Annotated in this window: 51 protein-coding genes and 1 other RNA gene (1 of these 52 running past the window's edge); 6 read left to right on the top strand and 46 right to left on the bottom strand. The window is 44.6% G+C overall.

Annotated features, from left to right (window positions below; translation table 11 throughout):
• From rsfS to ACVRYP_RS04960, 6 genes are all read right to left on the bottom strand, one after another.
• Nucleotides 1-288: the 5' portion of a ribosome silencing factor gene (gene rsfS / locus ACVRYP_RS04985; RefSeq protein WP_447467654.1), read on the bottom strand. The gene continues 66 nt to the left of window position 1, outside the view; only the first 288 of its 354 coding nucleotides appear in the window; it begins with the start codon at nucleotides 286-288; its stop codon lies beyond the left edge, outside the window.
• Between the two features lie 24 nt (nucleotides 289-312).
• Entirely contained in the window at nucleotides 313-912 is a 600-nt protein-coding gene (gene yqeK / locus ACVRYP_RS04980; RefSeq protein ID WP_447467714.1) for a bis(5'-nucleosyl)-tetraphosphatase (symmetrical) YqeK, read from the bottom strand.
• A 5-nt stretch (nucleotides 913-917) separates the two neighbouring features.
• The gene (locus ACVRYP_RS04975) at nucleotides 918-1,550 is read right to left on the bottom strand and encodes a nicotinate-nucleotide adenylyltransferase (RefSeq protein ID WP_447467653.1); all 633 of its coding nucleotides are present in this window, start codon (nucleotides 1,548-1,550) and stop codon (nucleotides 918-920) included.
• Nucleotides 1,551-1,709: 159 nt separating this feature from the next.
• A complete protein-coding gene (gene yhbY, locus ACVRYP_RS04970) occupies nucleotides 1,710-2,021 on the bottom strand; it encodes a ribosome assembly RNA-binding protein YhbY (RefSeq protein WP_307120885.1) in 312 nt (103 codons plus the stop codon).
• 73 nt (nucleotides 2,022-2,094) lie between these two features.
• Nucleotides 2,095-3,204 carry a ribosome biogenesis GTPase YqeH gene (gene yqeH / locus ACVRYP_RS04965; protein ID WP_447467652.1) on the bottom strand — a complete coding sequence of 370 codons (1,110 nt, stop codon included), beginning with the start codon at nucleotides 3,202-3,204 and terminating at the stop codon, nucleotides 2,095-2,097.
• A 7-nt stretch (nucleotides 3,205-3,211) separates the two neighbouring features.
• The gene (locus ACVRYP_RS04960) at nucleotides 3,212-3,751 is read right to left on the bottom strand and encodes a YqeG family HAD IIIA-type phosphatase (RefSeq protein WP_447467651.1); all 540 of its coding nucleotides are present in this window, start codon (nucleotides 3,749-3,751) and stop codon (nucleotides 3,212-3,214) included.
• 190 nt (nucleotides 3,752-3,941) lie between these two features.
• On the opposite strand from ACVRYP_RS04960, the gene ACVRYP_RS04955 reads away from it, so the two are divergent.
• Nucleotides 3,942-4,058 carry a putative metal homeostasis protein gene (locus ACVRYP_RS04955; protein ID WP_168548727.1) on the top strand — a complete coding sequence of 39 codons (117 nt, stop codon included), beginning with the start codon at nucleotides 3,942-3,944 and terminating at the stop codon, nucleotides 4,056-4,058.
• A 108-nt stretch (nucleotides 4,059-4,166) separates the two neighbouring features.
• Here the strand turns inward: ACVRYP_RS04955 and ACVRYP_RS04950 are convergent, their stop codons facing one another.
• The 15 genes from ACVRYP_RS04950 to rsmH all read right to left on the bottom strand — a co-directional run bounded on the left by ACVRYP_RS04950 (nucleotide 4,167) and on the right by rsmH (nucleotide 21,759).
• The gene (locus tag ACVRYP_RS04950; RefSeq protein ID WP_447467650.1) at nucleotides 4,167-5,069 is read right to left on the bottom strand and encodes a cation efflux transmembrane domain-containing protein; all 903 of its coding nucleotides are present in this window, start codon (nucleotides 5,067-5,069) and stop codon (nucleotides 4,167-4,169) included.
• A gap of 125 nt (nucleotides 5,070-5,194) precedes the next feature.
• Nucleotides 5,195-6,121 carry a DMT family transporter gene (locus ACVRYP_RS04945; protein ID WP_447467649.1) on the bottom strand — a complete coding sequence of 309 codons (927 nt, stop codon included), beginning with the start codon at nucleotides 6,119-6,121 and terminating at the stop codon, nucleotides 5,195-5,197.
• 338 nt (nucleotides 6,122-6,459) lie between these two features.
• Nucleotides 6,460-7,740: a glycoside hydrolase family 140 protein gene (locus ACVRYP_RS04940; RefSeq protein WP_447467648.1), complete on the bottom strand. Its 1,281-nt coding sequence runs from the start codon at nucleotides 7,738-7,740 to the stop codon at nucleotides 6,460-6,462.
• Between the two features lie 274 nt (nucleotides 7,741-8,014).
• Nucleotides 8,015-9,346 carry an aminopeptidase C gene (gene pepC / locus ACVRYP_RS04935; protein WP_447467647.1) on the bottom strand — a complete coding sequence of 444 codons (1,332 nt, stop codon included), beginning with the start codon at nucleotides 9,344-9,346 and terminating at the stop codon, nucleotides 8,015-8,017.
• Between the two features lie 179 nt (nucleotides 9,347-9,525).
• The gene (gene nadE, locus ACVRYP_RS04930) at nucleotides 9,526-10,350 is read right to left on the bottom strand and encodes an NAD(+) synthase (RefSeq protein ID WP_447467646.1); all 825 of its coding nucleotides are present in this window, start codon (nucleotides 10,348-10,350) and stop codon (nucleotides 9,526-9,528) included.
• Nucleotides 10,347-11,813 carry a nicotinate phosphoribosyltransferase gene (locus ACVRYP_RS04925; protein ID WP_447467645.1) on the bottom strand — a complete coding sequence of 489 codons (1,467 nt, stop codon included), beginning with the start codon at nucleotides 11,811-11,813 and terminating at the stop codon, nucleotides 10,347-10,349. Before ACVRYP_RS04925 ends, nadE begins: the two co-directional genes overlap by 4 nt.
• Nucleotides 11,814-12,197: 384 nt before the next feature.
• On the bottom strand, nucleotides 12,198-13,112 hold the full coding sequence (gene trxB / locus ACVRYP_RS04920; protein WP_447467644.1) for a thioredoxin-disulfide reductase: 915 nt from the start codon (nucleotides 13,110-13,112) through the stop codon (nucleotides 12,198-12,200).
• A gap of 84 nt (nucleotides 13,113-13,196) precedes the next feature.
• The gene (locus ACVRYP_RS04915; RefSeq protein WP_307122542.1) at nucleotides 13,197-13,421 is read right to left on the bottom strand and encodes a DUF4059 family protein; all 225 of its coding nucleotides are present in this window, start codon (nucleotides 13,419-13,421) and stop codon (nucleotides 13,197-13,199) included.
• Between the two features lie 223 nt (nucleotides 13,422-13,644).
• Nucleotides 13,645-14,388, bottom strand: coding sequence for an amino acid ABC transporter ATP-binding protein (locus ACVRYP_RS04910; protein WP_447467643.1), 744 nt, complete (start codon nucleotides 14,386-14,388; stop codon nucleotides 13,645-13,647).
• A complete protein-coding gene (locus ACVRYP_RS04905) occupies nucleotides 14,388-15,200 on the bottom strand; it encodes an amino acid ABC transporter permease (protein ID WP_447467642.1) in 813 nt (270 codons plus the stop codon). The genes ACVRYP_RS04910 and ACVRYP_RS04905 overlap by 1 nt, the downstream gene beginning before the upstream one ends.
• A gap of 142 nt (nucleotides 15,201-15,342) precedes the next feature.
• Entirely contained in the window at nucleotides 15,343-16,686 is a 1,344-nt protein-coding gene (locus tag ACVRYP_RS04900; RefSeq protein WP_447467641.1) for a DEAD/DEAH box helicase, read from the bottom strand.
• 501 nt (nucleotides 16,687-17,187) lie between these two features.
• Nucleotides 17,188-18,183 carry a phospho-N-acetylmuramoyl-pentapeptide-transferase gene (gene mraY, locus ACVRYP_RS04895; protein WP_447467640.1) on the bottom strand — a complete coding sequence of 332 codons (996 nt, stop codon included), beginning with the start codon at nucleotides 18,181-18,183 and terminating at the stop codon, nucleotides 17,188-17,190.
• A 1-nt stretch (nucleotide 18,184) separates the two neighbouring features.
• Nucleotides 18,185-20,446 (bottom strand): penicillin-binding protein PBP2X, encoded by a 2,262-nt coding sequence (gene pbp2x, locus ACVRYP_RS04890; protein ID WP_447467639.1) that lies wholly within the window; start codon nucleotides 20,444-20,446, stop codon nucleotides 18,185-18,187.
• Between the two features lie 18 nt (nucleotides 20,447-20,464).
• Nucleotides 20,465-20,794: a cell division protein FtsL gene (gene ftsL / locus ACVRYP_RS04885; RefSeq protein WP_447467638.1), complete on the bottom strand. Its 330-nt coding sequence runs from the start codon at nucleotides 20,792-20,794 to the stop codon at nucleotides 20,465-20,467.
• An 11-nt stretch (nucleotides 20,795-20,805) separates the two neighbouring features.
• Nucleotides 20,806-21,759 (bottom strand): 16S rRNA (cytosine(1402)-N(4))-methyltransferase RsmH, encoded by a 954-nt coding sequence (rsmH, locus tag ACVRYP_RS04880; RefSeq protein ID WP_447467637.1) that lies wholly within the window; start codon nucleotides 21,757-21,759, stop codon nucleotides 20,806-20,808.
• A gap of 210 nt (nucleotides 21,760-21,969) precedes the next feature.
• Here rsmH and ACVRYP_RS04875 point away from each other — a divergent pair, with 210 nt between their 5' ends.
• Nucleotides 21,970-23,322, top strand: coding sequence for a TrkH family potassium uptake protein (locus ACVRYP_RS04875; RefSeq protein WP_447467636.1), 1,353 nt, complete (start codon nucleotides 21,970-21,972; stop codon nucleotides 23,320-23,322).
• 103 nt (nucleotides 23,323-23,425) lie between these two features.
• Nucleotides 23,426-24,097: an NAD-binding protein gene (locus ACVRYP_RS04870; RefSeq protein ID WP_447467635.1), complete on the top strand. Its 672-nt coding sequence runs from the start codon at nucleotides 23,426-23,428 to the stop codon at nucleotides 24,095-24,097.
• A 364-nt stretch (nucleotides 24,098-24,461) separates the two neighbouring features.
• Here ACVRYP_RS04870 and ACVRYP_RS04865 read toward each other — a convergent pair whose 3' ends face one another.
• The 5 genes from ACVRYP_RS04865 to ACVRYP_RS04845 form a co-directional block, all read right to left on the bottom strand.
• The gene (locus tag ACVRYP_RS04865; RefSeq protein ID WP_447467634.1) at nucleotides 24,462-25,874 is read right to left on the bottom strand and encodes a cell division site-positioning protein MapZ family protein; all 1,413 of its coding nucleotides are present in this window, start codon (nucleotides 25,872-25,874) and stop codon (nucleotides 24,462-24,464) included.
• Nucleotides 25,875-25,890: 16 nt separating this feature from the next.
• Entirely contained in the window at nucleotides 25,891-27,042 is a 1,152-nt protein-coding gene (locus ACVRYP_RS04860; protein WP_447467633.1) for a THUMP domain-containing class I SAM-dependent RNA methyltransferase, read from the bottom strand.
• Between the two features lie 75 nt (nucleotides 27,043-27,117).
• Nucleotides 27,118-27,487: RNase P RNA component class B (gene rnpB, locus ACVRYP_RS04855), an RNA gene on the bottom strand.
• A 14-nt stretch (nucleotides 27,488-27,501) separates the two neighbouring features.
• Nucleotides 27,502-27,828, bottom strand: a complete 327-nt coding sequence (gene gpsB / locus ACVRYP_RS04850) for a cell division regulator GpsB (RefSeq protein ID WP_447467632.1) — start codon at nucleotides 27,826-27,828, stop codon at nucleotides 27,502-27,504.
• Between the two features lie 68 nt (nucleotides 27,829-27,896).
• A complete protein-coding gene (locus ACVRYP_RS04845) occupies nucleotides 27,897-28,427 on the bottom strand; it encodes an SLOG family protein (protein WP_447467713.1) in 531 nt (176 codons plus the stop codon).
• A gap of 79 nt (nucleotides 28,428-28,506) precedes the next feature.
• On the opposite strand from ACVRYP_RS04845, the gene recU reads away from it, so the two are divergent.
• Together recU and pbp1a are read left to right on the top strand one after the other, a co-directional pair.
• A complete protein-coding gene (gene recU, locus ACVRYP_RS04840) occupies nucleotides 28,507-29,103 on the top strand; it encodes a Holliday junction resolvase RecU (protein WP_447467631.1) in 597 nt (198 codons plus the stop codon).
• Nucleotides 29,104-29,159: 56 nt separating this feature from the next.
• The gene (gene pbp1a / locus ACVRYP_RS04835; protein WP_447467712.1) at nucleotides 29,160-31,322 is read left to right on the top strand and encodes a penicillin-binding protein PBP1A; all 2,163 of its coding nucleotides are present in this window, start codon (nucleotides 29,160-29,162) and stop codon (nucleotides 31,320-31,322) included.
• Between the two features lie 214 nt (nucleotides 31,323-31,536).
• Here pbp1a and ACVRYP_RS04830 read toward each other — a convergent pair whose 3' ends face one another.
• The 14 genes from ACVRYP_RS04830 to ACVRYP_RS04765 form a co-directional block, all read right to left on the bottom strand.
• Complete coding sequence (locus tag ACVRYP_RS04830; RefSeq protein ID WP_447467630.1) at nucleotides 31,537-31,791, bottom strand: DUF896 family protein; 255 nt, start codon at nucleotides 31,789-31,791, stop codon at nucleotides 31,537-31,539.
• Between the two features lie 8 nt (nucleotides 31,792-31,799).
• A complete protein-coding gene (glyS, locus tag ACVRYP_RS04825; RefSeq protein WP_447467629.1) occupies nucleotides 31,800-33,839 on the bottom strand; it encodes a glycine--tRNA ligase subunit beta in 2,040 nt (679 codons plus the stop codon).
• 1 nt (nucleotide 33,840) lies between these two features.
• Nucleotides 33,841-34,758 carry a glycine--tRNA ligase subunit alpha gene (glyQ, locus tag ACVRYP_RS04820; RefSeq protein WP_447467628.1) on the bottom strand — a complete coding sequence of 306 codons (918 nt, stop codon included), beginning with the start codon at nucleotides 34,756-34,758 and terminating at the stop codon, nucleotides 33,841-33,843.
• Between the two features lie 577 nt (nucleotides 34,759-35,335).
• A complete protein-coding gene (locus ACVRYP_RS04815) occupies nucleotides 35,336-35,647 on the bottom strand; it encodes a hypothetical protein (protein ID WP_447467627.1) in 312 nt (103 codons plus the stop codon).
• Nucleotides 35,648-35,650: 3 nt separating this feature from the next.
• Nucleotides 35,651-36,688 (bottom strand): hypothetical protein, encoded by a 1,038-nt coding sequence (locus tag ACVRYP_RS04810; protein WP_447467626.1) that lies wholly within the window; start codon nucleotides 36,686-36,688, stop codon nucleotides 35,651-35,653.
• Complete coding sequence (locus tag ACVRYP_RS04805) at nucleotides 36,685-38,751, bottom strand: hypothetical protein (protein ID WP_447467625.1); 2,067 nt, start codon at nucleotides 38,749-38,751, stop codon at nucleotides 36,685-36,687. Before ACVRYP_RS04805 ends, ACVRYP_RS04810 begins: the two co-directional genes overlap by 4 nt.
• Nucleotides 38,752-38,760: 9 nt before the next feature.
• Complete coding sequence (locus tag ACVRYP_RS04800) at nucleotides 38,761-39,108, bottom strand: hypothetical protein (protein ID WP_447467624.1); 348 nt, start codon at nucleotides 39,106-39,108, stop codon at nucleotides 38,761-38,763.
• A 13-nt stretch (nucleotides 39,109-39,121) separates the two neighbouring features.
• A complete protein-coding gene (gene essC / locus ACVRYP_RS04795) occupies nucleotides 39,122-43,555 on the bottom strand; it encodes a type VII secretion protein EssC (protein WP_447467623.1) in 4,434 nt (1,477 codons plus the stop codon).
• A gap of 2 nt (nucleotides 43,556-43,557) precedes the next feature.
• Nucleotides 43,558-44,784, bottom strand: coding sequence for a type VII secretion protein EssB (gene essB / locus ACVRYP_RS04790; protein ID WP_447467622.1), 1,227 nt, complete (start codon nucleotides 44,782-44,784; stop codon nucleotides 43,558-43,560).
• A 1-nt stretch (nucleotide 44,785) separates the two neighbouring features.
• Nucleotides 44,786-45,043: an EsaB/YukD family protein gene (locus tag ACVRYP_RS04785; RefSeq protein ID WP_447467621.1), complete on the bottom strand. Its 258-nt coding sequence runs from the start codon at nucleotides 45,041-45,043 to the stop codon at nucleotides 44,786-44,788.
• A gap of 2 nt (nucleotides 45,044-45,045) precedes the next feature.
• On the bottom strand, nucleotides 45,046-45,510 hold the full coding sequence (gene essA, locus ACVRYP_RS04780; protein ID WP_447467620.1) for a type VII secretion protein EssA: 465 nt from the start codon (nucleotides 45,508-45,510) through the stop codon (nucleotides 45,046-45,048).
• On the bottom strand, nucleotides 45,488-48,634 hold the full coding sequence (gene esaA, locus ACVRYP_RS04775; RefSeq protein WP_447467619.1) for a type VII secretion protein EsaA: 3,147 nt from the start codon (nucleotides 48,632-48,634) through the stop codon (nucleotides 45,488-45,490). The genes essA and esaA overlap by 23 nt, the downstream gene beginning before the upstream one ends.
• Nucleotides 48,635-48,707: 73 nt before the next feature.
• On the bottom strand, nucleotides 48,708-48,998 hold the full coding sequence (locus ACVRYP_RS04770; RefSeq protein ID WP_447467618.1) for a WXG100 family type VII secretion target: 291 nt from the start codon (nucleotides 48,996-48,998) through the stop codon (nucleotides 48,708-48,710).
• Nucleotides 48,999-49,150: 152 nt separating this feature from the next.
• Nucleotides 49,151-49,987, bottom strand: a complete 837-nt coding sequence (locus ACVRYP_RS04765; RefSeq protein WP_447467617.1) for a Cof-type HAD-IIB family hydrolase — start codon at nucleotides 49,985-49,987, stop codon at nucleotides 49,151-49,153.
• 436 nt (nucleotides 49,988-50,423) lie between these two features.
• Between ACVRYP_RS04765 and ACVRYP_RS04760 the strand changes: the two genes are divergently transcribed.
• Entirely contained in the window at nucleotides 50,424-51,656 is a 1,233-nt protein-coding gene (locus ACVRYP_RS04760; protein ID WP_447467616.1) for an HlyC/CorC family transporter, read from the top strand.
• Between the two features lie 56 nt (nucleotides 51,657-51,712).
• Here the strand turns inward: ACVRYP_RS04760 and rbfA are convergent, their stop codons facing one another.
• From rbfA to rimP, 6 genes are all read right to left on the bottom strand, one after another.
• Nucleotides 51,713-52,063, bottom strand: coding sequence for a 30S ribosome-binding factor RbfA (rbfA, locus tag ACVRYP_RS04755; protein ID WP_447467615.1), 351 nt, complete (start codon nucleotides 52,061-52,063; stop codon nucleotides 51,713-51,715).
• A 94-nt stretch (nucleotides 52,064-52,157) separates the two neighbouring features.
• Entirely contained in the window at nucleotides 52,158-55,016 is a 2,859-nt protein-coding gene (gene infB, locus ACVRYP_RS04750; RefSeq protein ID WP_447467614.1) for a translation initiation factor IF-2, read from the bottom strand.
• Nucleotides 55,017-55,033: 17 nt separating this feature from the next.
• Nucleotides 55,034-55,336 (bottom strand): YlxQ-related RNA-binding protein, encoded by a 303-nt coding sequence (locus tag ACVRYP_RS04745; RefSeq protein WP_447467613.1) that lies wholly within the window; start codon nucleotides 55,334-55,336, stop codon nucleotides 55,034-55,036.
• Nucleotides 55,329-55,625, bottom strand: coding sequence for an RNase P modulator RnpM (gene rnpM, locus ACVRYP_RS04740; RefSeq protein ID WP_447467612.1), 297 nt, complete (start codon nucleotides 55,623-55,625; stop codon nucleotides 55,329-55,331). Before rnpM ends, ACVRYP_RS04745 begins: the two co-directional genes overlap by 8 nt.
• A gap of 10 nt (nucleotides 55,626-55,635) precedes the next feature.
• Nucleotides 55,636-56,862, bottom strand: coding sequence for a transcription termination factor NusA (gene nusA, locus ACVRYP_RS04735; RefSeq protein WP_447467611.1), 1,227 nt, complete (start codon nucleotides 56,860-56,862; stop codon nucleotides 55,636-55,638).
• A gap of 27 nt (nucleotides 56,863-56,889) precedes the next feature.
• Nucleotides 56,890-57,381, bottom strand: coding sequence for a ribosome maturation factor RimP (rimP, locus tag ACVRYP_RS04730; RefSeq protein ID WP_447467610.1), 492 nt, complete (start codon nucleotides 57,379-57,381; stop codon nucleotides 56,890-56,892).
• Between the last annotated feature and the right edge of the window lie 290 nt (nucleotides 57,382-57,671).

Here is a 57,671-nt window from a genome sequence, read left to right as displayed (position 1 = left end):
GGCGCGCATGTCTTCAGAGAAGATATGAACCACTACACTGCCAAGATCAAGCAGGACCCAGCCGCTGTTGGCGTCGCCCTCGACACGGCTCGCGTCACCGGCAGCTGCCTTGACTTGCTCGCGAATATGGTCAATGATGGCTTCTAACTGGCGGTTGTTCATGGCGCTAGCGATGACAAAATAGTCTGCCAAACTGGTTAATTCGGCGACAGACAAGACCAGGATATCCTCAGCCCGCTTGTCGTCGGCTGCCTTGACAACCAAGGCTAATAACTCTTTTTCGTTCATGTGTTTTCCTTTAATGATATGTGATTAGGACCTAGGCAAATAACTGATATAAGCATTATAGGTCTCTAGGGTTTGGGGATAGATGGCTACCCCTTGATTCGCCAGGTGACTGACGGTGCGGGCAGTCGCGTAGGCGACAGCCTGATTGAGGTCAGAGTTGGCCAATTCCCGCGCAGTATCGACTCCTGGAAAATCCCGTCCTGGCTCGATGTAATCTGCCATGTAGACAATCTTGTCCAAGAGGCTCATCTCAGCACTCCCTACGGTGTGCACTTCGATGGCTCTGAGAATTTCAGGATCGGTGATGCCAAGGTCTTTTTGGATCTGGTAGATTCCAACCATCCCATGCCAGACATTGTTGCCCCAGACTTTGAGTTCTGGGTCTAGCTGGTACTCCTCGATGAGGTCCAAAAAGGCTTGATCCGGCAGTTCCTTAGCATAGTCGTGAAGCAGTGCCGCTAGGCCTGCCCTCTCTGGGTCATACCCGTGTGTCAGAGCTAACGCTTTTGCTGTCTGCTCGACGCCTAGGACATGCTGGAGGCGCTTCTTGGACATGACCTGCTCTAGCCGAGCTAATAGGTCTGCTCTGCTATGGCCCACCAAAGCCTCATAAGTGTCTGTCATCTCTGTCATTGGTAGAGCTCCTCTTTGGTAATGTAGTCGAGGACAGGGGCGGGCAGGAGGTAGTTAGGCGTCCGGCCTTGCTTGATGAAGTCGCGCACCATGCTAGAGGAGATGTCCATGAGGGGCACATCCACCCAGATGACGGGGTAGGAGGTCCCGGCCTTGTAGCGGGGGCGCTGCACACCGACAAACTGGACCATATGGACCAGCTCGTCAATGCGGTGCCACTTGGGCAGGTACTCGACCATATCCGCGCCGATGATAAAGTAATAGTCTGTGTCGGGGTTTTGCTCGATGAGGAGGGTCATGGTATCAAAGGTATAGCTGATGCCCTTACGGTCCAGCTCAATGGTCTCAATCTCAAGACCTGGCACATCGCCCAAGGCCAACTCTAGCATCTTGAGCCGATGCTTTTCATCAATGGTTTCCTTCAAATCGACATGAGGAGGCATATACTCGGGCATGAGCAGGACCTTATCCAGTTTGAGCTGCTGACGGACCTGGTCGGCCACGATCAAATGGGCATTGTGGACAGGGTTAAAATTCCCACCCAAAATGCCTACCTGCTTGCGGCTGGTAGGTTGTTGTTCCGTTTCTAATTCAACCTTGGTGAAAGGTGTCAGCAGTTCAATGGCCATAGGACCTGTCTCCTTTGTTCTCTTTTGGGATTTTACCCAAGTCCTTACTATTATAGCATATCTGGGCTAAAAAGTGGGAAATGAATGAGTTCCATCTCCTTACACCCTCCCCCCAATAAGCGCAAATTCCCCACCTCGGGGAGAAGTGGGGAGCAAGGGTTAGACGGCCTTGACTTTGACCGACAGTTTGCGGTTTTCTTTCTTGGCAGAGACCTTGTAGAGGATGAGGATACGGCCGATTTTTTGCACGGTATCCACACCAATCTCGTCTTCGAGGATTTCAGCGACCTCGTGGATGTCCTCGTCCGTGTTTTGCAGGAGGGTCACCTTGATCAGTTCACGCGCATCGAGGGCGTTTCGGATAGAGGTTTTAATCTCGTCGGTCAAGCCGTTTTTCCCGATCTGAACGATCGGTTTGAGGCTGTGGGCTTGGCTGTTGAGGAAAGCCCGTTGTTTAGATGTTAAAGTCATAATGTCTCTTTTCTTTTTTGGTAAATGGCAGAGCTTCTGAGCGCATAGACTCAGCTAGAGCGCTTGGCTCTACTTAGATTAAAGCTTTTCGGACAAGGACATCAACGCCATCTGGCGCCCAGCCAGCCACGACTGCTGGCCCTGTCACACGAATCCAACCAAGACCTGAAAAGACAATATCTGTCTTTTCCTTGACGGAAAACTCATGGCGGACAAGGGCTGGCAGGTCTGCCAATTCTTCCTGAGATGGTGGCGTCAAAAGGGTCCCCGCATGCTTGTCGTAAAAGGCTGTCGCCCCCTCAAGCTTGGTCCGGTGCAGGTCTAACTCATTGTCAAAGTAGGCGGTGAAGCCTTGCTTATCGCCCGTCACAAAGTCGAATCGTCCAAGACCCCCAAGAAAAAGGGTCTGACCAGGATTCAGCTGGTAGGTTTTGGGTTTGATTTCCTTACGGGGAGACACATACTTGAGGTTTTTGGCACTCAAGTAGTGGGCCATCTGGTGACGGTGGATAATCCCTGGGGTGTCAAAGATGTGGCTGCCATCATCCAGCGGAATCTCAATCTTATCCAGAGTCGTTCCTGGAAAACGTGAGGTCGTGATGATGTCCTTGTCGCCAGTGATTTCTTGGATAATAGCGTTAATTAGGGTCGACTTGCCGACATTGGTCACCCCAACTACATAGACATCACGGCCTTTACGGAGTTCCTCAATCTTGTCGATCAGCTCCTTAATGGCCTGCTTGTTTTGGGCAGAGGTCAAGACCACATCGACTGGTCTTAGACCCACTTCATGGGCACGCTCCGTCAGCCACTGAGTGACTTTCCCAGTCTTGACCGATTTGGGCAAAATGTCTTTTTTATTGCCGACTAGGAGGACGTCATTGCCCGCCACAAAACGGGTCAAGCCTGGAATGACAGAGCCGTTAAAGTCAAAAATGTCGATAACATTGACCACCAAGGCATCGCTATCGCCAACTTCATGCAGAAGGCGGATAAAGTCATCGTCGGTCATGTTGACGTCTACGATGTCGTTGTAATGACGGAGGCGGAAACAGCGCTGGCAATACAGCTGCCCAGTTTCTAATCCTTTATCAAGAGCCGCTTTTGGGGTATAGCCAGCCTGAGCTTTATCGGCTGTCTGAATCTGAGCCCCACAGCCGATACAAAATAATGTTTCTTCCATTGGTTACCTATAAGTTTTTCTTGTACTCGATCGGACCATACTTGGCCACGATGCGTTTCATCATCTCGCGCTCGCGCATGCGGTTAAACTTGGTTTTATTGGAATCCGTCTGCACCAGAGGACGCACCAAGATAGAGCGGATCCCTGCTCGATGAGCCGCCCGAATATCTGTCATGAGCTGATCGCCAACCATGACCACCTCTTCAGGTAAGATATTATGGCGTGCCAAGGCCTTACGAATGCCAAAATTAAAAGGTTTCATGGACCAGGAAACGTAGTCGATATCAAACTTTTCCACAGCTCGACGGACACGGTCCGTCGTGTTATTGGACACCACAACGACCTTGATACCAGCATCGCGCATGTCATGAAGCCATTTTTTCATCTCAGGGGTTCCATCAGGATTATTCCATGCGATGAGCGTGTTATCCAAATCAACTAAAACCGCTCGAATCCCATGTTTTTCCAAGTCTTCTACCTTTAGGTCATAGACCGCATCAATCGCAAAGGTCGGAATATATTTTTCTACTGCCACATCTCTCTCCATAACTGTTGGTTAGTCTTCATTTTACCATAAATTGGCTTGAAATAATAGCCAGATTATCCCCTATTAATCACTCTAAACGGTTTACCCTTGTTATTTTTTTAAAATAAACAAAAAATACTTTACCAGTTAATAATTTTGTGGTAGAATAGGTCTATCAGTTTCGACTGGTAATTTTGAAAAGGAGGACCAGATGGCAGAAAAAACCGATTTGGCATCAGCCTATCGCAGGCTAAAAAGTCCAAATATCAAAACGCGCAAGCGCGCTCTCAAAATTATCCATGAGCACAAACGCCATGGAAAACGCTAGAAACTAGCGACTTGATTTCTTACCCATTCATTCTTATCCCTATCCCTAACTCCAATGAATGGTCAGACAAAAAAGCCGATACGCTCTCTGTTATCGGCTTTTTTAGCATTAAAATGTAAAGACCAGTTCTATATGGGGAAACTGGGCATTCAGGGTCTCTTGAAGCGTTGGTTTGGCATCCAGGCAGGTTTTCAATACTTCCGGCTCTGGGTCTTGAATAACGACATTGGCCACCAATTTCATGCCCTGCTTGTAAACGAGAATATCCAAAACATCATCTTCCTTAATAGCTAGGCCTTCTTTAACAATCATTCGGACTGCTTGAATCGTCTCAGCATCATCTAAGGTTGCGCCGAACAGTTCTTTGGAGGATTCTTTTAGCACATCGATCGGTTCCCTAATGGAAACGATAACCAAGAAAATAATGATAAAGAAATCCCCGGTGTAGTGTAAAAAGCCAAAGGTCCCATCGATCGCCACCAGACGAATAACCAGAACTGCAAGACCGACGCCAGCTGAAATCAAGCCATCAATCAAGCTACTCTTGCTCTCAGCGGCTAACATGGTACTGGCATGGTGAATGGACTGGTTCATCCTTCTGAGGTAAAAACTAAGAAGGATACACAGCACAGCCATCAAAAAGGCATAGGGCAAGGCTGGTCCGGGCTCAATAGGCATTCCGATGCCTTCGACAAAGTAAGCATAGGCATCAGAGGCCGACTCAACCACGGTCATCCCTAGTAAAAAAAGAGTAAAGGCCGCCTTAAACACGCCGTAGAGAGGTTCCATAAAATGCAGCCCCTGTGGGAAGGACTTGGTCTGCTTATGGCTGTTTTGCGAAATGAGGATGGCCACAACTGCCGATAAAAAGGCAATAAAGGTGAAGACCCCATCCAGCAAAATGGCATTAAGCCCCGTTAGAATATAGACGATAATCCCTGCTGTCCCAGAAAAAAAGTTAAAAACAGCTGTAATCAGTAATGCTTTTTTCTCAATCTGTTTTTGCTGCATGAAAACCTCCGTTCTCCCATAGACTATGGCTTAAAAATAAATAGAGACTGACTTGAGACTAGGATAAGTAGATACCACTTAGAACCCACTATCGCTGGTCCACTGTTTAGCATTGAGCGGCCTATTTATCTCTTCAGGTCACCTGCTATTTCCCTACGTTTTCGAATATTGAGATCCTTGAGGGTAATCAAGAGAACTGCTCCTAGGATAAGGGCTATGCCAACTAGGTCAAGGGCAAAGAAGTGAGCCTTCATGATGACAATCGAGAAAAAGACAGCTGCAACCGGCTCAATTGACGCTAGTAAGCTAGCATTAACCGGTCCTACAAGAGTTACCCCTTTTAAAAAGAGACTGTAAGCAAAGATTGTCCCGACTCCCACAATCCCAAAGAGGGCCAACAAACTCTTACCATCAAAGGCGTACTGGTACTGCCAAGGTTGTGTCAGGATTGAAAACAAGGCGCCACCCATCAGCATGCCTAACCCAATCACCACCAAACTGCCAAAGCGCCTAATCGATCGAGCTGGCAAGAGAATGTAAAAGGCATAGGTGACTGCTGAAAAAAGCCCCCAAAACAGGCCAAGCGGAGAGATTGACAACTGTGTCAAATCCCCGTGGGTCGCTAAAAAAACAGTTCCGACAATGCCTAGGACGATCGCAACAACATCTAAGACTGTCGGCCAAGTCTTCTGACGCAGGCAAATGTAAATCAAGACCAGGACAGGGCTCATGTACTGTAAGACTGTCGCTGTCCCAGCATTGGTGTAAGCTACCGCTGAGAGGTAGGCGTATTGATTGAGGGCTAAACCTAGAATGGCAAACAGGCCTATCCCTAGGAGTGACTTCCAATCCTTGATCGCTTGCATCAAGCTTTCTTTATTGGTCACATAAGCTATGGCTGTTAAAAAAAGACCTGAAATAATCAGACGAAGGGCTGATAAATGGTTTACAGCCATTCCATGTGTCATCAGGTATTCCCCAGAAATTCCAGAAATCCCCCAAGCTATTGCGGCAACAACCGTCAGTAGCGCTCCCTTTTGCTTTTCTGTCATTTTCCTCTCCCCTAACTGCTAAGAGACGACAGATCACGAAGTGATTTCCACCGCTCTTATGATTAAGTTCTATTGTAACACACCATCAGCTATTAGAAATGAAATTTTTTACAAAAAAATGTGTTTGATCCTTAAACGAAGCGATAAGGGATTTTGTAGATAAAAAGAGATTAGGCATTTATCTCCCAACCTCTTCATTAATCGACTCTCTCAGCCTTGTTTAGTCATTCGCTTCTCTCGCTTACAGTCATAAAGGCTTGGCATTGCTTCATCTCCTATTTTCAACTATGCCGTGACATCTTATTTCAAGCATCGCAATTTTTTTACAAGCAAGACGCCTAAGCCTTTGTGATGACCAGGACCACATCATCTTGGAAATGGTGCATATTGACTTGAGTGTTTTCCTTGGTGTCGTTGTAATAAAGAACCGCCTTTTCCGTCTTTTTAGACAGGAGGTCTGTAAAGGTAGCTGAGCAAGTTTCATAATCACCCCTAAGCTGTAACACCGTATTGTAGGGCGCATAGATGATGAGATAGTCTTCATTTTCTGCTGCCACCAGTTCGACAGATTCTGTGTTGGCTATTTTGTCGCGACAAGGACGGAGACGCTCAAAGCCGTGGCTTTCCATAAAGGTCTTGAGGTAAACATAGTCATTTGCCCCTTCAAAACGCAGGGCATCCTGCCAAGGGTAAGGACGGTCAAACACCATGTAAGACTGCGTATCGTGCGGAATATCTGGCACATACCAGCTCCAAATCCCGTGTGCCCCATAGGTGATCCCAGCATTGGCACCCCCCAAGACACTTTGCCAGGCCGCCTTACGGACATCAAAACGACGAAAGCGCCCGTATTGCCCGGGACCAAAGCCCATCATCTCATAACAAGGCTCGGCATTGAGGACGGGACGTTTCTTTTTACGGCGAAACCGTTCGGTCAATTTGGCTATAACTTGGGGAGAAGTCACATCGTGCCCTGATTGGAAGGTATAAAAGTCCAGGTTTGGATTTTGCTCCAAACTAGCAGGCAAGTCTGAATCAGGGCCGCACAGATGAAGGGTGGTTAGAGCGTCAGGCGAGCATTTTTTGACCTGATTGAGGGCTCGCTCATAATAGGCTATCGTCTCCTCATCTGGAAAATCGGTGTCCCCACTGATCACATAGATCGGGTCGTACTGGTCAAACCGTTCAACCACATCCGTGACATAAGCTTCGATCTGATCGATCGGAAATGGGTGACGATTAAAGTTAAAGGCCTGGGCCCAAGTGTTTGGAATATAATTGCACCAGAGAAGAACCAAGGCCACCTGCATGTCCTTGTCCTGCGCTGTTTTTAACATACGGGCCACCCGGTCAAAATAGGCAGGATTGGGTTTGGTAAAATCAAAATGCTTTGACGGCCCTAATGCAAAGGGCATGATGTCAAAGGTCGGTGTGCTAGCATCCCACTGCCAAAGCAAATTCACCTGAATCGTATTAAACCCTTGCCGCTTACGGTAATCGACATAGTAAGCCCAGTCCTCCTCCGTCGCATTGGTAAAAGCACTCCAGCAGGTATCTGCCAGGTAAAAATAAGGTTTGCCATCTTTGACAAAAGACCGTTTGTCCGTAGAAATGTGCATGCTTGCCTCCTTGATTATCGTTGGGTTGTATGAGTTTGCAGAAAACGTCCTCTTTTATATTAGTTTACGCTATTTTCGCTTAAAATACAAGCTAGAATCTAGCAAAATTTGACCTAAACGACCACCCCCATTCTCATTCGTTTTCTGATATCTTCAAGCTCGCTAACACAAAGCTAGAAAGGGCGTTTTACTCTGGTCCTCGTTGTTCTTTTTCTCCCCCAAAAAGGACCGGCAGTCCTTTGGTTTGCCGATCCTCTTTTTCTTAGTTTTTTCCTTAAGCGAGGGCTCCCATCGGATCCCATGGTGCCAGCACGATTGGCTCGGCTTGATAGGCCGCTAACTCGTCTGCTGTTAGGAATTCTTTACGGACTACGATCTGGTAGGTGTACTCATCCATCCAGGCGTCACTGGCCACAAAGTAGCCTTTCTCCCCAACCTTGTCGCCCCAGGAATTTTCCACCTTCCACTTGAGCGATTGGCCATTAGCATCTAAATCAACCCCTGTCAAGACCATGGCGTGGGTCATGAGGCTTTCGCTGTAATCAAGACGCCCAGCCTTGTCCTGCGTCAGAGAGATGCCCATGCTGGAGGTGAAATCATACATGCCATCTGCCATGACACCTGTTTTACGGTTGCTGGATTGGCCGACATCGCAACCAAACCAAACGGTCTCGCCAGCCTGCATCTGTGCGATCGCCAGCTCTTTGAGACGATCCATCTCCACATTGAGGTAGCGGACATCGCGACTACCGGCCACGTTTCCAAGCAACTCAACGGTATAGGATTTGCCGTAAGGCTTGTCAGCAGTTGGGGCATTGATAATGGACACATAGTCGTCAAGTTTGATGCCGACATACTTCTCATAAAAGGTATGAGGCGTTAACCCCGTTTCCACATGGTAGTTATCGTCTTTATCGCGGTAGCTAAAGTCAAACTGACGCGGTGGTAAGCCAAGGTTCATGGCCAGGAAGTTAAAGACGTCTTGCAAAAAGGCTTCTTTTTGAGCTTGAATGTCTTGGTCAGATTTGCCTGAAGTTACCATATCGCGGAGAACTTGCGCATCCTGACGAAGGAGTTTGTTCAGGTAGCCATTAAGCTCGCGACTAGCGCTCGATGACACGGACTCTGGATAGGCAGTCTTTGGGACTACCCCATATTTTTCAAAGAGGGAAACGACCATATCCCACTGGCCACCATCTTGTTGTGGCGTGTCCAAGAGAAACTTGACCTTACGACTGGTCAAGTCTTGGTCTGCTGTCGCTAAGATTTGTTCCAAGAACCAGTTCGCTTTTTCATACTTATCCCAAAAGAAGGTATGGGCCTGAGATAGCTCAAACTGTTCCATCTTATGGGTCCCAATCATCATGTGGCGGAAGGTATTGAGGGCCGCAAACATCCAACAACGCCCTGAGGCTTCTTGGTTAGAAACCGGATCTTTGGTCAAATCAATGGAAAAGACTGGTGTGGTCTCAATCGTCGCCTGACGGCGCTCCAAAGATTTCAACAGACCATTATGGCTGATGGCATTTTCAACAGCCGCAAAAGTCGTATTGGCTTCATAGGCTGCATAGAGTTTATCGGTTAGATCATGATTAATCGCTTGCATTAAATTCTCCGTTTCTAAGGGATTTACCCTGAAAGTTATACAGACCATTATAACGCTTTAAAAGGAGAATTCAAGTAAAAACGAGGTTAGTCTGCTGTTTTCGTCTATCCCTTTCGGATAATCCCTAAAAACCCAACCATTTCTGGTTGGGCTTGGTGTTTATCATACATCTTTTCTTTTTACTTCCAAAAGTCATCAAAGACAGTGATCGGTAGATGGCGTTTGTGTTTGGTTTTGTTCCACCAGCTTTCAATCGTTGCCTGAGCTTCAGGTAATACGGTCTTGCCTTCCAAATAGTCATCAATGTCATTGTAGCTGACGCCAAGTGCCGCTTCATCCGACAAGCCTGGGCGATCTTCTTCAAGGTCTGCAATCGGCACTTTTTCATATAGCGCTCGGTCCGCTTTGAGAGCTTTTAGCAGCTCTCGGCATTGCCGTTTATTGAGGCGATAGAGAGGCATGATATCTGCCGCACCGTCACCAAACTTGGTAAAGAAACCTGTAATGTTTTCAGCCGCATGGTCTGTCCCGATGACTGCACCTGAGCGCTGCCCTGCAACTGCATACTGGGCTATCATCCGTTGACGGGCCTTGATATTGCCTTTGTTAAAGTCCGAAATTTCTTGACCAGCGGCTTCAAGGCCAGCCATCATACCGTCTGTCGCTGGTTTGATGTTGATGGTCAACGTTTCATCTGGCTGAATGAAAGCCAGAGCTTTTTGCGCATCATCTTCGTCCGCTTGAACGCCGTAGGGCAAGCGGATAGCGATAAACTGATAGGCCTCATCCCCTGTTTCAGCCCGCATTTCCTTAACTGCTAGCTGGGCTAATCGTCCTGCCAAGGTTGAATCTTGACCTCCTGAAATCCCTAGAACATAGGTTTTGAGGAAGGGGTGCTTGTAAAGGTATGTTTTTAGAAAATCGATTGAGCGACGAATCTCCTTCTGAGGATCAATCGTTGGTTTGACGCCTAAGGCCTTAATGATATCCGTTTGCAAACTCATGTCTCAATCTCCTCACTTTGCTCCTTAGCCCGTTTGCGAACTTGATCGATAAAGGCCATCTTGTTGTCCCAAACATCCTGCGCCAAATCAACTGGATAGATTTGTGGGTTCAGCACGCGTTTGTACTCATCCCAAAGTTCATCAAAGGCTGTTCGTGCATAGGCTTGAATTTCCTGCAAGGTTGGTAATTCATAAACCAATGTCCCTTTTTCAAAAATAGGAATCATGAGTGGCACAGCCCCAAAGTTTTTAACGGTCTTGTTGATGTAAGTGTAGGTCGGATGGAACATGTAAATCTCATCCATCTGTGTGACATCCGTATCCGCAAAGGTGATGTAATCTCCCTCTGACTTGCCTTTTTCCAGACTGGTAATCCGCCAAACTTGCTTCTTACCAGGCGTTGAAACCTTCTCCGCATTATTAGAAAGCTTGATGGAGTCCACCATGACACCTTCGTCGTTCTCGATTGAGACAACCTTGTAAACCGCACCGAGAGCAGGCTGGTCATAGGCTGTGATCAGCTTGGTACCAACACCCCAGATATCAATTTTAGCTTTTTGCATCTTGAGGTTAAGGATGGTATTTTCATCCAGGTCATTGGACGCATAGATTTTCGCATCTGGATAGCCTGCTTCGTCAAGCTGTTCACGTACTTTCTTAGAAATATAGGCCATGTCCCCAGAGTCAATCCTTACACCCTTGAAGTTGATTTTGTCACCCATTTCCTTGGCCACACGAATGGCTGCAGGCATACCAACCCGCAAAGTATCATAGGTATCAACCAAGAACACGCAGTCCCTGTGGGTCTCGGCATAAGCCTTGAAAGCCTTGTAGTCATCGCCATAGGCTTGAACAAGAGCATGGGCGTGGGTTCCTGCTACAGGAATGCCAAAGAGTTTGCCTGCACGGACATTGGATGTTGCCTCAGCTCCTCCAATAAAGGCCGCACGTGTTCCCCAAAGGGCAGCGTCCATCTCCTGAGCACGGCGCGTGCCAAATTCTAGCAACGGTTCATCTCCAATTACCGACTTGATCCGTGCTGCCTTGGTCGCAATCAAGGTCTGGTAGTTGACGATGTTAAGAACAGCCGTCTCCACCAATTGACACTGGGCTAACGGACCTTCAATTTGGACAATTGGTTCATTGGCAAACACTAAATCCCCTTCACGGGCAGACTTGACCGAGAGTTCAAACTTAAAATCAGCCAGGTAAGCCAAAAAATCCTCGGGATAGCCCTCTTCACGAAGGTAGGCCAAGTCACTCTCTGTAAAGGTCAACTGTTCAAAATAACGAATCAAACGCTCCAAACCAGCGAAAACAGCATAGCCATTGTTAAAAGGCTGTTTGCGGAAGTAAACCTCAAAGACCGCGTGGCGGTTATGAATGTTTTGTTCAAAATAAACTTGCATCATATTGATCTGGTACAGATCCGTATGGAGGGTTAAGGAATCATCAGGGTACATGTCTTTTCTCCTTTGAAACACAAGCGAAACCTATGATTTTCGCCCATGAATATTGTCCTTATTATACCACAAAATAGGGTCAGCTCTATCAAAAAGGTAACGGTTTCCTGCCCCTTTGCCGGTTTAAGCCAGACAAAGTCCCTGTTTTTGACATTTCTGATGAGAGCATCCCCTTCAAAAATCGACTGTAATCATTGTTAACTTGAGGTGATGATCTTCAGGTTTAGCTACAACTACAGCCTCTTATTTTCTTTTGCGATTCATCGCGTATCAGGGGAAATCCCATAACATGCAGCTGTCTAGCTGTTTCTTAATCCCTCATTAAAAAGGAAAAAGCTGAGACTCTTCCCAGCTTTCTATTGATTTTAAGAGGATTCTTATTTCTTAACTGTGTTCGACAATATAGTTATAGACATTTTGCCCTGCAATAGCACCATCACCGACAGCTGTCGTGATTTGACGGAGCTGCTTTTGACGAAGATCACCAATGGCAAAGATGCCAGGCACCTTGGTCGCCATTTGGTCATCTGTTATAACCCAGCCTGCTTCATCTGTAATGCCAAGGTCTGTAACCATCTCACTGACGGGATCAAGACCAACATAAATAAAGACACCACCACAGGCTAATTCAGACAAGTCTCCCGTCTGCGTATCCTTAAGAACGACCGCTTCAACTTGACGATCGCCACCTTTGATTTCTTCAACGGTTTTATTCCAGGCAAAACGAATCTTGCCATTGGCAAAGGCACGCTCTTGGATAATTTGCTGGGCACGGAGCTGGTCTCTCCGGTGAACGATAGTTACTGACTTGGCAAATTGCGTCAGATAAATCGCTTCTTCAACCGCTGAGTCACCACCACCAACCACAACCAAGTCTTGATCGCGGAAGAAGGCGCCATCACAAACCGCACAGTAAGAAACCCCACGGCTATTGTATTCTGCTTCACCAGGGACACCCAATTGACGATGATTTGCGCCTGTTGCTAAGATAATCGTTTTAGCATCGAAGCGCTCATCCTCGGTCACCACTGTTTTAAAATCCCCGTGATCTTCTACCGTCTGTACAAAACCATAGATGTTTTCTACACCGAATTTTTCTAAGGGTTCATACATTTTCATGGACAGTTCTGGACCCGTAATGAGGTCATAACCTGGGTAATTTTCAATATCTGCTGTATTGTTCATTTGGCCACCAGGTACGCCTCGCTCAAGAAGACCTACTTTTAGATTGGCACGCGCTGCATAGAGCGCTGCTGTCATCCCAGCTGGGCCTGAACCGATAATTAGTGTATCGTACATTATTTTTCCTTTCGTGTGCTCTTGTGTCAAGCTTGTCTAAACTAACTAGTCCTTGCCTCTTGAAAACCGACCTAGTACTAGTCGTTAAACGCGAAGCATTAAAATAATCCCCATCAAGGCAAAGGAGAGAATAGGGATGACCATAACCGCAATCAGGAGCGCTTCGTAACTAGACGCACGGCGTTCTTTTGCTGTTTGGTCTAACTTTCGAAACTTGCGCCAGGCAAGCCAAGCTGATCCTAGGACAAAGGCTAAAAAAGCAGTTCCTAGCAAGCTTTGGAAATATAGACTTAAAATTCTTAATAACATATTAACCTCAAGGATGAAAAGAACCTTGCCTAGCTCACTCAACCATCAGTGATTGGACAAACAGGTCATTTCTTTTAGTAGATAATACAGTCGCTCTTATTGACTGTCTTAAATGGCCATAAATCAGCAGGTTTTAGCAACTGAGTTTCATACCATCTAAAAAAAGCAAAGAGTGACCCCTTCAAATCCTCCTTAGAATTTGAAATGGATTCACTCCATTATATCAAACAAAGTTGCGTTTGTAATTTGAAAAGAATGCTTTAGTCCGTTCTTCTTTTGGATGATTAATCAGCTCATCTGGTGTCCCCTGCTCGATGATATGGCCCTTGTCCAAAAAGAGGACACGATCAGCGACCTGCTGGATAAAAGCCATATCATGGCTGACTAAAATCATGGTTTGACCTGATTCCGCCGCATTGGCAATCGAGCGCTCAACCTCACCGACCAATTCTGGATCCAGAGCTGATGTTGGCTCGTCCAAGAGTAAGACATCAGGTTTCATGGCAAGAGCACGAGCAAGGCCAACCCGCTGTTTCTGACCACCCGAAAGGTGTCTCGGGTAGTGATTCTGCCGATCGGTCAGGCCAACCTTAGCCAATTCTTCCTTGGCAATAGTAGTTGCCTCCTCATCAGACAGTTTCTTAACGACCTTAAGACCTTCCTTAACATTGTCAAGAGCTGTTTTGCGGCCAAAAAGGTTAAACTGCTGGAAGACCATGGACAGTTTCCGACGCAGGGTCAAGATATCTTCTTTAGAAATGGTTTGAAAGTCAACCGTAAAGTCATCAATTGACAACTGTCCACTGTCAGCTGTCTCTAAATAATTGAGCGACCGCAAAAGCGTCGATTTCCCTGCACCGGAGGATCCAACAAGAGCAATAACTTCCCCCTTTTGAACCTCAAAGCTGATGTCGTCAAGGACTTTCTGACCTGAGAAAGACTTGGTTAAATGTGAAATGGTAATCATTAACGGTCACCTCCATGGAAATTGAGGGCAGGATCCAAATCTGCCTGCTCAGGCGACTGGATAGCCATCTTGCGTTCAACATAGCGGCCAAATTGCTCGATGAGGATGTTCACAATCCAGTAGACAAGAGCGACGGAGATAAAGCGCTCAAAGTAGCGGTAGTCACGGCCACCCATGATTTGGGCTTGGGCATAGATTTCGACAATCCCTGCACTAAAGGCCAGAGAGGTTCCTTTGGTTAAGCCAATCAAGTTATTGATCAAGGTCGGTGTCGCAACCACTGCTGCATTAGGAATAATCACGCGGCTGTAGACTTGAGAATTCGTCATCCCAAGACTCCTGGCTGCTTCGATCTCACCAGGATCCACCGATTGGATAGCGGCTCTCAAGGTTTCACTAGCATAGGCAGCTTCATTAAAGGCGAAGGCCACCACAACAAAGAGATAGGCTGGCAATTCATTGATGTTAAAACTGGTCCCAAAACGGGCATTGATAGCCTTTAGAGCCAAGGGAATCCCGTAGTAGGTTAACATCAACTGAACCAAGATAGGTGTCCCCCTTAAAAAGGAAACAAAGAAAGCTTGAATCCGGTATAAGACAGGGATTTTATTAAGTTTTACGATAGCAAATAAGAGGCCTAAGAGCAACCCAAAAGCTGCCCCACCTAGTGTTAGGCCTATGGTAACAGGGAGTTTTGAAACAATCTGAGGAATCCCATCAAATACAGCCCTTAAATTAAAAATTTTCCCCTCAGGGATATAGGTCATCAAATCCTTATACCATTGTGGCGTCACGGTTAATAATGTGAACATGTTTCTTTTTCCTTTTTTAATTCATGAATAGTGTTTATTTTAACACAAATCAGTACAAAGTCATAAAAATCAGGCTGTTGGAGTCATTAAAAAATCCAATCAACCTGATAGATAAAAGTTATAACTTCATACCATACATAGATTAAAAGCTTTGGCGCTTAGCCTTTCGCTCTGCACGACCTCTGGCTCGATTTTCCGCCCGCCTTTCCCGCTTGCGTTTCTCCTCAATCTTCCAGCCGATTTTTTTCTTATAACCTGGTTTGATTTTTTTCTTTTTCTTCTTCACTAGACCAATCATCTCGTTATCGAGTTTCTTGACAGTCTTTTCTCGGTTAGCCCGACGGTCACGATCATAAGTATCTTGGAACTCTCCGTCTTTGACCACTTTTGGCACAAAGCTGATACCCAATTTTTCCAGTTCACGGATATCGGCATCATCACTCGGTTGGTAAAGGGTTATAGCTGTTCCAGAAAGACCATTTCTGCCTGTGCGTCCTACCCGATGAACAAAGAAGGATAAATCCTGCGGGATCGCATCATTGATGACATGACTGACCCCTTCAATGTCGATGCCGCGGGCCGCAAGGTCCGTCGCTACAATGTACTCAAAATCCAGGTTCTTGACCTGATTCATGATCCGCTTGCGCTCACGTGGCGGAATATCGCCGTGAATCTTGGCCACACGAAGACCATTAGCAACCAGATAACTGTGAAGCTCGTCGGCACGCGTCTTGGTGTTGACAAAAATCATGGCCAGATAAGGCTGCATGAGCTTGGTCAACTCTAAAATTTGTGCATTCTTGTCGCGTCCCTTGGTTGAAATCAACCAGTTGTCAATGGTATCTGAGATGACCGTCTTGGTCTTAATCTGCTCAATCACAGGGTTGGACAAGTATTTCTTCAAGAAAGGTTGCAGTTTTTGCGGAATCGTCGCTGAGAAGACCAAGAATTGGAGGTCCTTGGGCAGGCTTCCTGCAATCTTGTCCACTTCGTTTAAGAAACCGAGGTCAAGGGTCATATCAGCCTCATCCACGACAAAGGTCTTAGCTTTGTGAATGGCAAGATCTCCAGACTTAACCAAATCATAGATACGCCCCGGTGTTCCAATGACAATATGGGGTTGGCTAGTAGCCAGCTTATCAATCTGACGGGTTTTATCTGTTCCGCCAACATAGTTGGCCACCCGAATCTCTGTTTCCGAAAACTGAGCAATTTGCCGGGCAGCTTGGTAAATCTGGGTCGCTAGTTCGCGACTCGGCGCGGTAATAACTGCCTGAACTTGAGCTAATTCTTCATCTAATTTTTCAAAAATCGGCAATAAAAAGGTATGGGTTTTCCCTGAGCCGGTCTTCGACTCCCCCACTAAATCACGGCCAGAAAGGACAACCGGTATCAATTTTTCCTGGACCTCTGTCGCTTGCTCAAATCGCAATTCTTCTAAAGCCACATTAATGTAGTCTTTAAACTTAAATTTTGTAAATTCCATCATTTCCTCAATCATTTTGTAGTGTTATCATTACGGCCAGACAACAAGATTCTGACACTCCTAGTCTTCCTAAACAGCCTCTTTTATTATACCAGATTTTCAACATTTAAGCTCCCCCTGCGTTTTTGTCCCTCTAATAATCCTTTACACCTTTTTCCTTGGTCAACTATTTTTTAGACGAGGACAAAAAAACAGCCAAGCGGCTGTCTCAGATTGAAGACAAAGTCTCTTTTAAAACTTTCCTTAGGTGATAACGGACGGTAGCGACTCCCTTCGGGATTCCAAACCTAAGTTTTGAGTCTAAGGTCTCAAAACTTCCGAGTGCCTGAAACTATTGCGTTTCAGGCACTTTTATCACAGCGGAAAGTTTCGATAATTGCTAATTGCTCGCTTAGCTCGCAAAAAATCAACTCTTTAAATCCTTGAAAGAACTTCGTAATGTCCTGTTGACAGAATACTAGGGTTTGTCTACGTCCTCAAACAGCCAAGCGGCTGTCTCTATTAGATGTATAAAATGAGCAAGGTTAGAGCACTCATGACTATGCCAAGTCCCCAAAGAAACATGTCAACTTGCCATTCAGACCAAGCCTTGGACTTGCCAGACAAGCCACCCAACTCAAGATGGTGGTGAAAGGGTGTCATCCGAAAAATACGTCTGCCTTCGCCATATTTTTTCTTAGTGTATTTGAAATAAGCCACCTGCAACATGACAGAACTGGTTTCAAGGACATAGACAAAACCGATGAGCAAGAGGGTCCATTCTTGGTGTAGGGCAATCGAGATAGTCGCTAACATCCCACCAAGAGCCAGTGACCCGACATCCCCCATGAAGATTTTGGCCGGTTTCTTGTTGTAAACAAAGAAGCCTAAGAGCGCTCCAATCATAACCACACAGACCATCAGGACATCCATCTGTCCTTGCTTATAAGCAATCACACTATAGGCCGCAAGACTGATGACAACTGAAATCGAGGATAGGCCATCAATACCATCGGTCAAGTTAACCGCATTTGAAAAACCAACCAGCCAAAACAGAATAAAGAAGAGGTAGAACCAGCCTAGATTGATGTCAAAGCCAAAGACATTGAGCAGACCCGTTCCCTGATGATTGCTGTGAAAAACATAGAAAATGATGCCACCGATAACCTGTAAAACTAATTTTTGCTTAGGGTTAAGCCCTTCATTGACCTGTTTAAAGACCTTGAGAAAGTCATCAAAGAAGCCGACGACTCCATAGAGAGCTAAGACAAACAGAATGCCCAAGGTGGACCACTGAACCTTCATCAAGCTCGCAAAAAACAAAGTCACGACCAAGGTAATGATGAGAAAGACAACCCCACCCATCGTCGGCGTCCCCGCCTTAGCCTGGTGTTGTTTAACATCTTCGTGCATCTGTTGACCTTTAATTTTGGCCTTCTGGTAAAAACGAATAAAGCGAGGCATGGCGATGATGGTTAACACAAACGCCAATACCCCTCCTAAAACTGTGAAGAGCATTTTAATCTCCTAATGTAATGGTTATTTTTTTAAGATTATCAATGGCTTTTTCTGCCTTGACACTCTGTTTGGTAACTCGACTGCCTTCACCCTTGTAGACAATTTCAAGACCGGTCCACTCGGCAAACTTCTCAACACTTTCCTTGGTCCAGCCATACATGTCTGGCACTTTTTTCAAATCACCTGTCCATAAAAGAATCTGTTGATTAGCGGTCAAATTGCTGCCAATTTTGACAGAGGTATCTTTAATTTCATTGGTTGAGCCGACCACAATGGGTTGAACCAAGTGTTGGCGTAATTCCGCTGAAACATTTCCGGGAGCAAGGTCAATGACATTTGGAAGCTTGTAGCCTGTCTCGTCAGAAACATTATCAAGGATTGTCGTTGGTTCTGTTAAGCCTAAGGTATCTTTAAGCAACATGGCCTGGCTTAGTACAGGGTTAACAACATCCATCCAAAAGAGCAGGTCCCAGGTTTCAGGTTGTTGTATGGTGACATACATGTAGAAATCTGGGTCTTCTGATGGGTACATGGCAACAACAGAATAAAGCAAACTGTTAGAGCCAGAACCTTCAATATAGCCACTGCCATCAGCCTTGGCAATCTCGGCGGTACCAGACTTAACCGCTGCAGGAACACCATTGACTTGAATCACAGAGCCACCAACGGCTCCAGAATAAAGCGTCCCTACATAAGGATCTGTCCCTACAGTAACCATGTATTGAAGGGTTTGGTTGGCTGCATCTGCAGAGATTGGTTTCCCTGAAACTTCTGGCTGAGCCTTTCGCGCTGAGTCCGTATTAGGGTCATAGAGAGCCGATACAACTTTCGGCGTCAGCATTTCCCCTTGGTTGGCAACAGAAGAAAAAGCTTTTAACATCTGAACTTGAGTGACAGAAATCCCCTGCCCAAAGGCTGACATGGCTGTGGTTACCTTGTTGTCCGAGTTAACCAAGCCAAAGGTTTCATGGAGCATACCAAAGCGAGTCGGTAGCCCTAAATCAAATTGAGAGAGGTAGTTAAGCCAAGTTTCATCTCCCATATTTTGCTCTAGAATAACCATCCCGATGTTTGACGAGTGCGCAAAGGCTTGAGCAAGGTTGAGATAGCCTCCCGTGGACAAGCCCATGTTAATATCCCAGTCATTAATAGTCGTGTCAATAACCGTATAACCATCTGTGCTGTAGGTATAGGTTGGGTCAAAGGTCCCGTTATCAATAGCTGAAGCCAGCGTCATAACCTTCATGGTCGATCCTGGTTCATATTGTATTTGATAGAGCGCACTATTCCAGTCTTTTATGTCTGAAACACCTTCTTTAGTGTCCGAATCAAAGGTCGGCCGTTGGGTGGTTGCAAGAATCTCCCCAGTCTTCGCAGAAACCAAAGTCGCACTGGCTAAGACGCCGTTAGCCTTGCTCTGGAAAATATCCATATTGGTCTCCAGATAAGACTGTAGAGGTTCAGACAAGGTTGTGTAGACATCTTGACCATCGACTTTTTTCTGGGTAATGCTTTCTGTTCCTGGTTTTATGACGCCAGAAGCGGTTTTCTCATAAGTGATGATGCCATCTGTACCTGATAGGATTTTATTGAAACTTTCCTCCAGACCAGTCGATCCGATGAGCGATTGGGTCTTGCCATCGTCATTGTCTTTTAAAGTGGTTAACCCGATAAGGTGGGAGGCGAAAACTCCATTCGGATAGAGACGACCTGGACTAGCGGTAAAGCCAATCCCCGTAATCCCTTTTTCTGCCATGGCCGTTTCAATGGCGATCTTTGTTCCATAGGAAATGTTATTTCCCTGGGCCCCAAAAGATACTTGGTACTGGTTCTCTTTTTTGAGTTGCTCTTTGATATAGTCGCTTTCAATACCTAAGTTCTCAGATAAGATCGTCGCCACATCATCAAACTGTTCGGATTGAATATAGAGTTTTTCACCAGTCGCTGACACATATTCATGGCTTAGAATGGCATAAATGCTGTAAGTTGTCGAGTCCTCTGCGATGACCGTCCCATTGCGGTCATAAATCGTTCCACGACGAGCTTGAACCGTCATAGTTGTCTGATGACGATCCGCCGCCAAAGCTCTGAGATCTTGCCCAAACTTTTTACCAGTCATTAAAATGATGGCAAAATTGATTAAGAACACCAAAAAGAGAAAAACAGCCAGCACACTTAAGGATAAGCCGACTTTTTTGCGATTGTAGCGTGGCCCTTTGCGGTCGGATAGGGCATAAGCTAAAATTTTTCTTCGTTTACTCATATACCTTTTGACGACACATCAATCTTTTGGTGTGCCAGTACTCTCCTTATTCAAGGTTAACTCTGCTTCTTCGGCAATCTCCATCAATCGTTTGTAGCGCATCAGTTCATTGTTAGCTTGCTTGGCCTCATCATACTCCAACTGTTTGGCATCAAGCTGGGTCTTAAGGGCTGTCATCTCAGATTGCACTTGCAACAGATTGGTTTGCATATAAATAATGCTGACAGCCACAATGATCCCTGTAAGGACAATACTACCGTAAAAAGCTTTCTCCACTCGGGTAAAAGTCTTCACACGTTCTCTAATGAGTTGGTCAAACGCTTGACGATTTTGATCTTCCTTAGGCATTCTCTTCTCCTTTAGGGCTGTCTTCTCACCCTGCGCGCCACACGAAGTTTCGCAGAATGGGCACGATTATTATTCGCTAATTCTTCTTGGCTGGGCAAAATCGGTTTACGGGTAAGGATTTCCAGCTCTGGTTTTAAGTTTTCTGGAATAACAGGTAGCCCTTTAGGAAGGTCCACCGTCGCTTTTTCTTTAAATAACTGTTTGGTTAAACGGTCTTCCAAGGAATGAAAGGTAATCACGGCGATTTGGCCCTCTATGTTCAAAAGCTCAATCGCTTGGGCGATCGATTCTTCTGCTGCTCCTAACTCATCGTTAACGGCTATTCTAATAGCCTGAAAAATTTGCTTAGCCGGGTGTCCCTTTTTCTTAAGTTCCTTAGCAGGTTTTGCAGACTTGATCAATTCAGCCAATTCGCCTGTCGTCTCAATTGGCTTGAGACTTCTAGCTTGCTCAATCTTTCGGGCAATCTGCTTGGAAAATTTATCTTCTCCGTAACGGAAAAAAATGGTAACCAAGTCATTAAAGGAATAGCTGTTAACCACATCATAGGCCGTCAGAGTTTGACTTTGGTCCATCCGCATGTCTAAGGGAGCGTCCTGCTTGTAAGAAAAGCCTCTCTCACGCTCATCCAACTGAGGACTTGAAACTCCCAGGTCATAACAAATCCCATCGATGGCTTCTACCCCAAGCATGGCCAATTCTTCCCTTAAATGACGGAAATTGGATTTAATAAAGGTTACCTGCCCCTTTTCAATATAGGGAGCTAGACGTTTTTGAGCATTATCAATAGCTGTTTGATCTTGGTCAAAAGCATAAAGATGACCTGTAGTGAGTTTAGACAGGATTAACTCACTGTGTCCAGCCCCTCCCAAGGTCGCATCTACATATATACCATCTGGCTTAATCGCCATGCCCTCAACGGTTTCTTCCAGTAAAACCGTCAAGTGTTTAAAAGTCTCTGTCATATCCTATCTATTGTACCACAATTTTTTTTATTTTTGCCATCACGGAGAGAGGAAATCGCTATCTAGTTCCTGAGACGGAGAAATAGTCAGGGCAATGCCATCTAATTTTCTGATTCTAAATTCCTTTCAAAAATAAAGGAATTATCTACCGCTTTCTCCCTCTTTTATGTTAAAATAGGCCTAGTATTATGAATTAGAAAGCACCTTACCATGAAGATTTTTTACAAGCACCTATCTCCTACTCGGAGGATCGTGCTCTTTTTCTTGAGTGTTATTTTAATCGGTTCATCCATTTTAAATCTACCCTTTCTGCAGCTGTCCTCTTCTGAAGCGACCTACCTTGACCATCTCTTTACCACAGTTTCCATGGTCTGCGTGACCGGGCTCTCAACTCAGGCTGTCTCAGAAACTTACACTACTCTGGGACAGATTGTCTGCATGATACTGATGCAGGTCGGAGGTTTAGGCGTGCTCAGCTTCTTAGGGCTATTTTACATGGATATCAACAAACGCTTTAGCTATGATGACCGGACCACCCTACAAGAGAGTCTCAATCGAGATGAGGTTCCTGATTTTGCTGTTTTTTTAAAGGCTGTCTTCACCTTTACCTTTCTCTTTGAGGCTGTCGGGGCTTTCTTATTGAGTTTCCGTTTCGTTCCAAGTTTAGGATGGGCCAAGGGGCTCTTCACCTCTGTTTTCATGGCTATCTCTGCCTTTTGTAATGCAGGGTTTGATAATCTAGGAACAACAAGTCTCCAGCAGTACTCTACTGATCCCTTGATTAATGTGACCATCATCCTCCTCATCGTGACAGGGGGAATCGGGTTTTCCGTTTGGTTTGACCTGCTCACGCAAGCTAAGAATCGGCGGAGCTTGAAAAATCTTCGCTTCCATACAAAGGTTGTTTTAGGACTCACGTTTCTTATTCTCAGTGTCGGTACCATCCTTAGTTTCCTAACGGAGATGAAAAACCCTGACACCATTGGTTCGCTGAACTTCGGCCAACAGTTGCTAACCAGCTTGTTCCAAACGGTCAGCATGCGGACGGCTGGGTTTGCAACGATTGATTACACCAAGGCTCAGCCTATTACCCTGCTCATTTATATCGTTCAGATGATGATGGGAGGCGCTCCAGGAGGGACCGCCGGGGGGATTAAGATTACCACCTTCCTCGTGACCGTTTTCTTCGTCAAAAGCCAGATTATGGGCCTCCCTCATACCAATTTCAAGAAGCGGACCATCTCGCCTGAGGTCGTCCAAAAAGCCTTGGCTATTTTTACCGTCTTTATCGCCACCTTTGTTGTAGCGCTCCTACTGTTGACTCTCTTGGAACCTGAAGTTGGTTTTATCTATCTGGTTTATGAAGTGATGTCAGCCTTAGCGACTGTCGGGGTATCCGCCAACTTGACTGGAAACTTGCAACCTGTCAGTCTATTTTTAATCATGGCCCTCATGTTTATCGGTCGCATTGGTCCTATTACGATTATTACAGGGCTCAATAGACGAAAACCTAGCAAGCAACAAACCCTTCACTATGCAAAATCTGACCTCTTTGTCGGCTAAGGTAAGAATGAGGAGACTGGTCAATCAGCAGTCTATTCTTTCACAATGCCTTATGAGGCAATTCAAACCATTTTTATCATGAACAACCTGTAAAGGAGACATTATGGCAAAACGTACTATTGGTATTCTCGGCTTAGGCATTTTTGGAAGCAGCATTGTGGATACCTTAAAAAATTATGATTGTGATATTATTGCAATTGATAACCGTGAGACCCACATTAATGCTGTATCTCAGCATTTGACTCGGGGTGTTATCGGTGATATCACCGACTTTGAACTCTTGCAAGCAGCGGGCATTGATGTTTGTGATGCTGTCGTCGTGGCAACAGGCTCTAGTATTGAAGCCAGTGTCCTTGCGATTATGCACTGTAAATCCCTTGGAGTTGGGGAAGTTGTGGCTAAGGCTACTAGCGAAATGGTTGCCAAAGTCCTATTAAAAGTCGGAGCTGACCAAGTCATCACACCCGAAAAAGAGATGGGTACTGCCATTGCCAAGCAAGTACTCTTTACCAATGCTACTGGAATTGTGCCAATTGATAAGGATTTAAGTTTGGTTGAATTTTTGCCACCTGAAAAATGGATTGGCAAGAAACTCATAGATGTGCCACTTAGACAAAAGTACCAGATCAACTTGATCGGCTACCGCCCATTCAATGCTTCTAAAATCAATACCTCAATTTCACCCGAATATGTCTTTAAAACAGAAGAACGGATCGTAGCCGTTACTGACAACCAAACATTCGACCGTTTCGATGGTTTATCAAAATTAAGTTAGCACAGCGGTTCTTGCACTAATCAGTGCCATCCTTGTCAGTTAAGCTTTGCTAAATCACTGATAACCTTCTCTATTTTAAAAAACAAGTCTGGCAATCTAGGTTTCATCCCAAAAAATAAGAGTACAGGAAATCAACTCGCCCGATGTTTAGATAGGGTTAAAAGAAGAATTTTTCCTTGTTTTTCTTGTCGTTTCTTAACTGACGTGATTCCAGTTGCTTTAGTTGGATGGCCAGTTCAAAACCTTCCCTAAATTTTTGAACTCTTGATCAACTCCCAATTTTTTTGAAGCCAATTTGAAGCCATAATAAGCAAACAAGCCTGAGACTGTTGTCTCAGGCTTGTTTATTATGGGTGACATCCAATTAGTAATCGGCCTTACGACCTGAGCCATTTCCAAAGAAATAGCCGGTCTTAGCATTGATCGAAAAGAGGTAAGTACCATCTGTTCTAAACATGTTGTAATAGCCATTGCCATTAATGATATTCACCTTTTCAAGGATAAATTCATTGCCAGAGAAGTAACCTCGCTGATTAGAGGTTGCGATGATTTTTTCTAAGATTCCTGGGTTAAAAATCCAAGCTTCATTAGAGGCGTCCGCAATAAGCTCATCGTTGTACGGCACTCGAGTAACATCCCGTTTTAGAGCGACTTTATCATCCCCATAAACAACCCGTTTCCCGTAATCTAATGTGATACCGTTGGTTAAGGTAACTGTATTTGATGTTGCAGGCTCTGAAGCAGCTGGGGTTGAAACTTCAGCAACTCCAGAATTACCTGCTACAGGCGCAACAACCCCAGATCCGGCGGCTGCACTTTCTTGTTGAGAGCGTCCAAAATTAACTGCTGCGGCCAATGCTGTATCAACAGAAGAAATACCTGTTGAAGGAGCTGTCAGTTCAACACCTGGATTAACAGTAGCAGTCGTGTCAATATCACCATTGACAAGGACAGGTTTATCAAACTGAGCATTGAGTGTCTGCGTAGCTTCAACGGCTGCTTTAAGGGAATCAAATTTCGCCTTTGCTGCATCATACTCATCGGTTCCTTCCAAAGTAGCAAGGGCTGTCTCTAAGGCTGACAACTGTTCAAAGCTGTCATTTTTCAAGGATGATTGCGACTCATCGGTATAAAAGCTGGCATAGAGTTCGTTAAAGGCTTTCAAAGGCGCTGACTCTTCTTCTGTTTCAGAAGAAGATGAGGACTTGGTACTTGAAGAAGTAGAGTTCGATGACGCACTAGAAGAACTGCCGCCTCCAAAAAGGCCAGATAAGGCTTGACGTTGACTGTAAAGGGTAATAGCGATCCCAACAATAGCCAATCCAGCTAGCAAAAGGCCTATCATTTTACGGCGCTTTTCCGCCCGTTCATCGGCTAAATAACGCTCATCTTCTGGAAAATCATCAAAATGCTCATCTTCCAAAGGAGCTACTGAGGTTGCCGCCGGGGTCGGCTCAAGAACCTCAGTGTCTGAAGCCACAGGAGCAACCGGCATTACTCGGGTCTGATCATGATCCTTAGATAATTCGTCATCCGCAAGCTTTGCTGCCTGAGCCATCTCCTCTTCACGGATTTTCTTGGTTTCAAACTTATCGGCTTCAATTTGATCACGGTGCTGTTTGATGTAGCGATCTAACAGACCATCATCCTCTGTTACACCGGCTTCAATTTCGCCCTGGGTTTTAGCAGCCTCTGCGACCGTCATCTCTTTGGCGGCTTCTAAATCAAGGACGCGCTCCTCATCTTCTGGTAGATTTGGATTGATTTTATCTGACATTTTAGTTCTCCTTCTCCTATACGTGACGTTTAACACGCTCCCCAAAAAATTGATAGAGGTCAACTTTCAAGGTTCCATTATATAATTTCCGTTTTTTATCAGCCACTTGCTGGTATTTGGTTTCAAACCCTTCATCGCTGGTCAAGATAAATTTAGACCAGGTTTTTAGAGGTTTAAAGGTTTTTCCCATCTCATTATACAAAATATCGACCGCCTTGTCATCCAGTAATCGCTCCCCGTAAGGAGGATTTGAGACGATGACCCCGTTGATTTTATCTGTTTTAAGGTCCTGCAGACGCATTTGTTTAAATTCGATGACATTTTCTAGACCCGCTTTTTCAGCGTTCTTCTTAGCGATTTCAATCATACGGCCATCAATGTCAAAACCAGAGATATCCAAGTCAATAGCATGGTTAATCTCAGCTTCAGCTGCTTGGCGAGCCTGCTTGAGTAGCTGTCCATCTATCCAAGGCCAAGCTTCAAAGGCAAAGTCTCTGACAAGCCCTGGAGCTATATTTTTTCCAATCATGGCTGCTTCAATACAGAAAGTCCCTGATCCACAGGTTGGATCAATCAAGGGTTTGTCCGGATACCAATTTGATAGCATTAAAATAGCTGCTGCCATGTTTTCCTTGATTGGAGCTCCTCCTTTTTCTGTCCGATAGCCCCGCTTAAAGAGGCTCGATCCAGTTGTATCGATCATCACGGTCGCTCGGTCCTTCACAAGGGAAACTTCGATCTTGAACTCTGCCCCGATTTCTTGCAAAGGTACTCCCTCAGGACGATGGTAATGCTTTTGCAATTTTTTAACCACTGCCTTTTTGGAAATGGCCTGAACAGATGGTTCATTATGGAGCTTAGACTTGACACATTTAGCTTTAGCAATGGGGAATTTAGCGCCCAATGGCAAATAGTTTTCCCAATCAAGAGCAAATACGCCCTGAAAGAGCTCTTCAAAGGTTCGCGCTGGAAATTCGCCGACGACAATCTTAATCCGGTCTGCTGCTCGGAGCCAGAGATTCGTTTGTATAATATCTTTACTATTACCTGTAAATCGCACGCGCCCATTTTCAACCTGAGCCTGATAACCCAAGTCCTTGAGTTCGCGACCGACTACAGCTTCTAGCCCAGCCGCAGCTGTCGCTATTAGGTTAAACTGTTCTTTCATATTCTCTTTCTATCGACTCTCATTTGAGAAAAAAGGAGACTGAGGCAGTGCCTCAGCCTCGACCTATATGCAATCTTCTATAAGCCATGTTTTGTTCCAGAACTGACTAGGTATCAGCTCCTTCGATAATCATCTGTCTACTGTTCTCACAGTCAGGATAGTCATTCTTTATTCTGCCTATCCCATGCCCCGACCAAAGTTTGGGTTGCTAGCTTGAGGGGTTTACCGCGTTCCACTTTTTGGGTTTCCCCAAAAACTTCGTCACTGTGGCACTTTCAGGCCTAGTAAGGCATATCCAAGGACTTAGCCTGTTTGACCGCCGTCACGCACTTTAGGCGCGTGCCTAGGCTTATTGCTTCGCCTAGCACAAACACTATCGGCATCACAGCCGATGCTAGCATGGACTTTCCTCACAGACAACAAGCCTGCGCGATTATCCAAAAATTGCATGGTGATTAATCAGTCTTCGCTAATTTGCTTACCAAAGACTTCTTTTTCTAAACGATTGATGCGCTTAAGAATATCAAAATTGGTTGCCGTAGAGGCACGAGCAAACTCAGGACGTTCTGAAAGCGAGCTTGGATTAGCTATACTTGAAGCAGGTTTCCCTTGATTTCTAAGACGTGATACTTCGGCCTTGAGTTCCTTGATTTTGGCTTCATAGACATCATAATCTTTCATGATATCATCCAAAAACTCATCAACTTCCTCTTTGTTGTATCCTCGCATTGAAATTTTGAATTCCTGTTCAAAAATATCTTTCGTCGTAAACTTAATACCTGCCATATCTTTCTCCGTCATTATCGTTACTGTTATCTTTTATTATAGATGATTTTCCCCATAAAAAGCAAGTATTATCTATCAGAATTAAAAAAGTTTTCAGCAATCTCATTGAGGTCATCAAAACGTAATAATTTCAGAAAATAATTGTGATGGATTCGCAATTTTTCATACAAATATTTCAGATTTGTCTCCTTTTCCGGATCATAAAACAGATAGGCACCGTCTGTATGATCGATTAAAAAGCTATTGTATTCTCGAAACTGTCCCGGATTTTCGTAACGCTTATAAGTAGCCGTTACAAAATCCAGACTTTTAAACTTAGCCAGCTTCTCCTGATTTTGTTCAGACCAATTCTCCCCATGTGTCTCAAACGGAAAAATGCAAGCTAAGTGTATATCATTAGTTTCCCTGAGTTTCAAGGCTTCTTCCAAGACCCAAAATTCAAAACCTAGATTTCCAGTGAAGATGAGCCACTCTAACCCATCGTCTAAGAAACGCCTCAAATCGCGTTTGATTGCTTCTTTAATGACAAGGACCCTAGGGTCCTTGTCATTAAAGAGTCCCAAATCTGTGTGTCTGTAACCTGATAGTAATAAACGCAAACCCTTAACCCCCGCCACAAGCATTCTCGTTTTCTTTATGATATAATATGGTGATGTTATTTTATCAGGAAGGAGCTCTATGGTCAACTATCCCAATGCCAAGCGTGTTAGTATAGCTAAAGCTCCTCGCTTAAAAACACCATCCATCGACTTCGCTAATCGTGGCATGCGCTTTGAAACCTTAATCAATGATAGCAACTCTTACTATTTGTCAAGGAACATTGCTGTCATTCATAAGAAACCGACACCTGTCCAAATTGTCAAAGTTGATTATCCTAGACGAAGCCGTGCCAAAATTGTAGAAGCCTATTTTAGACAAGCCTCTACAACTGACTACTCTGGTGTCTACAAAGGTCACTACATTGATTTTGAAGCCAAGGAAACGCGACAAACCAGTTCTATGCCCTTAAAAAATTTCCATGCTCACCAGATAACTCATATGGAAAGTGTCCTTAAGCAACAAGGTATTTGCTTTGTTCTTCTTCATTTTTCGACACTCCAGGAAACTTATCTTCTCCCTGCGGAGCCTTTAATCTCCTTTTACCAGATAGATCAAGGAGGTAAGTCTATGCCTTTATCCTACATCCGTAAACATGGCTTTGAAATACCGCTTCAAAGCTTCCCAAGTATTCCATACCTCGATGTGGTGGACAAGTATTTAATAGGTGGTAACTAATATTTATGAAAAAACCAAATGTTAATTTCGCCAATCTCCAAAAATGGTTTAAAGAGATGACTGATACTACGAATCCTCTTAAGAAGGGCCTCGTTATTCTAACCAATATCTTATTAGGACTCTTTGTTACTCTCTTTTTATTTGGTGCGTCTTTCTTTCTTTATTATGCAGCGACTGCTCCTGATTTAACAGAGGAATCTTTAACAGCAACAGCGTCAAGTTTGATCTATGATGCTGATAATAACCTCATCGCTGATTTAGGTTCTGAAAAACGAACCAACGCTAATACAGAAGAAATTCCTATCGATTTAGCCAATGCTATTGTTGCGATTGAGGATCACCGTTTTTATGACCATCGTGGTGTCGATGTTGTTCGTATTTTTGGTGCTATTTGGAACAACCTCACCTCTTCTAGCACACAAGGTGGTTCAACTCTGACCCAACAGTTTATTAAGCTCTCGTTTTTTTCAACATCCCAAGAACATCAAACACTCAAGCGGAAAGCACAGGAAGCTTGGTTGTCCCTTCAACTTGAACGTCGCAATACCAAAGAAGAAATTCTAACCTATTATGTCAACAAAGTCTATATGGCTAATGGGAATTACGGGATGCAGACTGCTTCTAATGCCTATTATGGCAAAGACCTTAGCGCCCTATCTTTACCCCAATTAGCCCTTCTTGCAGGCATGCCTCAAGCTCCAAACCAATACGATCCCTACACTGCCCCAGAAGCAGCCAAATACCGTAGAGATATAGTCTTAAGCCAAATGCTACGCCACGACTATATCGATCAAGCCACCTATGATGCCGCAGTAGCGACTCCAATCGAAGATGGTCTTATCCCTCTCAAAGCAAGTGCCAGCTATCCAGCTTACATGGATAATTACATCAAGGAGGTCATAGAAGAAGTCCAAGAAAAAACAGGCTACAACCTGATTGATGCAGGTCTTCATGTCTACACCAATGTCGATACCGCTGCCCAACAACGGCTTTGGGATATCTACCACTCAGATACCTATGTCAACTACCCTGATAATGAACTCCAAGTTGCTTCTACCGTAATTGATGTCACAAATGGTAAAGTCATTGCCCAGTTAGGTTCTCGTCATCAAACAGAAGCCACTTCCTTAGGGACTAATCAGGCTGTGGAAACCAACCGTGACTGGGGATCAACCATGAAACCGATCACAGATTACGCTCCAGCAATTGAGGCAGGCATTTACAATACAACTGCTGATCCAATTAATGACTCCCCATACAATTATCCAGGGACAACGACACCCGTCAATAACTGGGATAAGAGCTACTATGGTTACATGACCATCCAAGATGCCATCATGTACTCTCGAAATGTCCCTGCTGTCAAATCCCTTGAAGCTGTTGGTCTCAAAAATTCTCTAAAATTCCTTAATGGTTTAGGGATTAACTACCCAGAGATGTTTTACTCTAATGCCATTTCATCAGCAACTAGCGTTTCAAGTATAGAATACGGCGCAAGTTCTGAAAAAATGGCTGCTGCCTATGCTGCCTTCTCCAATGGTGGTACCTATTACGAACCACAGTACGTTCATAAAATCGTCTTTAGTGACGAAACTGAAGTATCTTATGAACCAGAGGGAAGTCAAGCCATGAAGGCAACGACAGCCTATATGATGACAGAGATGATGAAGACTGTCCTCAACTATGGTGCCGGTAGCAATGCGACCATTCGTGGCCTCTACCAAGCAGGTAAGACGGGGACTTCTAACTACACTGACGATGAAATCGAAGAGTTAGCGCAAAACTATCCTATTTATAGCTCCAGTATTGTCGCTCCAGATGAGAGCTTCGTGGGTTACAATAGCCAGTACGCCATGGCCGTTTGGACAGGCTATAAGAACCGTATGGTTCCAATTTTAGACTCGAGCCTCTATGTTGCAACAGATGTCTATCGCAATATGATGCTCTACCTCTATGAAACAACAGGAAGTGGTTCTACGAATTGGGTGATGCCTGATGGCCTTTATCGCTACGGTTCCTATATTTATAAAGAAGGCGCAAGAATTACCTATAATTATTCTAGAACTGAAGAAACAAGCGAGTCAGAGGAAGAATCTACAGAGTCATCATCGACTCAAGAATCTACCGAAACTAGTGAAACTAGTGAAGATGCCACACCACCATCCAATGATGATTCAACTAATGGTACTCCAACGAATCCATCAGCCGATGATGACTAACAGTAGTGCCGTCAAAAGCTAGATTGTTATTCTTTAAAATTATCAATAAAACACACCCACCATGATTTGATTATCTCATGGTGGGTGTGCTTTTTATTATAATAGGCATCACATAGAGAGATGACTAACCGATTGGAAGACTTTCTGTTCATCTTCATCCACATTCGTTTCACCTTAGCCAACTCTGTTTATCTATAACTATTAGATGGTGGTTTTAGGAGTTATCACCAGGTCTTCTACCATGAAGGCCTTTTTGGCGCTGGATTTCTTTGAGCTTTTCTGGGGTGATATCGTTACCAGCCTCATCAACTACCTTGATCCCTTCAATGTGGTGTCGAACAGAGCGGCGGTAGCCTTCAATGTACTCTTCTCTGAGCTTCGCCTGCTCCACAAGCTCTTCAGGTGTTAAGCCTTGAGCTTTTTTCTTACGGGCAAGCTGGTTGATTCGGTCAATTTTTGCTTGTTCCATAAATCCTCCTACTTGGTATTGAGCTGGTTGAACTGAGCCACTTGACTAGCTTTTGCTTTAAGGCTAGCTAGAAGAGCAAGACGATTAGCTTTGACTGCTTCATCCTCAACCATAACCATGGTGTTGTCAAAGAAGGCATTGATGACGGGACTGAGGGCAAAGAGAGCCGACACTTGCTCTTCTGCTGAACCAGTGAGGTCTAGGCTTTCAACAGCAGCATGGAGAGCTTTTTCGTACTCGTTTTCAAAGAGGCTAGTATCCACTAAGACAGCAGCATCCGCTTTTTCTGCCAAGTTGAAGACACGGGCCAAGCTTTCGACAGAAGCTTTGTAGTTGTCAGACTTGCTGGCTTCTACAAGGGCATTCCCTGAGTCAATCAGATCACGGACAACAAAGGAATCACTAGCAAGAACCGCGCTAACAATATCCTTTGGCACAGCAGCATCAAACATCTTCTCAATCCGAGCTTTGAGGAAGTTCATGACCTCAGCTTGGTTGGTGTAGGTCATGCTCTCAAAATCAAGCTTGTAGAGACGGTCTACCAACTCGCCGAGCGACATGTTCCAGCCGAACTTATCAAGGATACGCACGATACCTGCGGTCGCACGGCGAAGAGCATAAGGGTCATTAGAGCCTGATGGGATCAGTCCCACACTAAAGAAGCTGAGCAGGGTATCGAGCTTGTCGGCAATGGCTAGGATAGCCCCTGGAATAGTATCCGGCAAATCGCCATCAGCTGATGTTGGCATGTAGTGCTCCCGGATGGCGATAGATACGGCTTCTGACTCGCCTGCTAAACGGGCATATTTCTCGCCGAGAACCCCTTGGAGTTCATCGAACTCACCCACCATACCGGTCAAGAGGTCAAACTTGTAGATGTCTGCGGCACGTTCAATGCTGACGGCGTCTTCTGCTGACACGCCTGCCATGTCCACCAGTACTTGAGCGACGGCCTTGGTGCGGGCCATATGCTCTGTCAGGGAACCAATTTTCTCATGGAAGGTCACGTTTTCTAGCTTAGCGAGCAAATCTGGGATTTGGAGTTTTTGGTCTTCACGCCAGAAGAATTCTGCGTCTTCCAGACGCGCCACAAGAACCTTCTGATTGCCCTTGACCACATTGTCCAAATACTGGTCATTCCCGTTACGGACAGAGACAAAGTAAGGCAAGAGTTTGCCATCTGCGTCACGCACGACGAAATAGCGCTGGTGGTTCTTCATAGAGGTCACTAAAACTTCCTCTGGCACCGCCAGATAGCGCTGGTCAAACTGACCAAGGAAGGCTGTCGGGTATTCCACGAGGTTCAGGACTTCACTGAGGAGGTCTTCGTCAATCTCGACCTTGACACCCTTAGCCTCTTCGATGGCATGGATTTGGTCGATAATCCTATTTTCCCGCTCGTTGGGATTGGCGATGACGTAGACCTCACGGAGCTGGTCTTCGTAGCTGTCTGCGGAGGTCAGCTCAATTTCTTGTCCCAAGAAGCGGTGACCACGGCTGATACGACTAGCTTTGATGTCCAAGAAATCAAGGGCCAAGGCCTGATCATCTAGTAAAACTGCCAAGGTGTGGACTGGACGGACATACTCAAAGCTATTGCTAGCCCAGTGCATGCTAACAGGGAAGGTCATGCTCTTCAGCACGTCTGCGACGCCTGCAAGGACAGCCTCCACTGGCTGACCAGTTTCTTCCTTGGTCACGTAGACATACTCTTCGCCATTGACTTCGCGGAAGGTAATGGCGTCTGTGGTCAAGCCTTTGCCACGGACAAAGCCTTCTGCTGCCTTGGTGAAGTTGCCGTCAGCGTCAAGGGCAATCTTCTTAGCCGGACCTTTGAAGTCCTCGGTCAAATCGTCTTGCTTGTCGGCCAACTCTGAGACTCGGACCGCTAGACGGCGCGGCGTTGAGAAGGCTTCGACACGTTCAAAGCTCAAGCGATTGTCTTTTAAAAAGGCAATCAAGCGGTCACGCAACTGCTCCATAGCAGGGGTGACGATGTAGGCTGGCATTTCTTCCAAGCCCAGTTCAATCAATAAATTCTTAGTCATCTTAATCCTCCTCCTCTTTTAAGAGTTCTGCACGGGTTGCTTCATCGAGAAGTGGGTAACCCAATTTTTTACGCTCTGCGACGAAGGTCTTTGCGACAAGGCGAGCCAAATGGCGGATGCGAGCGATATAACCCGCTCTTTCGGTCACAGAAACGGCTCCGCGCGCATCCAAGAGGTTAAAGGTATGAGAACACTTGAGGACATAGTCAAAAGCAGGGTGCACCAGACCCTCTTCGAGGGCACGGCTGGCCTCTTTTTCAAACTTCTCAAAGTTTTCAAGCAACATGTCCTGGTCAGACACTTCAAAGCTGTACTTAGAATGCTCATACTCTGGCTGAAGGAAAATCTCACCGTACTTGACGCCAGGCGCCCACTCGATATCATAAACCGAATCCACTTCCTGGATGTAAGAAGCAAGACGCTCCAAACCATAGGTCACCTCAGCGGTAACAGGGCCAGTCTCAAGACCACCGACCTGCTGGAAGTAGGTGAACTGTGTGATTTCCATGCCGTCAAGCCACACTTCCCAACCGAGACCCGCTGAACCTGTTGAAGGGTTTTCCCAGTTGTCCTCAACGAAGCGAATATCGTGCTCGAGTGGGTTAATGCCAAGCTTTTCGAGGGACTCCAAATAGAGCTCTTGGATATTGCTTGGGCTAGGCTTCATGACCACTTGGAATTGATGGTGTTGGTAAAGACGGTTAGGATTCTCCCCGTATCGGCCATCTGCTGGACGACGCGACGGCTCCACATAGGCCGCATTCCATGGCTCAGGCCCGATAGCACGCAAGAAGGTATAAGGACTCATGGTCCCTGCCCCTTTTTCCGTATCGTAGGCCTGCATTAACATACAGCCTTGGTCATTCCAGTATTGTTGTAAGGTTAAAATGATTTCCTGGAAAGTAAGTTTTTTACTCATTATTTGCCTCTTTCTTCATGTTTTTTGACGACATGCGTTTTTGATAGTCACTTTTGCTATCAAAGACGCATCAGTCTAGTGTCTAGCTCAATTGCCCATAACAATGAAATAATCAGATTAAGTGAACGGAGCCTAGTCCTTTTTTCACTCATGCTTTTCTACCAGATGGCTGGCAGACGATGCAAAAGAACCGCCTCCCGACCCTCCTTTGCACCTGGCAAAGGGGCGTCTGAAACGCGGTTCCACCCTTATTTATGACTTCATTTGTATTTGTAAAAATCCTGAAAGCGCCACTCATCCCCTGCTCGATCTGGCTCCCACTATCCCAGATTCGCTACGACCGCATTACGGTAGAGATTCTTTCTAGAGCTATTGTAACAAAAAGCCCGTGATTTGTCTAATGATTGACGAACCCCTTGAAGGTTTTTGGAAATGGCAGAGCAGAGAGCTTGTTGCCAAAGGACTATAATAGTTCCTATTATACCATGAAATGCTCTGTCCTAATCTGAACATTCAGACGTTTGAGATATGAAAAGAAACGGACAAGCCGTTTCAAATCTATGCAAATCTATGAGAACTAGGGAAGCATTTGATAAGAGTCAGACTCTCTAATGCCTGTCCCCGAACGAGTACTAGTCGCTATCTCTTTAGACATATAATCATCCGCATGCTTAAAGGCAATCGCAACATCGTTTAAAAAAGCATTCAGGCTGCTAACAACAGTGCTAATATCTTTACTAACATCCTTAATGGCTTTAGTCCCATCCTCGAGGTCTGTTTTCGATTGATCATCCACGCAAGCCGCCCCTTCCTTGAGGGTCGTACTAAAATCATCATAGTATGCTTCGATGGACTGTATGGAATAAGGATTTATAATTTTCTTTGACATTGCCTACTCCTTTGATTCTTCTGGTGCTTGATACCAGGACATGGCTTCTTCATAGGACTGGACTACATGGTCCTTACCGTCCTTGCTGTAGGCGCCATAGAGGGTCACTCCCTCAAAAACGTCTTCCTCACCAGCTTTCGCTAAGAGACGGGCAATCTCTTTGTCTTGAGCAGGATGAACTAATTCAAAAACATTCCCTTTTTTCATCAATCGCACACTTTCTGGGTACTCTTTTGCCAGGTTCAGCTCTGAATAGTTAATCCCATCCTTCAAGTAGAGCTCAGAAATATCATCCTTTTTCCCATCATCAGTCTCAATCTGATTATAATACGAGAAACCTCTAGATTTTAACTTGTCATAGACATTGGTAACCACCTCATTAAATACAGGAGAAAGACTATAAGTCCCTTGGGTATCATAATCATCTAATTTAAACAAGCCAATCACCTTTTCTGTTTCTATATCAACCGCAAGTTCTTTATCTTTCATATCACTTGACTCTTCCTGACGAGTATCTAAAACAGTTACCTCAAAAACCCATCGACCCGTTTCCTTATGACGAAAAGTATTCTTACTTAACCGAGGAAGGTAATTCTTATTATAGGATTGCACAATATTAACTAAGTCCAATGTTTTCATATAAGTCTTTGTTTCTGCTTGTGACTCATAGAGGTCCACATAAAAATAGTCTATCGGATGCTTGGAATGCTCATTAGAATTGAAATCTTTAACCCTTCCAAAGCGTGATACTTTAATAAATTGAGAAGATACGAGCATCCCCGCTTCCATCTCTAACAAACCACCTTGCCCTAACTTCGTCACATCTAGCGCTGCTGTAGCGCCAAAATCCATATCATAGATGACACCAATATCACCTATTCCAGTATAGTCTAGACTGTACTCTTTAAACTTTTCATTCTTAACCTCTTTGGTAGGATGGTAGAAGACAATACCATGGACTGAACAATACCATACCCCCGCAAAAACTAAACTTATCAAAGCGAGACCAAACAGGCTCAATATCCATTTGACTTTACTCATGGTGTCACCTCCCAGGGAAGCGTAATCCCCGCATGTTCTAAATAATCAACTACCTGATTAAAGGAATCATAATCTAATTCATATAGCTCATAACCCGAGAGTGAACCCTTTTCCAAATAGTCCCAAACTTTTTTTTCTTCCGGATTTTCACTCATATTTTGTTTTTTCACAACTGTATAACTACTACTTCCACTATTGACCAAATCGTCCTTGATGCCACCTTCCAACTGTTGATAACGAAGATAGGCATCGACATCGTAGGGGTCTACCTCGACTGCCTTTGTGATACTGCCTGGATCTAAAATATTCCAGTTACCTGCTTCTTTTAAGGAAGATTCATCGCTGGTTACAGCTGTGATTTCTCCACCACCGTATCCAAGATAATTATCAAACAATTCATGGTTATGTTCATAGATCTTGGCCAGATTATCCTGATAGTCGCCATAATATTTAACGATTCTTGAAATCTGCCCAGAAATAAAGGAACCTGTCTTACTATCCTTTATCTCTGCCCAAGTTTCTAAGGCTGTAGCTCCTTGTTTCTGATAAAACGCGGAATAATCACCAGTAGGATCCTCATTGGCCAAACCAGTTAAGGCATCGACAACCATTCCGAGTAAAGGATGCTTGGCTCCGGCTGCAGAAACCAGAAAGTCTGTCGCAAACTCTGAAGGAATCTCCAGATTTTCAAGCTTAAGCTGTGTCACTCCCTTTACCTTCAATTTATCTAATAGTTCCTCATTGTTAAAGTGCTGGGCTGAAAAGCGACCTTTTGTTTGATTATTGGATTCAGATATTAGCTTACCAAAATCATATCCTTCTTTTTTCTTATTATTTGGAACATCAATATACCGTTTCCAGGTGACATCATATGAAAAACCATCTTTTGTCAGAGTAAGGTTTTCAATTTTATTCTTCTGAACAGTCCAGCCTCCAGCTTTACGAAAATCCGGTTCATAGACACTAGCACTTTGACCACGTAAACCAGTTACTATCAAGGACTGCCAGAGGAGCCGTAAATTCTGATTGCTTGCTAGCTTGTCTTTTAAACCTTTATAGGTAGGATTATCTTCACTGCTACCCTTCATTCTCATCATCGTAGCAGATGTAAAGGCTATAGATGAATAGCGATTCCCTGCATCCGATAACTTTTGAAGGTGATTCTGATGGTTTTTGTAATCACCACTGATCAGTGTATTCAAACCTTTTGTTAGATTTTGGAGGAATTCATCCGGCTCCTTATCCTTCCTCATCAAGATTTCATTCATATCAACTGTGACAATATCATACATTTCATCGCTGATGGCTGATGAATCTAAGGTAAAGAATTTATCATAATCTTGTTGGTAATGGTAAGTTAAAGCCTTCGCATCTGTCTTACTTTTTACATTATCAAAATTATTCATCTCATCCGCACTCAAGTTACCTGACTTGATAGCTGTAGAAATGGTGCTCGGTGGAATATTAAGGACATAAGAGGCATTGTCTAAGGAGGTCTTGAGAGCCTTTAAGGTCGCAATCTCTCCTTGCAGACTTGAAACAAAACTACTGTAAGCACTGTCTAAATTAGTAGCTGTCTTTTGCCTATCATCTGCTGCTGCACTAAGGGAGCTTTCTGCTGCCTCGTCAATACTACTAACACTTTCTGCCTCAGTCCCCATTGCTGCTGCAGCTTTATTAAAAGCTGACTGTAAGTCACTTGTAATGGTCGTTACAGCTGTGTATTGGCTCCCCTTTAAGGTACTGGCGACATTATCTGCATCAGTCTGTAAGCTCTTAACCTCACTGGAAAAACCTTCGCCACTGACCGCATCATAGTAGCTCGAAACGACTTGCGCATAAGAACGGAGGGCATCTGGGTATTGGTCTAAGACACGGCTTTGTATCTCATTTAATTTTGCAAAGAAGGCTGTAATGGCTTCTGCTTCAGCACCATCTGTCTTTTCCTTAAAACTACGACGGCTACTGGCAATGGCTGTTTCGTACTGACCTGCAAATGTCGTAATTGATGTTGCATAATCAGACAGACCTTCTAAGTCTCTGATCGTTATCTTTTCACTCATACACTCCCCCTAATATGTCGCATACTCTAATTCTAAATGCAAAGTTAGCAACCGACTGTTTAAACCATTCACTTCGGTTTGGGCTTGGGCAATTTTGACATCTAAATCTGCTATCACATTAGAGCGCTTAGTCATCATATCCCGCTTAAGGTTCGTCAAAATATCTTTTTCGTTACGTTCTTGGGCATCATAGGCATCACCAGCTAAATGGCCAGGATCCGTCACCTTATAGTCCAAGGTCAAATCAACTCCCGCAACACTGCTTTTGGCAGCTCGTAGTTTTGAGAGTTTCGTGTTAGCACTTGTTAAAGAACTGTTCACACTGGCGATTTGACTTAGAATCGCACTTCTTACCATTCTTTTCTCCTTTTTACATCAATACTTTTATAAGTTTAACGTGTTGCTCTGATATGTAGTAATGCAACTGCTGACCCAATAGCTCTTCACGCAGAGGTTTATTCAATACGTTAAAGAGTGTTTGATCCGCCACACGGATTCCCAAAAGTCCTTCCTTAGCAGATCTTACAACCTTAGACGCTACGTCAATTTTTCTCGTAATACTACTGTCTGTCATGACGACACTGCAATATCCTGAACGGTGACCCTTTTCGAGAATTGTCGCTAAATGCGTTAGCGATTCTCCTGATAAACTATCTGTAAGCGTTACTAAGTCATAAAAGATTAGTGTAGTAACATAGTCTGTCTGACCTGCTCCAAGCCTATCTTCTACCTTAACAGATAAGGCTAAAAGCATCTCTTCAAGGGCTTCTTTAGCAGAAATCACTTCATACCCAAGATTGTCCGGTAATTGGTGGTAACTTGGAGCCAAAATCATGAGATGACGATTACTTTCTTGAGAAATCCGAATCAACTGATGTGTAAAGGTGACCATTGGTTTATCATCATCGACTAGATAGACTAATGGTCCCTTATCACGTTTCCACGTGACAGTCGAAACTGTCTCAACATCCAATCCCAAGGGAACTTCACCAGATACAATAGCTTCTTGCACACCCGACCGACCATAAAAGTCACCTGATGTTAGCTCATTAGGCACCATCGGAATTCCTTCTGGACGTTTTCCTTTGTAGGTCTCTGATAATCTTTCAATCGTCTGCCGTAGGTTTTCTAAGAGCATAATATCTGTTTCCCCAGAAACTGGCAGGGCTAATTGGATCAAATCTATTGTATCACGTTTCATCAATCCTCGACCCTTGACATCGCTCATGGAAGCAAGTGGGGTCGATCCAACGATACTTCTAACCTCACCTGAATCGATTTGGTAAAGGGTTAATTGGTGTTTCACATTGGCATAAAACACAGCTCTTAAGTTTGTTTGGCGTCCAGCAGTAGCCAAAAGATGAATACCGATTGCTTGACCTTCTCGGGATAAGCGGGTTGTTAGTTTAAACAACTCAGATTCATAAGCTTCATCCTTCATGCTTTCATAGCTATCAATTACCAAAACAATATCTGGGATAACCTCTCCGGTCACACGGCGATACATCCCCACACTAGCAACCCCTTGTTGGGACAGAAGCTGTTTACGTCGATTGATTTCTTTTTCAAAAAAGCGAGTGAATTTTTGAATTTTTTCGGTCTCATCTACGCGCATGATATCAGCTAAGTGTGGTAAACGGTAAAAACTACCCAAACTATTATTACCAAAATCAAAGAGATAAAAATGCAAATGCTCTGGTGAATGATTTTGGGCTAAATCTAAAATCGCTGTTTGCAAGAAAGTCGATTTCCCAGAACCTGGACTACCGTATAGTAGAATATGACCATCTTCTGATAAATTAATGGTTACGACCTCTTGTTTCTGTTCGTGTGGTATATCAGCCATGCCTATCGTTAAGATTAAATCATGGACTGGCTTTTGCCACATCTCAAGATAATCCACTGAAGCCAATTCCTCCAAATACACCCGCTCCTTCAACGGCGGCAGCCACGGCCGGGGGAGTGGCACGATGCCATGTGCCTCGGTGATGGCCTTGATTTCATCTACGATGACAGCCAGCTCACTTGGGATCTGCTGAATGCTGTCAGCATCCTCAAGGCCCGACAGGTCCTCGGTTAAGATCTGGTACTGGCCATTGTCATTGATGGCATAGATGGTATGGTCTTCGATGTTGAGCTTGTCCTTGTCCGGCTGGTAGTCTGCCCCCGAGTAGGCTGACTGGAAGAGCTCATAGATTTCATTGTTGCCGACTTGGAGATAGGCCCGGCCCGCCTGGGTGATGTCTGCCGCGTCTGCGGTCTTGAGCATCTCCTGCGAGTCCTGAGGCGTTGCGACCTTAAGGGCCAGCTTAAAGCGGGAGTTGGACCAGATCTGGTCATCCACCACACCCGTAGGCTTTTGGGTCGCAAGGATCAAGTGGATCCCCAGACTACGACCGATACGGGCTGTTGATACCAATTCCTTCATGAACTCCGGCTCATTGGTCTTCAATTCCGCAAATTCGTCTGAAATTAAGAAAAGATGGGGCATCGGCTCCTTGGCCTCGCCGTTCTTGTACTTCTTCTGGTATTGGTTGATATGATTGACATCATACTGAGAGAAGAGCCGTTGCCGGCGTTTCAGCTCCGCATTGATCGAGATTAGGGCCCGCATGGACTGGGCCGCATCCAGGTTTGTGATGGCGCCCAAGAGGTGAGGCAGGTTCTTGAAGAGATTGGCCATGCCACCACCCTTGTAGTCGATGAGGAGAAAGGCCACATCGTGCGGGTGGAAGTTGATGGCTAGGCTCAGGATATAGGACTGGATGATCTCCGATTTCCCTGACCCTGTCGTACCTGCCACCAGACCGTGAGGCCCGTGGGCCTTCTCATGCAGGTCCAGCTGGACGATATCCTCTTTACCCCGAAGGCCAAGCGGCACCGCCAGAGACTTGTGGGGCGCATGTTGCCCCCAGCGCTCCATGATCCTGAGGTCCTTGACCTCCTCCACCTCATACATCTCCAGGAAATTAACCGACTCAGGAATCGAGTTTTTGAGGTTTTGCAGGTGATTGAGAGGGGCCAAAAGCCTCGGCAGACTCTCCTTATCAAATCCCTCCCCAAAATGATCCAGCGCAAAGCCCTTGTCCACCAACTCTCCCTTCTCAAGGGTCAAGACCCCGTGGTTACGGTCCTTGATATCGATGATGGTCGTGATGTTCTCAGACAGGCTCGACAGCGTATCCTCCACAAAGATCACCGAACACCCAAGCTCCGTTGGATTTTCGGTGAAAAACTCCATGATGACGTGGTCGATGACCAAGGACTGGTCCGTGATCAGCACCACAAAATGAGGGCTAAAGAGGGTCGATGTCCGCACCCGCTTGTCCCCAAGCTGGGCCTTACGGAGTTTCAAGACCTGATAGAGGGAGTTGAGCACTTGGTCACGGCTGCGCTGATTGTACACCAGACCTCGGACATTGATGTCCTGCAAGGTCGCATGCGGTAACCACCGCATCCAGGACCAGAGGTCCTTCTCCTCCTCAGGCAACAGCGTGATAAACTGCAGATCATGGTAAGAGTGGAAAAAGGACAGCTGGTGGACCAAGAGTTGGAGTTGTTCCAAGACCACATGGCGAGGACCAATGTAGCCCACAGGTCCTGACACCAAATCCGTCACGATGGGTAGCTCATGGGTCCGCTTGTACTGGTCGTAAAGGGCCAAGCCTTCTTTTTCCAAATCATCCAGTTTCTTGTCCTTGTCCAGAGGCGCATAGCTCAGGCTAAAGGAGGCCTTGCGCTTACCTAGCCCCAAACGGTAGGACAAAAAGTCAAAGTGTTGCGGGGTTTTCTCATAAATCCGGTGGTGATAGCTCCCGGCCATAGCCTCAAGCTCCTGAACCGACGGATAATGGTACCGCTGGCCCTGACGTTGCTTTTCTTGAAGCTTGTAGAGGTCCTGGGCTTTGTCAAAGAGGTATTCCCGAAAGAGTTCCTCACGCTCCACTAACCCTTCCTTATATTCCTTACGGCTCTTAAAATAGCCCGTCACGGAGATAATCATGGAGATAATCGAGCTGACCACCATGATGTAGATGAAAAGCCCGCGTGACTGGAAGAACGATAGAATAATGGTCATGGTTACAATGGCCAAAGGCGGTACAATAGCCTTGAGGAGTTGATTGGTCGGTTTTTTAGGAGGTTCGACTGGCCCCCTCAGGGTCACCTTGTCCTCTGGCTCCCTGTAAATGATCCGAGGAGACCGGTGATAGTCGGGGTAATCTTCATAAAAGCGGTAGTCCGAAGCTTTTTTTTCAACGAGGAGTTCCGAAGCCGCTTCCACACCGTTTACCCAAATTTCTTGGTCAAAGATCTTAATCACGACTCTATCAAAACTGATCTCATCTCCCTTTTCGAGAATGACTGGTAAGATTTGATTAACGGCATTGTTGATGTAGACTGTTTGACTGGTACTGATTAATTCCCATCGATCCTTAACTCGAGAAAGGACAAACTCATTCTCATCTCCAATCCCTTCCAAGGTTATGGTATGATGCCCTCCCGCTCCTAAACTAAGGTGTTGATGATGAAGGTTATCAAAAATCGTTAGGGGTTGTTCTTGCATAATAAAAACAGATAGCCCAGCAATTGTATATTTCCCATCCTCAAGCTGTTCCGTTTCACTACTGTTGATGCTAATGGACACTAAAGAATCTTCAGAAAGCTCCAAAACGATATCTTCAACCTCTAAAGTGGGAAAGACCAAATCTCCAGGCTCCACCTTAGCTAATCGAAGACTCTCACCCACAGCTAAAGACCATGAATATCGGTATCCTGTCATATAAATGATAAGTTCTTTCGCCATTCTTACTCCTCATTTTGGTTGCTGGATTCGGAGGTGTTTTCAAGGTCAGAGCCTTCTGGACTGTCTGCTTGCTCCAGCAAATCCGTGCGCATCTTAGAATATTGCTCAAACTCGGCTTCAAGGGTTTTGAGCTGTTCTTCACGTGTTTCCCCATCTAAGGATTGATCGTTTCGAACTTGCGTTATTTTTTGGTCCAAAGCATAAATGATTAATTGATAATCCTCCAACTGCCTTGCAAGGTCTAAAGACTGGTCAAACTCCCCTCGACCATCATAAATCCAGTAGTCTAAATACTTCTGGTCCGAAATGAGAGAAATATTATTGAGAATATTTTGTTTGCTTTCATAGGATAGATCTAGGAGCTGGACATAAGAATACGCTAGGGCATACTTCTGAGTTTTAGGCAAGCGCCCTACTTGCACATCCTCTAAAGTCGTTACCACATCGCTGTAATCAACCTTCAAAAAAGCTGTGTCTGCTTGGAGCATTTTATCTTGAAAAGGACCTCGAATCAATCCTAAATAGACGAGAGGAATGGCAAATAGTACCGTTAAAGCGCCTAAGGTGAAGGTCAACTGTCTGTAAAGACGAAATTGGGTGCGGGGCACACGCTGATATGTCTCATTTTCCTTTGATTTGGTTTGGGTGTATTCCCGTCTAAGGAGATCTTTTAAGTCTTCTAGATCCTTGGCTTCTTTGATCTGAATAATAAATGCTGTTTCATTTACTGCTTCCAGGCCACCTAAATAAAGTGTATTAAACTCATGCTCCGAAAATTGAGAAATTATTAAGGATTTCACCTGACGCAGAAAAATAAGGTCAGTCATGTCAAAGGGAGGTTGCTGATTCTTTAGGCCTCTATAAAACAATCGCGGAATTCCATTGCCATCCAAATGAATATTATCCGGTGATAAATAAAAAGTCAGCTCTAAGTCCAAAAGTTCATGAAAGGCTAGCACATTATTTAAAATTCTCAATCGCTCTGAAATGGGTTGCTCTCGGAGTTCCTCCCAAGTTACTGATGTCTCTGGCAAACGAAACTCATAATAGACACTATCTTCGTCCCAACTGATAGCTTGCGTCAAAAGCAAGGGGTGATCAAAGGCCAAAAGGCTCAAGCGAGACAGGTCCTGCAATTGCAGATCTGACCGTTTCTGAATCAAGGTGACCTGTTGCTGATCTACAGAGCGTTTTAACTCATGCTGTCCTATTTTTAGATTGTCTTCCATACTAACTCTCCATCACTTCTATCATATCACCATCAGTGATTTGAAATTCTGACAAATAATGACCTTCATCAACAATGAACCCTTTATTATGAACTTTAATCTGATACTTTTCATGACAGATTCTTTGATGAAAAATTTTTTCTAATTCCAGAATTAATCGCTTAACTTCAATAGTTCTTGGAATCCTAAGATCATAACATTTATAGTCCAATCCCTTGCTTGTTAAGGTGACATTAACATGACTAGCTCTCATTCCCATCTCTATCCTTTCAAAAACAAATAACTCATATAAACAAGACTACCTAAAATCACTAGAGCCAAAATGCTATAAAATACTATCGTAAAACGCTTTTGTTCCTGGCTTGATTGAGGCTGGCTGTATACTATCTTTGTATCGATTCTTTTAAAGAGCGCATTCTTATCTAATTGCTCGACCTTGGGTGCAGATTCCTGGAAAAGTTGGTCAATAGCCATCTCGCGCTCTTTTTGGTTTTTCTGCTGGAGAGCTTGTAATTTCTCAGTATCAGACGTCTCAAATAGAGTCCTTAAGCGACTAGTTTTTGAGGAATTCTGCTGTTCTTCTTGTTCCAAGCGCTCAGACCGAATCACCAAATCATTTTGATACTCAGCCTTCTCAGAAGCCCCTCCTGTGTTGCCATTGGAGAATAGCAAAAGTAACAATGACAATGCAAGACATAATTTATTAAGCTTGAAACGATGTTTCATTTTTCTTAGATGTCCTTGGACTGACAAAAAGACCAATGGCAATTCCTCCTATGAGACCTAAAGTAATCAGAAATAGCCCGATGACTGGAGCTGGTTTATCTACAAAATATCCTGATAACAAGGATTCAAAATAGGCTAAGATATTTGTTCTACGCACCCACAGTGGGAGACCACTCAAGCTAGCAGTCGTTCCAACTGCACTCGTTAAGTAAATATACGTTACCAAAATAAAGAGTGCAATTCCCATACCGCTTGCTTTTAAATATTTCAATAACAAATAATGCCACTGGGTTAAAAAGAGGATGATAAGTACAATTGAAAAAACCCATAATCCATTATTGTTAGAGTCAACCGTTAATTGGTTTAAGGAAGCTAAACCAATTAACAAGCCCAACAGAACAGCCAGTAATTGACTTATAATAATTGTCTTTGAGTTAGCCTGTAGCAATGGATTACTTGACCGTTTAAAGGGGTCTTTTTGAGAACTAAACAAGTGGGTTGCACTAAAGAGGTAGGCAGTCATCAATGCAATCACATCTATCAATAAAACCCAAGTAAATGGCTTATAAACATTCGTTGTAGTCTTTGTCGCTTGACTTTCTTGCCTCACTGGACTTGATAAGAAGTCTAAGAGGACTTCATTAGGCACCCCATCATTATAGGCGTTACTAAGAACTTTTACAAAGGCACCGACAAAATCTTGATTCTTACTCAGCTCGTCGTTAAAGGCGGTCATCAAGCCTTCTGCCTGAGAAGACAAGTCTGTAGCACTAGATTCAGCGGAAGAAATACTGTTTTCAAATTGATCTAATGTTGACCGTACTGCCTCAGCTTCACTTAAATTTCGGAGTGTGTTCGAAGCCACTTCCTGGGTATTTGAAGAGAGGGCCGCAAATTCAGGCATTAAAGCTTGAAGATTTGTCGTCAAAGCACTCTGAGAAGACTCGTCACTCTCCTGAGCATTTTGCAACTCCGCCACCTTATCTGTTAGTTCCACATAATGACTTAATAAGGAAGCGATCGATTCTCCTGAAGATTGAGTTTGCGTCTCAATATCCTCCAGTTTAATTGTCAAGGAATCCATGGAGGCATTCAAGTCCTTAATGTTCGCATCCAGTAAATCTAAGTTTTCCCCCTGTTCTTGTAATGTTGGGGTTAAAATATGCTGGATAATGTCCGTTAAATACTGGCTTATCGGAAGATTTAGCGAAGAAGATAAGGTCGTTAGATTAGTACTTGCCTTAGTTAATGCTCCCGCGGTTTCATAGATTTGATAAACCTGCCCCGCCAAACTATTGTAGTCTGAGAGCAAGTCTTGATACTCCTGTGACGCATAACCTGAAAAATCTGCTGGAAGGAGAAAATCAATTTCTAGTCCCATGGCATCTGTGTTACTATAATAATGATTTATAGCGACTTCAACTTCCCTGGGCTCTGTGACTTCTGTGCCATCATCTTTCATATAAGTAAAGTCAATTTGACGTTTCTCTATCGTTGTAGAGGCAGGGGCGTCAGCATCTGGATTATTAGATGATGGAACTGTAATAAAGATACGGATAGCATCCGCTCCTGATATTTGGGGTTGACTGACTTTATAAGTGTAGGTAATGGTGATTGGTTCACGTGCCAAACGTCCTTGTTGCCCAGAATGACTAATTGACTCAATAGTAACAGCTGGATTGATGGCTGAAACTTCAAGGGTCATTCCATCAAATGCCCCATCAGAATTGTTCAGGACAAAACTAGACGTTTTTGTTTCATTTTCGAGCGAACTTTGCTTCTGAGCCAGTTTCTCATAAGCTTCTTTAAAGTCTTCCGCTAGAGCAACATTGGCACTCAGACCCGTATATGTCTTGCTGACTTCTTCGGAGTTGTAAGCACTTGGTTGATCAAAATGTGATAAGGCAAAATAAGGTGCAATATCTTTAAAATCAAAGGCAGGCACTTGGCTGACAATCCTTTGTAAAACCTCATGAATAGCTGAGATATTTTCATTAAGCTCAGCAGACTTTTCCGAATCATTTTTGGCTATGAATTCAGCTACCGTCAGATCATCAACTTCAGCTTCTGTTAAATTATAATAGGAAGCTAAGGACGTTTTAATCCCTTGGGACATGGTGTCCACCTTATTCGATAGAGTATCTTTTTGCTCTTGCAATCGCGCCAGCAATTCCTGCAAATCAGTGTAGGATGCTGAATTTAAACCAATAGCCCCCGTTTCTTGCTCAGAAAGTTGGGCTTCAAGATTCTCTTGATTAGCACTCACCACACTATAAAGTGCCTCACTTTGAGAAACTAAGTTGTTCATTTCAAACAAGCGTGCCATAAATTCTTGATAGCTGATCTCCCCAGAGGCACGCTGTTCAATAAGTGTTCCAAGTTGATCGTTATACTCCCCTTGGGTCGTTTGAATGCCCTCATATAAAGTGTTAGACTCAATTAAATTTGAAATCAATTGGGCATTTGAAAGCCATGAATTTTGGGCATTTTCCATTAAATTAGGCAATCCATTACGAAAATTTATGGCATTATTATAAATGCTTGACTCATAAGTCGCAATATTTTTCCCTTGGTTATCTACAACTGATTGGACATTCTTTTGAGCCGTATAAAGATTCCCCAAAATACTAGCCATGAACATATCGACCAGTTGTTGATTCAAATCAGAGACAATTTTATCTCCGGTTTGATTAGCAATTTTCTCCATTGTAGCATTTCCGCTAGCATTAACTTTATAGTAAATCAGCGTTTTTTCAGGTGCAACTGCATTAATATCCAAGAGTTTGTTGGTAAAATTATTAGGTATAAAAACGGCCAGCTGATAGGTCCCATTTTCCAATCCACGTTCAGCTGAACTTCGGGAGACAACTGTCCAGTTGTGATCAGTGTTTTTTTCTAATTGTTTCACATAATTCCTAGCTAGGTTGTAAACATTCCCTTCAAATTCCCCACCTTGATCTTCATTGACAATAGCGACATTCATGTGACTTTCTTGTTCCTGTCTATTAACATCCGTTTCTTTTTGTCTCTGACTCACCTGTAAATTCAAAAATAACAGTAAACCAGTAAAGATGACTACTGCTAAAACAAGCTTTAACAACGCTATACCCTTTATTTTCATCATTTTTTTCTTTCTTAGTTTTCTCCTCTAAAATGGAAAAAAGGAAAGGACATGCCTTTCCTTTTTTATCGGAAAATTAGCCTCCGATTTGTGCTGCAATATCTTGGTCTGTTTGCTCAACGATTTCCGCAACTTTATTAAGTTGTGTGTTGATGTCATCCAACAATTGAGCGAACTCAGTAATTTTTGGTGACAATTCTGTAAATTGTGTATCAAAGCTATCGAAAGCTGAACCTTCCCAATTTTCGCGAATAACTTCTTGTTCGGAAGTCAAATTACTAAGGATCGTACGAATGTCTTCAGCACCATTTGTATATTTAGTAGCCGAAGTACGCAGTTCTTCTGGGGTCAGTTTAATTCTAGCCATTGTTTTCTCCTTTTTTTTGATTAATGACCTCTTTATTATACCTACTTTTGAGCCGAACGTCAATCTTTGTCCATCAAAATAGTGTATTTTTTTGTTATTTTCTGACTATTTCAATTAAAAAACTGATTTTTTATGCAAAGGCTTCAACCTCATTACGAAGAAATTTTTCCATGGCTCGTATTGATAAATTCCTCAATCGCACGCGCCACACCGGCCTCGTCATTGGTTACAGTCACGTGGTCACAGATAGCCTTAACCTCTTCACTAGCATTGCCCATAGCCACACTAACCCCTGCAAAGGACAACATTTCAAGGTCATTGGCCGCATCTCCGATAGCCATGACTTCCTCTGCCTCTAGATCAAGGGCCTCTGCCAATCTCGCTAAGGCGCTCGCCTTGGTCGTCCCCTTTGGCATGGCCTCGTAGATGTAAGATTGGCTGCGCACCGTCGAGAAGTGTTGACTGAGCTTGTTCCCCTGCTCCTCCTGGAAGCGGTCCAAGGCTGGCGCTTCTCCCATAAACATGCCCTGGAAGATCGGTATCGGACTGTTTTGCACGTGTTCTAAAGTTGTCGGCGTCGGTGTGGTAAAGACCAAACCAGCATCGTAAGTCACCAGTTCTGGGACATCCTCCCCTAGGATATAATAATGATCAGAATCAAAGTAGGTAACAGAGATGTCTGGGTAATTCTTGGCACTTTCTGCCAGTAAAGCCATATCCTCTTGACTGAGTGACTGGTGGGCTAGGAGCGACCAATCCTTGGTTTTATAGATGGTACAGCCATTGTCTAAGATAGCATACTCTTCTTCGCCATCAAGTCCTAGTTGGTCAAAAATGGACACCACACCTGACTTAGGACGCCCTGTACAGATGACCACTTTCACCCCTTGCTCGACGGCCTGGTGAAGAGCGGCAATGTTTTCCTTTGGAACTTCTTTTTGGCTGTTTAACAGGGTTCCATCCATATCAATCGCTATCAGTTTAATCATCCTATCCTCCATCAGGAATGTCTCAGTTTAAAGCAGTCATCCTATTTAAACACTGTGATTTGTTGTCAAGACTAGCGTGTTTCACTGATACGTCACGAGAAGCTAAGTGAAATATATAGTGACGATGCTAATAGAGCAATCGTTCTTTCCAATCCAGTCAACACTATTCATTTCTCGTGTTCTTTCAATAAGATCACTGGCTTTTTCATTCCCTTTTATTTTACCAAAAATAAGGCCCCTAGGCGAGTAAAGTCTGGTCAGATTTACGAAATGGCACTCGAATTCTGAGCAGAATGAGCAGATGACCAATAGATTCCTTACGATACAGGACTATCCCGTCCAATCAATTGCCTTGACTCTTAATCTTTGGTACAATGGATAAGATTATCAGAGTATTTAAAGGGATCAGCCCTTTTTTGATTAGAAGGAGTTTTACATGGACGACAGCAATTCCTTGCTGATGGTGTCGATTATAGGATTGATGGGCCTCTCAGCCTTTTTCTCCGCAACAGAGACCGCTTTTTCATCATTAAACCGGATACGGTTGAAAAATATGGCTGAGGAAGGGTCTAAACGAGCTCAGCTAACCCTTGATCTGGCTCAGAAATACGACACTGTCCTCTCGACCATCTTGGTCGGCAACAACATTGTCAATATTGCCATGTCGTCTTTGGCTACTGTTTTTTTCATTGCTCTGCTTGGAGACATCGGGGTAACTGTGTCGACCATTGTCATTACAATCTTGGTCCTTATCTTTTCGGAAGTCACTCCTAAGACCCTGGCCAAACAATCTCCTGAAGCTTTTGCCATGGCAGTTGCCCCCATTATTCGCCTCCTTCTCATCCTCTTTAAGCCGATCAATCTCTTTTTCAGTGCTTGGAATATCCTCCTTCAAAAAGTTTTTCAGACAAAAGATAACCAATCCATCACCGAAGAAGAGTTAATGACCATGGTGGATGAAGCTCATCAAGAAGGCGCTATTACCCAAGAAGACAAGGATTTGATTGACAGCGTGATTGAGTTTAATGACAACAGGGTCGCCGATATCCTAACCTCCCGGGTCGATCTACAGGCAGTGTCCATCGAAGCCAGTAAGGATGATATCACCAAGGCCTTTCTTGACTCTGGTTACTCCCGCCTCCCCGTCTACAAAGAATCAATCGATCACATCATCGGGACCATTCACTTGCGCGATTTCTTTCAAATGGTCGTCCAAGGAAAGAATCACATCGACGAAATTATATCAGATGTTGTTCATGTCACCACCACAACGCCAATTAACGACCTCCTAAACACTCTTCAACAGAAAAAAATCCATATCGCCGTGGTTACCAATGAGTACGGTGGCACAGATGGTATTGTCACCATGGAGGATATCTTAGAGGAACTTGTCGGTGAAATTTGGGATGAGCATGATGAGATTGTTCATGAGTTTCATGAATTGAAACCCTCAGAATACCTGGTTATGGGCTATGCTGATGCTGATCGGATCCTTGAAGAATTTGGCATCGAAGATGAGTACCAATCGACCACGATGAACGGTTGGATACTTGAGAAAATCAACCAAATCCCAAGTGAAGGGGATGAATTTGAGATCTTCAACCTCCATATCCGTATCACTAAAATGGACCGTCACCGCATCCAGAAATGCATCATTACAGTCGTTTGATGCCCAATTTGAGCCTTTTTAACGATGAAAACGCGCCCCAATCAGGGACGCGTTTTTTAGTCTTTATTCAAGTTTCTAAGCATCTCATCTATCTTGCTGCCGTAGGCAATGGATTCGTCTTTGGCAAAGACGAGGTCTGGTACCTTATACATGGTCAAGCGTTGGCCAAGTTCTCGCTTAATGGTGCCCTTAGCTTTTTCAAGACCTGTTTGAGCCTTTTCGTTGTCAGAAGCTAGGTCACTCAAGATAGTGTAGTAGACCTTGGCAGATGAGAGGTCGCCGACCATTTGCACATCCGTGATGGTCACGCCTTGGACACGGGGATCACGCACTTTCTTTTGCAAAATGTCATTGACTTCACGCTTAATCTCCATACCAACCCGGTCTGTTCGAAATGAATTTCCCATCATTTTTCCTTTCTTTCGTCATAAAAGACGACAGCCAGTCAGGCTAACTGTCGTCTGCAATGTAGTATATCTCTGGTAATGCATTATTAACTGATTACCGTTTGATTTCTTCCATGATGTAGGCTTCGATGGTGTCATCGACTTTAAGGTCGTTGAAATTCTCAATCATGAGACCACCTTCACGGCCGTTCGTTACTTCTTTAACATCATCCTTGTAGTGTTTCAAGCTGACAAGGTCACCATCGTGGATAACGATACCGTCACGGATAACACGGACTTTGGAGTCACGTGTCACTTTACCAGACAAGACCATGAATCCACCGATGGTGCCGACCTTAGAAACCGTAAAGGTTTCACGGATAATCGCTTCACCGATAACTTTCTCTTGGAATTCAGGATCAAGCAAGCCTTTCATGGCATCTTCCACTTCCTCAATCACCTTGTAGATGATGCTGTGGAGGCGAATGTCCACTTCGTCAGCTTCTGCCTGTTGGCGAGCCATTGGGGTCGGACGCACGTTGAACCCTACGATAAAGGCATTAGAAGCCTGAGCCAAGGTCACATCGGATTCATTGATGGCACCGACTGCTGAGTGAACGATGGTTACTTTAACCCCTTCAACATCAATCTTTTGAAGGGATGTTGCCAAGGCTTCAGCAGACCCTTGCACATCAGCTTTGATGATGACGTTAACAGACTTGACTTCACCAGCTTTAAGGGTATCAAAGAGGTTATCCAAGTTGACACGATTCGTTGCTTGACGCTGTTGGAGAAGGGCACGTTTGGCACGCTCTTCACCGGCTGCACGCGCAGCTTTTTCATCGGCATAAACCGCAAAGTGATCCCCTGCCATCGGCGCTTCGTTCAGACCTGTGATCGATACTGGCGTTGATGGACCAGCCACCTTGACGCGACGGCCAAGGTCATTGGTCATGGCACGAACACGTCCAAAGGTGTTGCCGACAACGATAGGGTCTTGTACATTAAGCGTTCCCTGTTGAACCAAGAGGGTCGCAACAGCACCCTTACCTTTATCCAAACGGGCTTCAATAACCGTACCAATAGCACGCACAGTTGGGTCAGCCTTGAGTTCTTGCAGTTCCGCAACCAGAAGAACAGTTTCTAACAATTCATCGATATTTTGGTTGAATTTAGCTGAGATTTCAACAAACTCACAATCGCCACCCCAAGCCGTTGAGATAACATTGTGCTCTGCCAATTCCCCGATGACACGCTCTGGATTAGCACCAGGCTTATCAATCTTGTTGATAGCGACGATGATAGGCACCTCGGCAGCTTTGGCATGGTTAATGGCTTCAACGGTTTGTGGCATAACACCATCGTCCGCCGCAACAACCAAAATGGTAATGTCCGTTACCGAAGCACCTCGGGCACGCATAGACGTAAAGGCCGCGTGTCCTGGGGTATCAAGGAAGGTAATTTTCTTGCCATTTTCCTCGATTTGGTAGGCACCGATATGCTGAGTGATCCCACCAGCTTCTCCTGTCGCAACACGTGAGTTCCGAAGGGTATCCAAAAGGGTCGTTTTACCATGGTCAACGTGACCCATGATGGTAACAACTGGTGGACGCTCTGTCAACTCATCTTCATTAAGGTAGCCATCTTCGACAAAGAAGCGCTCGATATCCGCATCATCGACCTGAACCTTTTCCTTAGCTTCAATACCATAATCCACCATGAGAAGTTCAATGGTATCGCCATCGAGAGATTGGTTTTGGGTCGCCATAACACCCATCATAAAGAGTTTCTTGACAATTTCAGCGGGTTCGCGCTTGATCCGTTTTGCAATTTCAGCCACAGTCATACCAGCTGTGTATTCAAACTCCGTTGGCAACTCGTGGAACTTACGCTCCGTAACAGGTTTTTGAACCTGATTCTTATTGCCACGCTTATTTTTCTTGTTGTTCCAATTGGAATTTCTTTGGTTACGCACTTGTTGGTTATTTCGATTCCTATTCGTTTGCTTGTTGCGTGGCCCGTCTTCATTATCTTGACGGAAATCACGCGATTTATCAGTTTTGTTTTGTTTCTTGCGACGGTTGTCCACTGGCTTTTCAGCAACTGGCGCAACAACTGGTGTTGGCACAGTTTCCACTACTGGGTCAACGAAGACTTCTTCGATTTTGGGCTTGCGGGCTTGTGCCTGACGCTGAGCTTCTTTAGCAGCTAATTCTTGCTTATAACGTTCTTCACTGCCTGCTGCATAAGCCGCATTTTGCTCGGCTTTGAGTGCTGCGGCACGCGCCTTAAAGTCAATGCGTGGTGCAGCCTGTGGTGCTTGAGCCTGACGATTGTCGTTACGACGGTTTTGGCCATTGCGGTTCTCCTGACGGCGCTCTTGCCCGCCACGATAGTCATTGTGGCGATTTTGAGTTTGCCCGTCACGGTTGCCTTGGCGATTATCCTGACGGCGATCATTAAAGCGTCTATTGTCCGCTGATTGCCCTCCGCGATCCTGACGGTTATCGCTACGACGATTCCCTTGGCCACCTCGGTTCCCTTGCGCCTTGGCTCTAGCCTCACGCTCTGCCTTAAAGTTCCGGCTTTGCGGGCGAACGACTGGAGTGGCAGGAGCGTCTACTTTTGCAGACTCACTTGTTGGTGCAACTGCTTTTTCAGCTACAGGTGCTTTTTGTGCTGGTTCCTCCATCACTCTGGCCACAGGTTTATCATCTAGCTTTTCAGCCGACTTCTCAACAGCTTTTTCGACAGGCTTAGTTGCTACTTTTTCCGCTGGTTTAGCCTTTTCTGCAGGCGTAGCTTTTGGCGCGCTAGCTTTTCCAAAGCTAGCTGCAATCTTAGCAGCTGCATCTGGCTCAACACTTGATGCGTGGCTTTTAACAGCAAAGCCCAGTTCTTGCGCTTTTGAGACGACTTCCTTACTGGTGACACCCAGTTCACGGGCGATTTCATTTAATCTCTTCTTAGACAATACCTTGTCCTCCTGTTCTATTCCATAATAGACCTCATCTTCTTTACAAATCCAGCATCTGTCACGGCAAGCACCTTTCGCGGTTTGCCAATGGCTGTGCTAATTTCCAGCGTCGTGTACGCTGTAGAGACGTTTACCTGATAATAATCGGATTTATCCGTTATTTTTTTCCTTAAATTAGGACCAGCATCCTGGGCTAGAAAAATCAGTTTGGCCTGATTGTTCTGGATGCTTTTGACCACTAACTCCTCGCCGGAAATCACTTTTCCAGCACGTTGGGCCAAGCCTAATAGATTTAAGAGTTTTTGGTGATTATTCAAGACCTAGCTCTCTTCTTTTGACCTTGTGATCGACATAGGCGATAAGCTCATCATAGAAGGCTTCATCAACTTCCATAGCAAAGGCACGGTTGAAAACAAGCTTTTTCTTGGCAAGCGCTGCTTCGTCATTGTCTAACTTGATGTAGGCACCACGGCCATTGGCCTTGCCTGTCGGGTCAATAAAGACCTCACCATCCTTGTTTTTAACAATGCGAAGCAAATCCCGTTTGTCGATAATCTCATTTGAGACAACTGATTTTCTGAGAGGGATTTTACGAGTTTTGGCCATCCTCTACCTCCTAATCCTGATCTGGAGATACTCCAAATTCTGCAGCTGCAGCTAGCATGTCATCATCCATATCTACCCAAGCTGTTTCATCCAAGCTATCTACTGCCTCAACATCCTCTTCGATTGAGGCTACTTCTGGGAAGAACTGATCTTCCTGAGCTTCATATTCACTAGCAGACTTGATGTCGATTCTAAAACCTGTTAAGTGAGCAGCCAAACGCACGTTTTGCCCACGACGGCCAATAGCCAACGATAGCTTGTTATCAGGAACAACAACGGTTGCTCGTTTGGCATCTTCAGCATCAAAGAGGACCATGTCAACCTCAGCTGGGGCAATAGCATTGTAGATGAATTCAGCTGGATCTTCCACCCACTCGATGACATCAATATTTTCTTCGACAGGTACCATGCGGTCCAATTTAGGATCATATTTAGCTGGGTGGAATTTCCCAGTAATTTTCTTGATATTGGCGCCACCACGACCGACGATGGTCCCGATCGCATCCACATTTGGATTGTGACTGCGCACAGCGACCTTGGTTCGATCACCAGCTTCACGCGATACGCTCATGATTTCGACAGTACCGTCATAAACCTCAGGAATTTCCTGTTCCATGAGACGTTTAATCATTTGTGGATGACTACGACTAACAAAGACGTTGACCCCACGGCCATTGTCCTCAACCTTATAGACAAAAACGTCGATACGATCATGCGATTGAAATACCTCTCCAGGGATTTGATCCTTCTTAGAGAGTTGAGCTTCGATGCTTCCCAAATTCACATAGATAAAACGATTGTCAAAGCGCTCGACGGTTCCTGACATGATTTCATTTTCATGTTCTTTGTAAGTGTTGTAGGTGATGGCACGGGTTTGCTTGCGCATTTTTTCCATAATGGTCTGCTTAGCAGATTGCGCAGCTACACGGCCAAACTCTGTTGGAGACTCTTCAAACTTAATCTTATCCCCAAGCTCATAGGCTGAGCTAATAGCCAAGGCATCCTTGAGAGAGATTTCGAGACGACTATCAAAGACTTCGTCTACAACTTCACGCACTGTATAAACGTGGAAATCACCTTTTTTCTCGTCAAATTCGATGGCAGCTGATTCCGACTGTCCATAACGACGCTTATAGGCAGAACGGAGTGATTCTACGACAGCATCAACGATGTCTTCTTTTTTAATTCCTTTGTCTTCTTCCAAAATACGGAAGGCTTCTAGCATTTCTTTGCTCATGATTGTTCCTTTAATTTTTGATAACGATTAGAGTTTCACAGCAAGACGGGCTTTGGCAACCGTCTCGTAAGGGATGGACACTTCCTTTTGACGGGTCTTGTCCATGTAGGCCATCTGAAGGATTTCCCCGTCAAAGGCCAAAAGGTCTCCCTCAAACACTTTGACCTTATCAATGGCCTTATAGAGGCTGACATTGATGTACTTTCCAACAGCGTTTTGGAGAGCTTCTGCTGTCTTAAGCGGTCGCTCCAAACCAGGACTGGTCACTTCCAGCATGTACTGGTCCGGAAAAGGATCCGGCTGGATACCATCCAAAAGCGGGCTGATCACTTCTGATAAGTCAGCTGTGTCATTTAGGGAAATACCCCCTTCTTTGTCGATGAAGATACTCAAGACCATATCTCCACCCATCTTTGCATACTCAACATCCACAAGCTCATACGGTGGCTGGATAGCTGGCGTCACAACCTCAGTCACCAGATCAACAATAGATTGATTTGCGATAGCACTGTCCTCCATTTCTTTTCAATATCAATGCATATAAGAGAGGTCAAGACGTATGCCTCGACCTCCTTTTCCTATTTAACTATCTGTATTATAGCATGTTTTTTAAAATGGTGCAACTAAGATAGTTTTAAATAGCTTACCATTATCATTCGAAAGTGATAATGTCCTAGTTAGGTCGAAGGTAAAAATGTCCCATCTGTTATTCTAGTATCATGCAAAGGATAGACTTAACCATGACAGAAACAAGAAAATACCAGACCATTAAGGCTGTTTGTGACGGGAGAAAAACGAAAGATAGGGCC

This window comes from Streptococcus rifensis, from assembly GCF_053203525.1.
The sequence above is the reverse complement of the archived record's forward strand: the minus strand, read 5'-3'. Positions and strand labels throughout refer to the sequence as shown.

Excerpts from the sequence above, each read along its gene's own strand:
- yqeK (WP_447467714.1), bottom strand. The coding sequence starts at position 912 with ATGACAGACACTTATGAGGCTTTGGTGGGCCATAGCAGAGCAGACCTA.
- ACVRYP_RS04975 (WP_447467653.1), bottom strand. The coding sequence starts at position 1,550 with ATGGCCATTGAACTGCTGACACCTTTCACCAAGGTTGAATTAGAAACG.
- yhbY (WP_307120885.1), bottom strand. The coding sequence starts at position 2,021 with ATGACTTTAACATCTAAACAACGGGCTTTCCTCAACAGCCAAGCCCAC.
- yqeH (WP_447467652.1), bottom strand. The coding sequence starts at position 3,204 with ATGGAAGAAACATTATTTTGTATCGGCTGTGGGGCTCAGATTCAGACA.
- ACVRYP_RS04960 (WP_447467651.1), bottom strand. The coding sequence starts at position 3,751 with ATGGAGAGAGATGTGGCAGTAGAAAAATATATTCCGACCTTTGCGATT.
- ACVRYP_RS04955 (WP_168548727.1), top strand. The coding sequence starts at position 3,942 with ATGGCAGAAAAAACCGATTTGGCATCAGCCTATCGCAGGCTAAAAAGT.
- ACVRYP_RS04950 (WP_447467650.1), bottom strand. The coding sequence starts at position 5,069 with ATGCAGCAAAAACAGATTGAGAAAAAAGCATTACTGATTACAGCTGTT.
- ACVRYP_RS04945 (WP_447467649.1), bottom strand. The coding sequence starts at position 6,121 with ATGACAGAAAAGCAAAAGGGAGCGCTACTGACGGTTGTTGCCGCAATA.
- ACVRYP_RS04940 (WP_447467648.1), bottom strand. The coding sequence starts at position 7,740 with ATGCACATTTCTACGGACAAACGGTCTTTTGTCAAAGATGGCAAACCT.
- pepC (WP_447467647.1), bottom strand. The coding sequence starts at position 9,346 with ATGCAAGCGATTAATCATGATCTAACCGATAAACTCTATGCAGCCTAT.
- nadE (WP_447467646.1), bottom strand. The coding sequence starts at position 10,350 with ATGAGTTTGCAAACGGATATCATTAAGGCCTTAGGCGTCAAACCAACG.
- ACVRYP_RS04925 (WP_447467645.1), bottom strand. The coding sequence starts at position 11,813 with ATGTACCCTGATGATTCCTTAACCCTCCATACGGATCTGTACCAGATC.
- trxB (WP_447467644.1), bottom strand. The coding sequence starts at position 13,112 with ATGTACGATACACTAATTATCGGTTCAGGCCCAGCTGGGATGACAGCA.
- ACVRYP_RS04915 (WP_307122542.1), bottom strand. The coding sequence starts at position 13,421 with ATGTTATTAAGAATTTTAAGTCTATATTTCCAAAGCTTGCTAGGAACT.
- ACVRYP_RS04910 (WP_447467643.1), bottom strand. The coding sequence starts at position 14,388 with ATGATTACCATTTCACATTTAACCAAGTCTTTCTCAGGTCAGAAAGTC.
- ACVRYP_RS04905 (WP_447467642.1), bottom strand. The coding sequence starts at position 15,200 with ATGTTCACATTATTAACCGTGACGCCACAATGGTATAAGGATTTGATG.
- ACVRYP_RS04900 (WP_447467641.1), bottom strand. The coding sequence starts at position 16,686 with ATGGAATTTACAAAATTTAAGTTTAAAGACTACATTAATGTGGCTTTA.
- mraY (WP_447467640.1), bottom strand. The coding sequence starts at position 18,183 with ATGCTCTTCACAGTTTTAGGAGGGGTATTGGCGTTTGTGTTAACCATC.
- pbp2x (WP_447467639.1), bottom strand. The coding sequence starts at position 20,446 with ATGAGTAAACGAAGAAAAATTTTAGCTTATGCCCTATCCGACCGCAAA.
- ftsL (WP_447467638.1), bottom strand. The coding sequence starts at position 20,794 with ATGCCTAAGGAAGATCAAAATCGTCAAGCGTTTGACCAACTCATTAGA.
- rsmH (WP_447467637.1), bottom strand. The coding sequence starts at position 21,759 with ATGACAGAGACTTTTAAACACTTGACGGTTTTACTGGAAGAAACCGTT.
- ACVRYP_RS04875 (WP_447467636.1), top strand. The coding sequence starts at position 21,970 with ATGAAGATTTTTTACAAGCACCTATCTCCTACTCGGAGGATCGTGCTC.
- ACVRYP_RS04870 (WP_447467635.1), top strand. The coding sequence starts at position 23,426 with ATGGCAAAACGTACTATTGGTATTCTCGGCTTAGGCATTTTTGGAAGC.
- ACVRYP_RS04865 (WP_447467634.1), bottom strand. The coding sequence starts at position 25,874 with ATGTCAGATAAAATCAATCCAAATCTACCAGAAGATGAGGAGCGCGTC.
- ACVRYP_RS04860 (WP_447467633.1), bottom strand. The coding sequence starts at position 27,042 with ATGAAAGAACAGTTTAACCTAATAGCGACAGCTGCGGCTGGGCTAGAA.
- gpsB (WP_447467632.1), bottom strand. The coding sequence starts at position 27,828 with ATGGCAGGTATTAAGTTTACGACGAAAGATATTTTTGAACAGGAATTC.
- recU (WP_447467631.1), top strand. The coding sequence starts at position 28,507 with ATGGTCAACTATCCCAATGCCAAGCGTGTTAGTATAGCTAAAGCTCCT.
- pbp1a (WP_447467712.1), top strand. The coding sequence starts at position 29,160 with ATGACTGATACTACGAATCCTCTTAAGAAGGGCCTCGTTATTCTAACC.
- ACVRYP_RS04830 (WP_447467630.1), bottom strand. The coding sequence starts at position 31,791 with ATGGAACAAGCAAAAATTGACCGAATCAACCAGCTTGCCCGTAAGAAA.
- glyS (WP_447467629.1), bottom strand. The coding sequence starts at position 33,839 with ATGACTAAGAATTTATTGATTGAACTGGGCTTGGAAGAAATGCCAGCC.
- glyQ (WP_447467628.1), bottom strand. The coding sequence starts at position 34,758 with ATGAGTAAAAAACTTACTTTCCAGGAAATCATTTTAACCTTACAACAA.
- ACVRYP_RS04815 (WP_447467627.1), bottom strand. The coding sequence starts at position 35,647 with ATGTCAAAGAAAATTATAAATCCTTATTCCATACAGTCCATCGAAGCA.
- ACVRYP_RS04810 (WP_447467626.1), bottom strand. The coding sequence starts at position 36,688 with ATGAGTAAAGTCAAATGGATATTGAGCCTGTTTGGTCTCGCTTTGATA.
- ACVRYP_RS04805 (WP_447467625.1), bottom strand. The coding sequence starts at position 38,751 with ATGAGTGAAAAGATAACGATCAGAGACTTAGAAGGTCTGTCTGATTAT.
- ACVRYP_RS04800 (WP_447467624.1), bottom strand. The coding sequence starts at position 39,108 with ATGGTAAGAAGTGCGATTCTAAGTCAAATCGCCAGTGTGAACAGTTCT.
- essC (WP_447467623.1), bottom strand. The coding sequence starts at position 43,555 with ATGGCGAAAGAACTTATCATTTATATGACAGGATACCGATATTCATGG.
- essB (WP_447467622.1), bottom strand. The coding sequence starts at position 44,784 with ATGGAAGACAATCTAAAAATAGGACAGCATGAGTTAAAACGCTCTGTA.
- ACVRYP_RS04785 (WP_447467621.1), bottom strand. The coding sequence starts at position 45,043 with ATGGGAATGAGAGCTAGTCATGTTAATGTCACCTTAACAAGCAAGGGA.
- essA (WP_447467620.1), bottom strand. The coding sequence starts at position 45,510 with ATGAAACATCGTTTCAAGCTTAATAAATTATGTCTTGCATTGTCATTG.
- esaA (WP_447467619.1), bottom strand. The coding sequence starts at position 48,634 with ATGATGAAAATAAAGGGTATAGCGTTGTTAAAGCTTGTTTTAGCAGTA.
- ACVRYP_RS04770 (WP_447467618.1), bottom strand. The coding sequence starts at position 48,998 with ATGGCTAGAATTAAACTGACCCCAGAAGAACTGCGTACTTCGGCTACT.
- ACVRYP_RS04765 (WP_447467617.1), bottom strand. The coding sequence starts at position 49,987 with ATGATTAAACTGATAGCGATTGATATGGATGGAACCCTGTTAAACAGC.
- ACVRYP_RS04760 (WP_447467616.1), top strand. The coding sequence starts at position 50,424 with ATGGACGACAGCAATTCCTTGCTGATGGTGTCGATTATAGGATTGATG.
- rbfA (WP_447467615.1), bottom strand. The coding sequence starts at position 52,063 with ATGGGAAATTCATTTCGAACAGACCGGGTTGGTATGGAGATTAAGCGT.
- rnpM (WP_447467612.1), bottom strand. The coding sequence starts at position 55,625 with ATGGCCAAAACTCGTAAAATCCCTCTCAGAAAATCAGTTGTCTCAAAT.
- nusA (WP_447467611.1), bottom strand. The coding sequence starts at position 56,862 with ATGAGCAAAGAAATGCTAGAAGCCTTCCGTATTTTGGAAGAAGACAAA.
- rimP (WP_447467610.1), bottom strand. The coding sequence starts at position 57,381 with ATGGAGGACAGTGCTATCGCAAATCAATCTATTGTTGATCTGGTGACT.